Raw genomic sequence first — 56,497 nt, forward strand, 5'->3', positions numbered from 1 at the left:
CGAGGGCATCGCCTCGCTGACCCTGCCGCTGGCGGCGCAGCCCGATCTGGCGCAGGGCTGGCTGCTGCATCCGGCGCTGATGGATCTGGCGACGGGTTGGGCGATGGAGCTGATTTCCGGCTATCAGCCGACGCATCTGTGGGTGCCGGTCAGCTATGCCCGGTTGCGCGCCCATGCGCCGCTGCCGGCGCGGGTGATCAGTTGGGTGCGCAATGCGGCGGTGAACCGGGGCGAAGGGCCGGTGGCGGTGTTCGACGTGACGCTGGCCACCGAGACCGGCGAAGTGCTGGTGGAGATTGAAGGCTTCACGATCCGCAAGCTGGAGGGGGCCTTTGCGACGAAAGCGCCCGAGTTGCGCGATCTGGAATTTGACGATGCGCAGGCGCAGAAAGCCGCCTCGCCGCAAGAGGAACGGCTGATCCACAACCTTGGCCAAGGCATCCGCGCCGCCGAGGGGGCCGATGCCTTTGCCCGCGCGCTGGCCACCGGGCAGGCGCAGGTGATCGTGTCGTCGCTGGATCTGCCGGCGCTGGTCCGTCAGGCCGATGCGGTGGAGGCCGAGCGGCCCGAGGGGCAAAGTTTCGCGCGTCCCGATCTCGACAGCGCCTATATCGAGCCGCGCAATGACATCGAACGCACGCTGACCGGCTTCTGGCAGGAACTGCTGGGGGTGGGGCAGGTCGGGGTGGAGGATGACTTCTTCGCGCTGGGCGGCCATAGCCTGATCGCGGTGCGGCTGTTTTCCATGGTGCGCAAGGCGTTCCGGGTGGATTTCCCGATCTCGGTCCTGTTCGAAGCACCGACGATTGCCGCCTGTGCGGCGTTGATCGAGGAACGCATCGGGCCGCAGGATGGCACTGCGCCGAAGGCAGAGGCCCCAACGCGCCGCTTCACCCATCTGGTGGCTATGCACGAAGGGGCAGGGGGGCCGAAGCAGCCGTTCTTCCTTGTGGCGGGCATGTTCGGCAATGTGCTGAACCTGCGGCATCTGGCGCAGCTTCTGGGCGGGGACCGGCCGTTCTACGGGATGCAGGCACGCGGGCTTTACGGCGATGCCGAACCGCACCGCACCTTGCCCGAGGCCGCGCGCGATTACATCGCCGAGTTGCGGCAGGTGCAGCCGCAGGGGCCCTATCTGCTGGGCGGTTTTTCGGGCGGCGGGTTGACCGCCTGGGAAATGGCGCGGCAGTTGGAGGCGGCGGGGGAACAGGTTTCGCTGCTGGTGCTGCTGGATACGCCCTTGCCGATGCGCCCGCCGCTGTCGCGTCTGGACAAGGCGCTGATCAAGGCGGCCGAGATGAAGGCGCGCGGGCCGGGCTTCGTGGCCGATTGGGCCAGGCGCCGCGTGGCATGGGAGATCGAGAAGCGCCGCCCGAAACAGGCGACCGACACCGCGCATCAGTTCCACAATACCGAGATCGAGGCCGCGTTCCGCGCCGCTTTGCCGATCTATGCCTTGCCGCTGCGCAAGGGGCCGACGGCGCTGTTCCGCCCGCCGCTGGATCGGCGCTGGGCGGTGTCGAACGGGCAATGGGTGTCTGCCGCGCGGGAATATGTGTTCCCCGACAATGACCTGACCCGCTTTGCCCCGGCCTTGCAGGTGGTCGAGGTGCCGGGCGACCATGACAGCATGGTGCTGGAGCCGAATGTGCGGGTTCTGGCGGCGCGGTTGCGCGAGGCCATTGCCGGTGCAGAGGAAAAGCCGCCAGCCCCGACGCTGCGCGAGGCGGCGGAGTGATGGCGCAGGTTCTGACCGTCATCCTCAACTGGCGCACCGCGCCGATGACCCTGCAAGCGACCGAGGCGGCGTTGCGGGCGATGCAGGGGATGGCGGGCGCGATCACCATCGTGGACAACGACTCGGGCGATGGCAGTTTCGAGGCGCTGGTCGCCGAGGTTGCGGCGCGCGGTTGGGATCGCGGGGCGGTGCCGGTGCGGGTGCTGCAATCGGGCTGGAACGGCGGTTTTGGCGCGGGCAACAATGTCGGCATCCGTGCCGGATTGCCGGGGGGCGCGCGGCCCGATTACGTCTATATCCTCAATTCCGATGCCTTTCCGGCACCTGGCGCCATTCGTGCGCTGCTGGACCATCTGCAGGCGCATCCCGACACCGGCTTTGCGGGCAGCTATATCCATGGCGAGGATGGGGTGGCCCATCGCACCGCCTTTCGCTTTCCCTCCATCGCGTCGGAACTGGAGGGGGCGGCGCGCACCGGCCCGGTGTCGCGGTTGCTGCGCGCGCATATCGTGGCGCTGCCGATCCCGCAGACCACCACGCGGGTGGATTGGCTGGCGGGTGCCAGCCTGATGATGCGGCAGGATGTGCTGGACCGGATCGGATTGTTTGACGAAACCTTCTTTCTGTATTTCGAGGAAACCGATCTGTGCCTGCGTGCCGCGCGGGCGGGCTTTCCCACCGATTACGTCCGCGAATCGGAGGTGATGCATATCGGTTCGGTGTCCACCGGCATGAAGACATGGCGCCGTATTCCTGCCTTCTGGCTGGACAGCCGCAGCCATTATTTCACCAAGAATTACGGGCATCTCTATGCCGCAGCTGCCACGCTGGCCCATGTGGCCGGGGGAGTCTTGTGGCGGGTGCGGCGTTTCGTCCAGCGGCGGGATCACCTTGATCCACCGCATTTCCTGCGCGATCTGATCGTGCATTCTGTGACGCGGGCGGGGCGGCAACAGCGGGCGGGGGCACCCTCGCCCAAGGATATGGCCCGCCCCGCGGCATAGGGGCATCGCCGCCCTGCCGGGGCGGAAGGAGTGTAGGATGAACCCGTTTTCCTGTTACCTGATCGGCAATGAAAGCCTGACCCGCGAATGTGGCGAGATGCTGCTGGCGCGCGGCCATGCCATCGCGGCGCTGATCACGCGCAACCCGGATGTCCGGGCCTGGGGGCAGGCAAAGGGCCTGAGCGTGCTGGCGCAGGATCGGGGATGGGACGCGGCGCTGCCGGGGCAGGTGGATTGGTTGCTGTCGATCGCCAACCTGTCGCTGGTGCCCGAAGCCGCGCTGGCTTTGGCGCGGCAGGGCGGGGTGAACTTCCATGACGGGCCGTTGCCGCGCCATGCCGGGCTGAATGCGCCGGTCTGGGCCATTCTGGCGCAGGAACCGCAGCATGGCATCACCTGGCACATGATCACCGCAGGGGTGGACGAGGGCGAAATCCTTGATCAGCGGCTGTTCCCGGTGCTGCCGAGTGATACCGCGCTGACGCTGAACACCCGGTGTTTTGAAGCGGCGATTGACAGTTTCCCGGCCTTGATCGAGGCGCTGGCCCTGGGCGCGCCGCACCGCCGGGCACAGGATTTCACGCAACGCACGGTTCATACGCGGGCGGATCGGCCTGCGGCGGCGGGGCGGCTGGATTTCACCCGGACGGCGGCAGAGGTCGCGGCGCTGGTGCGCGCGCTGGATCATGGCACCTATTGGAACCCGCTGACCTGCGCCAAACTGTGGGATGGCGGGCGCTATGTCGTGGTGGGCGGGGCGGAGGTTGTGGCCGGTGCAGGCGTGCCGGGGCAGGTGCTGGCCGCCACAGAAGATGACGTGACGGTGGCTTGCGGCGCGGGGGCGGTGCGGCTGACGCGGCTGACCTGCCAGAAGGGGTTTCCGGTTTCGGGCCTGTCGCTGCCCAACCCGCTGGCCTCGGCCAGCCCGGCAGAGGCTGCGGCGCTGACGGCGGCGCTGGCGCGGGTGGCGCCGCAGGAACCGGCGCAGCGCAAGGCCTTGCTGGCGCTGGACCCGGCAGAGGTTGCGGGCGCTGCGGCGGCCACTGCCCCGGCCTTCTGGCAAAGCGTGCCGGTGGCGCTGCCCTCGCTGGCGCTGGGGGCCTTGGCGGCGGTGCGGCTGTCGGGCAAGCCGGTGGCCGATCTGGCCTTTGGCGCGGCTCATGCGGCCGAAGGCATCCTGTCGGACTGGGTGCCGCTGCGCGTGGCGGCAGAAGGCGCGCTGCCCGAGGCGCTGGCCCGGGTGACGACGGCGCTGGACGCTGCTGCCGCGCATCCGGGGTTTGCGCTGGATCTGCTGGCGCGGGATCGCAAGCTGTTCGGCCTGCAACCGCCCGCCTTCGGGCTGGGCCTTGCGCCGGTGCCCGGCACGGTGGTCACGCTGGCCCCCGATGCGCTGCACTACGATGCCAGCCGGTTGACCGCCGCGCAGGCCGAGGCGATGGCGGCCCGCATCGCCGCCTTTGCCGCAGCGGCGCAGGGGGATGCGCGGGTGGAAACCCTGCCGGTTCTGACGCCCGCGGAACTGGACGAGGTGCTGTATCAGCACAACCGCACCGCCACCCCCTATGACGCCAGCCTGTGCGTGCATCAGGCGTTCGAGGCGCAGGTGGCGCGCAGCCCCGATGCGGTGGCCGTGGTGTTCGAGGGCGAAAGCCTGACCTATGCGCAGCTCAATGCCCGCGCCAACCGGGCGGCGCAGGTGCTGATCGGCATGGGGGTGCGGCCCGGCACGCTGGTCGGCCTGCATCTGCGCCGGTCGCTGAACCTGCTGATCGGGGCGCTGGCGATCCAGAAGGCGGGCGGGGCTTATGTGCCGATGGACCCGGCCTATCCCGCCGACCGCACGGCGCTGTATATCGAAGACAGCGCCTGCCCGGTGATCGTGACGCAGGCGGCGCTGGAACCGGCGCTGCCCGCGCATCAGGCGCAGGTGCTGTGCCTTGATACCGACGGGCGGCTGGGGCTGGCGGATGCGGCGAACCCGGCTTCGGGCGTTACCTCTGCCGATCTGGCCTATATGATCTACACCTCCGGCTCTACCGGGCGGCCCAAGGGGGTGATGGTCGAACATCGCAACGTCGCCAACTTCTTTGCCGGGATGGATGGGCGGATCGACCATGCCTCGGGCTCTGTCTGGCTGGCCGTCACCTCGCTGTCCTTCGACATTTCGGTGCTGGAGCTGTTCTGGACGCTGGCGCGCGGGTTCAAGCTGGTGCTAACCTCGGATGAAAACCGGGCGCTGGTGTCGAATGGCACCATCGCCTCGGCGCAGGGGATGGAGTTTTCGCTGTATTACTGGGGCAATGACGATGGCGTCGGCCCGAAGAAATACGAGTTGCTGCTGAACGGTGCCCGCTTTGCCGATGAGCATGGGTTCTGCGCCGTCTGGACACCGGAACGCCATTTCCACGCCTTTGGCGGCCCCTATCCGAACCCGAGCGTGACCGGCGCGGCGGTGGCGGCGGTGACGAAGAATATCGGCGTGCGGGCCGGGTCTGTCGTGCTGCCGTTGCACCATCCGGCGCGGGTGGCCGAGGATTGGGCGGTGATCGACAACCTGACCAACGGGCGGGCCGGGCTGGCGATTGCCAGCGGCTGGCAGCCCGATGATTTCGTGCTGCGGCCCGAGAATACCCCGCCGAACAACCGCGCCGCGATGTTCGACGGCATCGCCCAGTTGCGCCGCCTGTGGCGGGGCGAGGCGGTGGAGTTTCCGACGAAAACCGGCACATTCGGCGTGGTGACGCAACCGCGCCCGGTGTCGCAGGATCTGCCGATCTGGGTGACCACCGCCGGCAACCCCGCCACATGGCGCGAGGCGGGCGAGATTGGCGCGAATGTGCTGACCCACCTTCTGGGCCAGAGCATTGACGAGGTGGCGGGCAAGATCGCCATCTATCACGACGCGCTGCGCAAGGCGGGGCATGATCCGGCGCAGTTCAAGGTGACGCTGATGCTGCACACCTATGTCTGCCGCGACCGCGAACAGGCCCGGCGCGTGGCGGAAAAGCCGATGAAGGATTACCTCGCCGCCGCCGTGGGGTTGGTGAAGCAGTATGCCTGGGCCTTCCCGGCGTTCAAGAAACCGCAGGGCATTGAAAACCCGATGGATATCGACCTGCGCACCCTGTCGGCGGAAGAAAACGAGGCGATCCTCGATTTCGCCTTCCAGCGGTATTTCGAGGATTCCGGCCTGTTCGGCACGGTGGAAGACGCGCTGGCGCGGGTGGAAAGCCTGAAGCGCATCGGGGTGACCGAAGTCGCCTGCCTGATCGACTATGGTATCGCCCCCGAAGCGGTGATGGAGGGGCTTTATCCGCTGGCCGAGGTGCTGCGCCGCGCCAATGCCGGGGCGGGGCCTGCCGCCGACGATTACTCGATCGCGGCGCAGATCATCCGCCATAAGGTGACGCATCTGCAATGCACGCCCTCGATGGCGCGGATGATCATGCTGAATGACGAGGCGCAGATGGCGCTGGCCGGGGTGAAAACCCTGATGCTGGGCGGCGAGGCGCTGCCGGGGGCCTTTGTCAGCGATCTGCGCCGGGTGACGCAGGCGAAGATCGAAAACATGTATGGGCCGACCGAAACCACGATCTGGTCCACCACGGAAACCGCGCAGGGTGGCGAAGGGGTGGTGAATATCGGCACGCCCATCGCCAACACGCAGCTTTATGTGCTGGACGACCGGCAACAGCCGGTGCCGCCCGGCACGGCGGGCGAGTTGTGGATCGGCGGCGATGGCGTGACGCGCGGCTATTGGCAGCGGCCTGATCTGACGGCGGAACGCTTTCTGCCCGACCCGTTCATCCGCGAAAATGCCTGCGTCTGGGGCGCGCGGATGTATCGGACCGGCGATCTGGTGCGGCTGCGCGCCGATGGCAAGCTCGATTACCTCGGGCGGGCGGATTATCAGGTGAAGCTGCGCGGTTACCGGATCGAGCTGGGCGAGATCGAAAGCACGCTGGAGGCGCAGCCGGGGGTGTCTCAGGCCGTGGTTCTGGCGCGCGAGGATCAGCCGGGCGATCTGCGGCTGGTGGCCTATGTCACCGGCACGGCCAGTGCCGAGACGCTGAAACCCGCGCTGGCGGCGCTGTTGCCCGATCATATGATCCCGGCACATTTTGTGCGGCTGGACAGTTTCCCGCTGACCCCCAACCGCAAGGTGGACCGCAAGGCGCTGCCCGCGCCGCAGGCACAGGTGGAACAGGCCGCCCATGTCGCGCCCGAAGCCGGGTTGGAGGCGCAGATCGCCGCGATCTGGCAAAAGGTGCTGGGCGTGCCCAAGGTGGGGGCGAAGGACAATTTCTTTGCGCTGGGGGGCCATTCGCTGCTGGCGGTGCAGGCGCATCGTGAATTGCGCGACGGGCTGGGGCTGACCAAGCTGTCGATCACCGACATCTTCCGCTTTCCCACGCTGTCGGCGCTGGCCGCGCATCTGGAGGGGGCACCGAAGCCTGCGACGCCTGCGGCGGCCCCGGCCAATACCGCAGCACAGCCGCAAGGGCTGGCTGATCGGGCCGAGGCGCGGGCGGATGCCATGGCGCGGCGGCGTGCCTTGCGCGGTGGCCGGGTGGATGGCTGATCTGACGGCCTTGCAGGCGGCGGCGCGCGGGCTGTTGCCGCCCGGCTGCGGCGTGGGCGTGGCCGATCCGGGGATGCCGCGCCCGGGCTTTCCGGGCGAGGAGATTGCCGCCGTCGCCACGCGTCTGGCCGAGTTTCGCGCCGGGCGTGTGGCGGCACGGCTGGCCATGGCCGAACTGGGCTTGCCGCCAGTGCCGGTGCCGATGCAGCGCGACCGCGCGCCGCTGTGGCCGATGGGGCTGTGCGGCTCGATCAGCCATAGCGGCACGCTCTGCCTTGCGGCGGTGGCGCGGCACCCGTTGCGCGGGTTGGGGTTGGATCTGGAGCCTGCCACGCCGCTGGACGATGACCTGCGCGACATCGTGTTGCGCCCGGAAGAACGCAGTGTGGCGCCCGATCTGGCCAAGCTGATCTTTTGCGCCAAGGAAGCGGCCTACAAGGCGCAATATCCGATCTCGCGCCGCCTGTTCGATTTTCAGGCGCTGGCGGTGCAGATCGAGGGCGGGCAGTTCACCGCCACCTTTGCCGAGGATATTCCGCCCTTCCCGCGCGGCACGCAGTTGCAGGGCCGCCATGCCCAGGTGGACGGGCATTTCCTCTGCACTGTCACGCTCTGACCTTTTCTCGCAAGCGCAGCGACGGTATACAGGGGTATGCGACAGACCCTGACCGAGATTTACGAGGCCCGCGTGGCCGAGGGCCGCCTGCGGGCGGACCCGGCGCAACATGCGGTGCTGCCTGTGCTGGAAAGCCTGCGGCTTTGGCTGGAGACCACACCGCCGCGCAAGACCGGCCTGCTGGCCGGGCTGTTCGCGCGCCCGGTGGCGCCGCCGAAGGGGCTTTACCTTTGGGGCGGGGTGGGGCGCGGCAAGTCCATGGTGATGGACCTGTTCGTGGAACATCTGGCGATTGCCGGCAAGCGCCGGGTGCATTTCCATGCCTTCATGCAGGAGATCCACAAGGGGATGCATGCCGCCCGGCAAAAGGGGGTCGATGATGCGCTGGCCCCGGTGGCCGATGCGGTGGCGCGCGAGTTGCGGCTGCTGGCCTTTGACGAGATGCAGATCACCGACATCACCGATGCGATGATCGTCGGGCGGCTGTTCCAGTTGCTGATGGATCAGGGCGTGGTGATCGTGACCACCTCGAACCGCCCGCCCGAGGATCTGTACAAGAACGGCCTCAACCGCGCGCTGTTTGTGCCCTTCATCGCCTATCTGAACGACAAGCTGCTGGTGCAGGAGCTGGAAAGCCCGAACGATTACCGCCAGCACCGGTTGCAGGGCGCGCAGGTCTATTTCCATCCGGCAGGCCAGTCGGGGGCGGCGATCGGGGCGATCTGGTCTGATCTGTCGGGCGGCACGCCGGGCGAGGTGCTGCGCCTGCCGGTGAACGGGCGCGAGGTGGAAGTGCCGCATTTCGCCAATGGCGTGGCGCGGGCGACGTTCTGGGATCTGTGCGCCAAGCCCTTGGGGGCGGCGGATTATCTGGCGATTGCCGCCGCGGTGCGGGTGCTGATCCTTGAAGATGTGCCGCAGCTATCAGCCTCCAACTACAACGAGGCGAAGCGGTTCGTGACGCTGATCGACGCGCTGTATGAGGCGAAGGTCAAGCTGATCTGCTCTGCCGCCGATGTGCCGGAGCGGCTGTATGTCGAAGGCGCCGGGGCGTTCGAGTTTGAGCGCACGGCCAGCCGGTTGCGCGAGATGCAGGGCGCGCAATGGGGCAAGGTTTAGCCGTTTGACGGGCGCAAGAGGGGGCGCTGCCCCGTCGCCTGCGGCTGCCCCGCCCGATCCTTGCGGATCGTGCGTTCGGGCCTGACGTGCTTCCCCCGGAAGCCCGTCCGGGCGGCCCTCACCCCCCGGAGTATTTTTGCCAGGATGAAGCGGGAGGCAGAGGCTTGCCAAGGCCGGGGCGGGCGCGCATCCTGCGGCCATTCTGTCCGGGGGTTTTGGATGCGTTTGTTTCTGACTTTGGTGTTTTTGCCGCTGCCGGTGCTGGCGGATACGATTTCCGTCGGATCGACCGTCACCGAGGTGGTGCTGTATCCGCAAGGCGCGCGGGTGACGCGCGAGGTGGCGTTTTCGGCGCCGGCCGGGCGGCACGATCTGCGCATCGCCGATCTGCCCGAAGGGATCGCGCCGGGGATGATCCGGGTTGCGGGGGCGGAGGGGACGCAGGCGGGCGGGTTCAGCCTGCAGGAGGCCGGGCTGGCCCCGGCGGTGCCGCTGCCCTTGCCGGAACTGGAGGCGGCGATTGGGGCGGCACAGGCGGCGCGCGATGCGGCGCTGCTGGATCTGGCCCGGATTGACGCGCGGATCGAGGCAGCCGAGGCGCAGGTCGGCTTTCTGCGGGGTGCGAAAGCCGAGGTGACGACCCAAGCGCCTGCCGATCTGGCGGCGATGGGGCGGATGATCGCGCAAGAGGTGCTGGCAGTGCGCGAATCGCTGTTGGCGGCGCAGGGCGCGCGGGCCGAAGCGGGGCGTGTGGTGCAGCAGGCCGAAGTTGCGCTGGCCGAGGCGATTGCCGCCCGTGATGCGCGCCGCGCCGCGCAGGCCGGGAAGGCGCTGTTGTCGGTGGCCATTGCGCAGGTGGCGGACGGGCCGGGGCATCTGACCGTGACGCATTTCATCGAGGAGGCCAGTTGGCGCCCGGTCTATGATGCCGCGCTGACCCGCAAGCCCGCGCCGTCCCTGGTACTGGCGCGCGGCGCGCTGGTGTCGCAAGCCTCGGGCGAGGATTGGGCGGGGGTGGCGCTGACGCTTTCCACCGCGCGGCCCACGGAACAGGCGGCGCCGTCGGAGCTGTGGCCCGATCTGCGCCGCATCGCCGACCCCGAGCAGGAGCGAGCCTATGCCAAGGGCATGGCGAGCGAGGATGCGGTGATGGCGGCAGCCCCGGTGATGGAGGCGATGATGGAGCCCGCCATGGCCGAGCTTGACGGCGACGTGGTGGTGTATCGGGCGCCCGGCACTGTCGATGTGGCCAGTGGTGTCGAGGATCTGCGCGTGGCCTTGGGCGAATTGACCTTCACCCCCGAGATCGAGGCCCGCGCCGTGCCGCGGCTTGACCGCACGGCCTTTGCGTTGGCGCGGTTCACCAATGGCGACGAGCCGCTGCTGCCGGGCGAAGTGCTGCTGATGCGCGAAGGCACGCTGATCGGCGCGACGGAACTGGAGCTGATCCCGGCTGGGGCCGAGGCAGAACTGCCGTTCGGTGCGATTGACGGGCTTCGCCTGACACGCGAGATGCCGCAGAATTCCGAAGGTGATGCCGGTATCCTGACCTCGGACACCGCGCGGGTGGAAAAGGCGCTGCTGCGGGTGGAAAACCTGACGCAGGACAGTTGGCCGCTGCATGTGATCGACCAGATCCCCTATTCGGAACAAGAGGATCTGGAGGTTGTCTACAGCGCCACCCCCAAACCCGACGAGACCGACCCTGAGGGGCAGCGCGGGTTGCTGGGCTGGCATTTCGATCTGGCACCGGGGGCCAAGCGCGAGATTCTGCTGGAGGCGAAACTGCGCTGGCCCGCCGGGATGGAGCTGCGATGATCAGATCGCGACGAAGGCTTTCTGCGCCGGATCGTAATGTTCCAGCCCGCCTTCGCCGATATCGTTCCACAGCCCGTGCAGGGTCAGCACCTCGGCCTCGACCGCTTCTTTCACGAAGGGGAAGGTCATCAGGTTTTCAAGGCTGATCAGCACGGCCTCTTTTTCCAGCGCGCGGGTGCGCTCGGCCTCGGGCAGATGGGTGATGCGCTCGTAGCCGGGGCGCAGGATGTCCATCCAGCGACCGACGAAGCTGGATTTTTCCAGCAATTCCGGGGCTTTGCCCGAACACATGTCGTGGCAACCCTTGACGCCGCCACAATTGGAATGGCCGATCACGATCACATGCGCCACTTTCAGCGCCGTTACCGCATATTCCACCGTGGCCGAGGTGCCATGATTGCCGCCATCGGGGCAATAGGTCGGCACCAGGCCGGCGATATTGCGGTGGATGAAGAATTCGCCCTCGTCCGCGCCGAAGATCGAGGTCACATGCTGGCGGGAATCGCAGCAGGAAATGATCATCGCGCGGGGGTGCTGGCCCAGTTCGGCAAGGCGGCGATACCACGCCTTGTTGTCCTGGAATGTCGTTGCCCGCCAGCCCTGATAGCGGCTGATCAGGTAGCTGGGCAGCGGTCTGGCGTCGTCCATCATGTCCTCCGTCAGGCAGGTTGTGGCGCCCTGATTATGCTGCAATTGCAGAAAATTCGAGAGGTTTCTTGGGGCGGGGTCAACCTTTTGTTCAGCCTGCCGGGCGAAGATCGGTCTGGGTGTGATCCAAGGGGTTGGGTTCGACATGACAGGGAATGTGACGGTCTTGCGACCGAAGGACAGTATCCGGCAGGATTCCGCGCCGGTGGTGGCGATCTATCGCGATCTGGGCACGGCACAGGCCGAACAGGTGGTGACCCGTGCTTTGGGGGAGCTTGCGCTCACCATGTCGGGGTTGGCGGCGCAGGTGCGGGCGCATGATCTGAACGATCTGTCGCGCCAGTTGCGCAGATTGCAGCGCATGGCGGGGCAATTGGGCATGATCAGCCTTGGTGCTGTGGCGGGTGATGTGCGGCTGTGTCTGGAACAGGGGGATGTGACGGCGTTTTCCGCTGTCTGGGCCCGGCTGATTCGGGTGGCGGAACGCTCGTTGGCGCCGGATCGCAGCCTGCTGGATCAGATGCTGTAAGCGGGCTTGCAGGCGGCGCGCGAAAGATTAGGCTCCGGTCAAACCAAAGCCTGAGGATTGCGCATGACCCCGACCTTCGCCGACCCCGCCGCCCCCTCCCGTCCGCTGCATGTGGTGGCGGCGGATGCGCTGGACCGCTGGATCGAGGCGCAGCCGGTGGAAACCGCGGTCTGGCTGCGCGATGCGGGCTTTCGCGCGGGATTGGGCGAGGTGGCGCTGCTCCCCGGCGCGGGCGGCAAGGTGGCGGGCGCGGTGGTCGGCTTTGGCACGGCGAAAACCCGGGCGCGCAGCCGCTTTGGCCTTGCCCGCGCCGTGGCGGTGTTGCCAGCGGGGGATTGGCATTTTACCGGGCTGGCCCCGGAACACCGGGCCGAGGCGGCGCTGGGATGGCTGCTCGCGCAATACCGCTTTGACCGTTACAAACCGGCCAGCACCGTGCTGCCCGGCCTGAAATGCCCCGAAGGGGTGGACGAGGGGCGCATCCTTGCGATGGCAGCCGGGGAATGTCTGACCCGCGATCTGATCAACACCCCCGCGCAGGATATGGGCCCGGCAGAGCTGGAGGTGGCCTTTCTGGCGCTGGCCGAACGCTTTGGCGCGGCGACCGAGGTTGTCGCGGGCGCCGATCTGGAGCGTGGCTTCCCGATGATCCATGCCGTCGGCAAGGGATCGGACCGTGCGCCGCGCCTGCTGGCGCTGCGCTGGGGCCAGCGCGGGCCAAGCGTGACACTGGTCGGCAAGGGGGTGTGCTTCGATACCGGGGGGCTGAACCTCAAGCCCTCCTCCGGGATGCAGTTGATGAAGAAAGACATGGGCGGGGCGGCCACCGTGATGGGGCTGGCGCAGATGATCATGCAGTTGAACCTGCCGCTGCGCCTGCGGGTCATCGTGCCAGCGGTGGAAAATTCGGTGTCTGGGCGGGCGATGCGCCCGAAAGACATCCTGACCTCGCGCAAGGGGCTGACGGTCGAGGTGAATGATACCGATGCCGAAGGCCGCCTTGTGCTGGGCGATGCGCTGGCCTGGGCCGCCGAGGAAAACCCGGAACTGCTGATCTCGATGGCGACGCTGACGGGGGCTGCGCGGGTGGCGGTCGGCCCCGACCTTGCACCCTATTACACCGATGACGAAAGCCTTGCTGCGGCGCTGGAGGCCGGGGCGAAACAGGGCGCCGATCCGGTCTGGCGCCTGCCGTTCCACGATGCCTATGAAAGCGTCATCGAGCCGGGCATTGCCGATCTCGACAACGCGCCGGGCTTCGGCTTCGCAGGTTCGATCACCGCCGCGCTGTTCCTGCGCCGCTTCGCCGATCACCCGCGCTACATCCATTTCGACATTTACGGCCACACGCCCAGCGATGCCCCGGCCCGGCCCAAGGGGGGCGTGGGGCAGGGCGCGCGGGCCATTCTGCAAGGTCTGCCGGACATGCTGGGGCTGTGATGGATCGCCGCTTGACCCCCGCCAATGGCCGCGCCGCGCTGGAAACCCTGCGCGGCCTCGTTGACGCCCCCCTTTACACGAAGGGCGAACCGGCCCGCGTCGCCTTGCCGGTGGCCGATCTGCTGAAAGCCCCCGATGGCGCCCGCGACCGCCAGCTTCTGTGGGGCGAGGCGGTGACGGTGATCGACCGGCACGCAGGCTGGGCCTTCCTGCAAGCGGCGAAAGACGGCTATTGCGGCTACCTGCCCGAAGCCGCCCTTGCCGCGCCGCAAGAGTCCAGCCATTGGGTCGCCACGCCCGGCACGCATCTTTACGACGGCCCGAAAGTCCAGCACCGCGAGCGTGCCGCGCTCAGCCTCGGTGCGCGGGTGCAGGTCATCGGCCAGACCGGCACATGGGCCGAAACGCCGGATGGGTTCGTGCCCGCCCAGCATCTGCGTGCCTTGGGCGACTGGCTGGCGGATCCGGCCACGGTCGCACAAAGCCTGCTGCATACCCCCTACCTCTGGGGCGGCAATTCCCGCGCCGGGATCGACTGTTCCGGCCTTGCGCAACTGGCCTTTCAGGCCTGCGGCCTCGCGCTGCCCGGCGACAGCGATCTGCAAGCCGCCTGCGGCACCGCCATCCCTGCGGGTGCCCCCTTGCAGCGCAATGACCTGATCTTCTGGAAGGGTCATGTCGCCCTCGCCCTGTCGCCGGACCGGATGATCCACGCCACCGCCGCCGTCATGGCGGTAACCGAGGAAGACATCCCCGCCGCCATCGCCCGCATCCGTGCTGCCGGGGAAGGCGAGCCTACCCATTTCCGCCGTATCCTGTAACCGGCCCCCTTCATCCTGGTAAAAATACTCCGGGGGTGAGGGGGCAGCGCCCCCTCTGCTTCGGCCCAAAGCCGCGACCCCTGTCAGTCGATTGGCCGGATCAGCTTCTTCTCCAGCACCCGCAGCACCGCCGCCAGATCATGGCCGCGCCGCAACACCTGCCCGCCTTCCGACACCACGGCATACATGCCCTGCTTTGCCCGCAGGTTGGGCCGCTTTTCGATCCGGTACAGCGGCGTCTCTGCCGTGCGGCGGAACACCGCGAACACCGCCACGTCGCGCTGCCCCGAGATCCCGTAATCGCGCCACTCCCCCGCCGCGACCATCCGGCCATACAGCGACAGGATCACCGCCATCTCGGCCCGATCAAACCAGACCCGCTCCGGCAGGTCGGAGTCGCGGCGCATGGGCACGGGCGGGACGGGTGGCATCATCGTCATGTTACAAAGTGTACCCCTTCCGTGTGGTAAATCAAGAATCCCGCAGGCCACAGGGCCGCCGTAAAATCGCCGCGCAAAGACCCGGCGCCCAGCAAACTGGTGCCGTGATCCGGGGCGATACAGAAAGGGTAACAAGTGATCCCCCGGTGGTGCGGGCCAGAGCCCCCACCCAGTCCGTGCCGCCGGAATGTGCTTGTGAACCGGTCGGCCCCCGCTCAGGCGGGGGCCATCACCGCTTCCTGCCGGATCACGCGAAACCGGGCGCCAGACGCAGAACGCCCGTCTCGATTCCCCGCCAGTTGCGCATCGGCGCCCCCAGCCGTTTCTGCGCGGCAGGATGCTGCGCCTCCAGTACCCCCAACCGGATCAGCAGCCCGCAGATCGCCGCCTCCGACGCGCGGCTGGCGCCATCGACGATCTTCAGCGCGATGCCCAGCTTCTGGTCTGGCAGAATCGCCACGAACACCGCCTCGGCCCCCGTCTTGATTGCCACGCGCCCGCCCATGGCGCGCATCAACTCGGTGCAGGCGCGGCCTTCGCCCGCCACCATCTCGGGATAGGTGGCCATGGCGCGGGTCAGCCGGGCGGCGGCGGTTTCGCGGGCCGACCCGCCGTCGCGGGCGGCGGCAAACCAGGCCATGGCGCGGGCCAGCCCCAGCACGCTTGTCGCAAAATTCGGGGCGGAACAGCCGTCGATGCCATGGCCGGGGCTGGCTTCGCCCGTCACCTCCTCGAACGCCGCTTTCACGGCGCGCTGCAACGGGTGATCCAGCGCCACATAATCCGGCCCGGCACGCAGGTGTTTGGTCAGGGTCAGGAAGCCCGCATGTTTGCCCGAACAGTTGTTGTGAATCTGGCAGGGTCGTGCCTCGGCACGGATCAGCCGGTCGCGTTCAGTGCGGTCATAGGGTTCGTGGCTGCCGCAGCGCAGATCGGCCTCGCTCAGATCCAGATCGGCCAGCCAGCGCGACACCGCGCCGGTGTGCAGCGCCGCCCCCTGATGGCTGGCGCAAGATAGCGCAAGCTGTGATTCGCTCAGCCCGAAGGCATCCGCCGCGCCGCTTTCCACCAGCGGCAGCGCCTGCAACATCTTGCAGGAGGAGCGCGGAAAGATCACCGCCGCCGGGTCGCCCCAGGCCTCGACGATGCTGCCGGACGCATCGCAGATCACCGCATGGCCGGAATGGGCGCTTTCCAGCAGCCCCCCGCGCCAGACTTCGACCATCGGAACCGCCTTGTTCATGCCCATCTCCCTCACAGATGCGCGATTCTTGGCGCATCTGCCTTTCGTGGCTTGCCATTTTCACGCTATGAAGGGATATCGGGTTCAATTCCATCCTGCCAGATACAAGGCCGGGTCAAGCGGTCGCGCAGGATGGGCACAGGCATTCTCGGCTGGAGGCTGACATATATGACATCCCTTCTCGCACGCACCCTCGGCGGGGCCGCGCTGGTTCTGGCAGCGGCGACCGGCGTGATGGCACAGGAATCCACCAATCAGGTGGCTGTGATGACCGACTGGTCGGTTTTCAGCGAGCCGACAGACGGCAAGCCGAAGGAATGCTGGGGCGTGTCGAAACCGAAAGAGACGGTGAACACCCGTGACGGCAAGCCGGTGGCGGCGCAGCGCAGCGACATTCTGCTGTTCGTGACCTTCCGCGCCGGTGGCGGCGGCAAGGGCGAGGTGAGCTTCACCGGCGGCTATCCCTTTGCCGGCGGTTCGACCGTGAATGTCGATATCGGCGGCACCGGGTTTGAACTGTTCACCGATGGCGAATTTGCCTGGACGGCGAATGCCGATCAGGACGCGGCCATTGTGGCGGCGCTGAAAAAAGGCTCCACCGCCGTTCTGACCGCGCGGTCGGGCCGGGGCACCGTGACCAAGGACACCTTCTCGCTGCGCGGGTTTACCGCTGCGATGGAAGACGCGGCGAAACGCTGCAACTGAGCGCGGCGCAAGCCGACTGACCGGATTTTGGCGGGGCTGCGGGCGCAGTCACGCCAATTTTCCTTTTCTCCCTTTGGCAAGCGCGCGCTTATCCTGTAAGAGGCCCGCTCAGCCAAAGGAATCCGTGCCCTCATGTCCGCCCCGCTTAGCCCCGCCCCGACTGCCCCGATCACGCAAGACGTGCTGACCCTGCCGCGCAAGCTGCCGGAAGGGGGCAAGACCAACCTCGTCGGCCTGACGCGCGACCAGTTGCGCGATGCGCTGATCGCTGCGGGCACGCCGGAGCGGCAGGCGAAGATGCGGGTCGGGCAGGTCTGGCAGTGGATCTACCATTGGGGCGTGCGCGATTTCGCGCAGATGACCAATCTTGCCAAGGATTACCGCGCCCTTCTTGCCGAAAACTTCGTGGTCGAGGTGCCCGAGGTGGTGAATCGCCAGATTTCGGCCGATGGCACGCGCAAATATCTGGTGCGCATCGCGGGCGGGCACGAGGTTGAGGTGGTGTATATCCCCGAGGAAACGCGCGGCACGCTGTGCATTTCCAGCCAGGTGGGCTGCACGCTGACTTGTTCCTTCTGCCATACCGGCACGCAGAAACTGGTCCGCAACCTGACGGCGGGGGAAATCGTCGGTCAGGTGATGCTGGCGCGCGATGATCTGAACGAATGGCCGGTGCCCGGCGCGCCGAAGGATGAAACCCGGCTGATCAGCAACGTGGTGCTGATGGGCATGGGCGAGCCGCTGTACAACTTTGAAAACGTGCGCGACGCGATGAAGGTGGTGATGGATGGCGAGGGGATCAGCCTGTCGCGCCGCCGTATCACCCTGTCCACCAGCGGGATCGTGCCCGAGATCGCCCGCGCCGCCGAGGAAATCGGCTGCCTGCTGGCCGTCAGCTTTCATGCCACCACCGACGAGGTGCGCGACAAGCTGGTGCCGGTGAACAAGAAATGGAATATCAAGACCTTGCTGGACACGCTGCGCGAATATCCGCGCCTGTCGAACAGCGAGCGCATCACCTTTGAATATGTGATGCTGAAGGATGTGAACGACAGCGACGCCGATGCGCGCCGTCTGGTGAAGCTGATTGCGGGCATCCCGGCCAAGATCAACCTGATCCCGTTCAACGAATGGCCCGGCGCGCCCTATGTGCGCTCGGATTGGGAGCGGATCGAGGTGTTTGCCGATATCCTGTACAAGGCTGGCTATGCCAGCCCGATCCGCACCCCGCGCGGCGAGGATATCATGGCCGCCTGCGGGCAGTTGAAATCCGCCACGGAACGGGCGCGCAAGAGCCGGGCCGAGATTGCGGCAGAGGCCGGGCTGTAAGCTATTCCGGCAGCGGTTCCGCCTGGGGCGGGGCCGCGAAGCGCCGATCGATCAGGTGGAACAGCAACGGGTTCACCAGAATTGACAGCATCGCCCCCGCCACGACCAGATCGCGCGCCTCGGGCGGCACGATGGTCAGGTTGACCCCCATCACGATCAGGATGAACGAGAACTCGCCGATCTGCGCAAGGCTGGCAGCGATGGTCAGTGCGGCGGCCCGGTCATGCCCGAAGGCGCGCATGATCCCATAGGCGGCCAGTGATTTGACCAGCAGGATCACGGCGACGGTGGCCAGAACGGCGACCGGATGTTCCAGCAAGATCATCGGGTTGAACAGCATGCCCACCGAGACGAAGAACAGCACGGCAAAGGCATCGCGCAGCGGCATCACGTCTTTCATCGCCTGCGCCGACAGGGTGGACCCGGCCATGACCATACCGGCAAAAAAGGCGCCAAGCGCGAAGGATACGCCGAAAATCGCCGAAGATCCGAAGGCCACCCCCAGCGCGATGGCCAGAACCGACAGGCGAAACAGCTCGCGCGAGCCGGTCATCGCTACATAATCCAGCAGCCAGGGGATCAGGCGGCGCCCGACGATCAGCATCAGCGCGACGAAGGCCGAAACCTTGACGGCCGTCACCAGCAGCGTGGCGGTCAGCGGGCCAAGGCCGATGCGGGCCACCTCGGCGGCGCCCGCGTCCAGCGGCACGGGTTTGCCGCCCAACAGCCCGGCCAGCGGCGGGATCATCACCAGCGCCAGCACCATGGCCAGATCTTCGACCACCAGCCAGCCGACGGCGATATGGCCACGCTCGGTTGTCTCCAGATGCCGTTCCTGCAGGGCGCGCAGCAGCACGACGGTCGAGGCGACGGACAGCGACAGGCCGAAGATCAGGCTGGCGCCCAAGCTCCACCCCATCAGCCAGCCGACGGCGGCGCCAAAGCCGGTTGCCACCAGAATCTGCCCCAAAGCGCCCGGAATCGCGATGGTTTTCACCGCCAGCAGCTCTTTCAGCGAGAAATGCAGCCCCACGCCGAACATCAGCAGGATCACCCCCAGTTCGGAAAGCTCTGCCGCAAGATGTTGATCTGCCACATAGCCGGGGGTGAAGGGGCCGATGACGACGCCCGACAGCAGGTAACCGGCGATCAGCGGCAGGCGCAGTTTCTGCGCCAGCAGGCCAAAGACGAAGGCAAGGCCGAGACCGGCGACGATGGTGGCGATGAGGGGCGTGCTGTGCTCCAATGCGGACTCCGAGGGGGTAAGGCGCGTGATTTCAAGGCGTTGCACCCGCAGATGCGGGGCAGGATGGGGGATGGGCGGATATGGTTCAAAGGTAAACTTTTGCGGCGCCATCACAAGGGCAGGGTGGGGGAATGTGGGAAAGATTGGATCACGATTCGCCCCGCGATCTTTCATCATATTTCAATCGCGGCGCTTTTCAGCGGGTTTGGCGGCTGCTACCCCTAGGGGATGAGCCATTTGCCCGTGATCCCCAATGCCCTTGCCCGGCGCCTGTTTCTGGACCGTCACGCGCTGGCCGAACCGCCGGTGGGGGCGGCGAGCGGTGCGGCTTTGGCGACGCTGATTGACCGCATAGGCTTTGTGCAGGTGGACAGCATCAACACCGTATCGCGGGCCCACCACATGATCTTGTGGGCGCGGCGGCAAAGCTACAAGCCCGAGGCGCTGGCGCGGTTGCTGGAGCGGGACCGGGCGCTGTTCGAACATTGGACGCATGATGCCTCGATCCTGCCGGTGGGGCTGTTTCCGGCCTGGAAGCATCGGTTTGACCGCGACCGCGCGCGGCTGGTGCAGCGATGGACGGGCTGGCAGCGCGCCGGGTTTCACGAGAAATTTTCAGAGGTTCTTCAACGGGTTGCCGATCACGGCCCGGTGACTTCGGCCGAGGTGGGCGAGGGGGAGGAGCGCGGCAAGGGTGGCTGGTGGGACTGGCATCCCTCGAAGGCGGCGCTGGAATATCTGTGGCGGGTGGGCGAGCTTTCGGTGACGCGGCGCGAGGGGTTTCGCAAGGTCTATGACCTGACGGAACGGGTGATCCCCGAGGCAGTGCGGCGGCTGGATCTGGCGCCGGAACAGGCGGTGGACTGGGCTTGCGATGCGGCGCTGGCGCGGTTGGGCTTTGCCACTAGCGGCGAGATTGCGGCCTATTGGGGCGCGGTTTCACCTGATGAATCAAAGGCTTGGTGTGAGACGGCGCTGCGGCGTGGTGATCTGGTCGAGGTGATGGTGGAAGGGGCGGAGGGCAGTTTGCGCAAGCATCTGGCGCGGCCCGGCCTGCTGGCAGCGCCCCCGCCCGAGCCGCCGTCGCGGTTGCGCATCCTGTCGCCCTTTGATCCGGCGCTGCGTGATCGCAAACGCGCGGAACGGCTGTTCGGCTTTCACTATCGGATCGAGGTGTTTGTGCCGGAAAACCAAAGGAAATTCGGCTATTACGTCTTTCCGGTGCTGGAAGGCGCGCGGCTGGTGGGGCGGGTGGATGCGAAGGCGTTCCGCGATGCGCGCGTGCTGCGGGTGCGGGCGTTCTGGCCGGAGTTGGGCGTGGCCTTGGGCGCCGGGCGCCGGGCGAAGCTGGAGGCGGAACTGGACCGGCTGGCCCGGTTTGCGGGCTGCGATGCGGTGGAGTTCGCGCCGGACTGGCAGCGCCCGGCGCTGGCGCCCGCGCGCTGAGTTTACCGGGCCAAAACCCGCGAAAAGGGGGGGTGACATTGGTACACCCCCTGTGCACCCCCGGTGCCGCAGCGGGGCTGCGCCTTTTGCCGGGGGGCGGGCGTTAACCTTGGGCCCTCAGGCGCAGGGCGTGACCCAGGCGTCGATCACCGCGACGGCCTCTTCGGCGGTTTCGACATAGGTGAACAGCTCGATGTCTTCGGGGTTGATGGTGCCCGCATCGGCAAGCGCCTGCCAGTTGATGACGCCTTCCCAGAAGGCGCGACCGAACAGCAGGAAGGGCACCCGCTTCATCCGCCCGGTCTGGATCAGGGTCAGGCTTTCGAACATTTCGTCCAGCGTGCCGAAGCCGCCGGGGAAGACGCAGATCGCGGCGGCCCGCATCAGGAAATGCATCTTGCGGATGGCGAAGTAGTGGAAGTTGAAGCTGAGATCGGGGGTCACATAGGGGTTGGGCGCCTGTTCATGCGGCAGCACGATGTTGAGCCCGATCGACTGGCCGCCCGCCTCGGACGCGCCGCGATTGCCCGCCTCCATCACGCCCGGCCCGCCGCCGGTGCAGATGACATGTTCGCGCCCATAGCTGGCCATCGACCGTTCGGTCATCAGGAAGGCAAAGCGGTGCGCCTCGCCATAATAGCGCGACAGGGCGGCGAGGGTTTCGGTCTTTGCCGTCTCTTTGCGTTCGGGCGCGGGGATGCGGGCGCCGCCGAACAGCACGATGGTGGATTTGATGCCGCGTTCATCCAGCACCATCTGCGGTTTGAGCAGTTCCAGTTGCAGGCGGACGGGGCGCAGTTCTTCGCGCATCAGGAAATCGGGGTCGGCGAAGGCCAGGCGATAGGCGGGCGCGCGGGTCTGCGGCGTATCGGGGATGCGGTGGGCGGCGGCCACGTCCTGCACGGAATCGCGGAAGGGATGGGCGCGGGGTTCGTCGGTCATGGGGGCCTCGGGGGACGTTCGGGGGGTGATTGCGTGGGCGGGGTGTCCCGTCTATAGCTGCGGGCGCCGCAGAGAAACAGAGGAAGCGCCATGAGCAACGCCGCACTGGAAGCCGCCATCGAAACCGCCTGGGAGGCGCGCGATGCCATTACCCCGGCCACCAGGGGCGAGGCCCGCGACGCCGTGGAAGCGACACTGGCGGCGCTGGGCGCGGGCACGCTGCGCGTGGCCGAAAAGCGCGGTGCCGACTGGCATGTGAACCAATGGGCGAAAAAGGCGGTGCTGCTGGGCTTCCGTCTGCAGGACATGGGGCTGCAATCGGGCGGGCCGCAGGGCAGCAGCTGGTGGGACAAGGTGGACAGCAAGTTCGCCGGCTGGGGCGAGGCGGACTTCCGCGATGCGGGCTTCCGCGCCGTGCCGAATTGCATCGTGCGCAAATCGGCGCATATCGCCAAGGGCGTGGTGCTGATGCCGTCTTTCGTGAACCTCGGCGCCTTTGTCGATGAGGGCACGATGGTGGATACCTGGGCCACCGTCGGCTCTTGTGCGCAGATCGGCAAGGGCGTGCACCTGTCGGGTGGTGTGGGCATCGGTGGCGTGCTGGAGCCGATGCAGGCCGGGCCGACGATCATCGAGGACAACTGCTTTATCGGGGCGCGGTCCGAGGTGGTGGAAGGCTGCATCGTGCGCGAAGGCTCGGTTCTGGGCATGGGCGTGTTCATCGGCAAATCGACCAAGATCGTGGACCGGGAGACCGGCGCGGTGAGCTATGGCGAGGTGCCTGCGGGTTCGGTCGTGGTGGCGGGGTCGATGCCGTCGAAGAACGGCATCAACCTGTATTGCGCGGTGATCGTGAAGAAGGTGGATGCGCAGACGCGGTCGAAAACCTCGATCAACGAGCTGCTGCGGGACTGACGCCGCCGTTTCTGCGGCCCCGGCCGGGGGGATGCCCCGCCGTGGCCGCAGGACGCCGGGCAAGGGCGCAAATGCCTTGCGCGACAGGCGCGCGCGGGGGTATCGCAGAGGGATGGAACAGAATACCGATCCCTATGTGCTGGATGATCAGGTGGGCTATCTGCTGCGCCGGGTGACGCAGCGGCATCTGCACATATTTTCCGAGCATATTCAGGACGTGACGGCGATGCAGTTCGCCTGCCTCGTGCGGTTGGACCAGACGGGGCCGATGAGCCAGAACCTGCTGGGCCGTGCCGCGTCGATGGATGCGGCGACAGTGAAGGGCGTGGTGGGGCGGCTGGAGCTGCTGGGCCTTGTGGCGCGTCAGGCCGATCCGGAGGACAGGCGGCGGCTGACCGTGGCGCTGACCGATGCGGGCCGGGATCTGGTGCGGCGCCACTATCCCGCCGCCGCCGAGATCACGGATGCGACGCTGGCGCCGCTGTCGGCGGAGGAGCGGCGCACGCTGCTGGCGCTGTTGCAGCGGCTGGTCTGATCGCTTCAATCTGACAAGAATACCCCGGACGGGCGCTCGCGCTCCCCTCTGGCGCGTCAGGGCATGTGGCGGGCGGTGAAGCGGGCGATTTCGGCGGGGGTGGGCGGGGTGCCGGTGAACGCCTCGACATAGGTCGGGATGCGTGCCAGCCGCAGGGCCAGCGGTTCGGTGCTGCGCAGCGAGATATAGCCGATCTGCGTCAGATAGACCACGCGGGCGCGGGTGTCGGCCTCGGTCGCGTCGCGGCCGAAGCGGCGGAACAGCGCGGTGAGGGCGGCAAGGCGCACGGCGTCGGTTTCCGCCAGTTTCTGCGCCAGATCGGGGGCGGTCAGCGCCCAGTTGCGCAGGGCAAATTCCATCGCGCTGTCGAACAGGGCGGGGTCGATCCAGCAATCGAAGACGTTCAGCATCGCTTCGGCGAGGGTTTCGGCATAGGCGGCGCAGCGGGCCAGAAGGTTGGCGGTGTTCTTCGCCTCCCACCGGGCGATCAGCGCGGCGAGCAGCGCCTCGCGGTCGGGGAAGTGGTGGTAAAAGCTGGTGCGCGACAGGCCGAGGCGCTGGGCCAGCGGGGCGACCTTCACGGCGTCCACCCCGGCTTCGAGCAGCAGGGCATGGGCGGCATCGAGCCAGAGATCGGGGGTGCCGCGCCAGCCGCGGTCGGGGGGAGGTGTCGTCATGGCGGCAGGATAGGCGGTTGCGGGGCGTGTCGCAAGAAAATTGACGGTATGGTGTGCAAATTCGACATGTGTGTCGAGTTTTGGCTTTCGCGACTCGGCGCTGCGGGCTAGGCTGGGCGAAACCGCAAGCCAGAGGCCCGCATCCCATGTCTTCTTCCCCGTCCACCGATCCGCTGCTTCAGCCCTATCAGTTGCGCCACCTGACCCTGCGCAACCGCATCCTGACCACCAGCCACGAGCCGGCCTATACCGAGGACGGGATGCCGAAGGACCGCTATCGGCTGTATCATCTGGAACGGGCGAAGGCGGGCGTGGCGATGGTGATGACCGCCGGGTCGGCCAGTGTCAGCCGTGACAGCCCGCCGGTGTTCAGCAATGTTCTGGCCTGGAAGGACGAGGTGGTGGGCTGGATGAAGCGTCTGGCCGACGACTGCCACGAGGCGGGGGCGGCGGTGATGATCCAGCTGTCGCATCTGGGCTATCGCACCCGCTGGGACAAGGGCGCCTGGTTGCCGGTGCTGGGGGCCGGGCCGGCGCAGGAACCGGCGCACCGGGCCTATCCGAAGATCATCGAGGATTGGGACATCGCGCGGGTCATCGGCGACTATGCCGATGCGGCGGAGCGGATGAAGGCTGCCGATCTGGACGGGGTGGAGTTCGAGATGTACGGGCATCTGATGGATCAGATGTTCAGCCCGCTGACCAACCGGCTGGAGGGGCCCTATGGCGGGTCTTTCGACAACCGCATCCGCTTTGCCCGCGAGGTGCTGGAGGCGTGCCGCAAGCGGGTTGGCCCGGATTTCATTCTGGGCCTGCGCTATGTGGCGGACGAGGCGGAGCCGGGCGGCATCACCATCGACGACGGGGTGGAAATGGCGCGGCGGTTCAAGGAAGCCGGGCTGATCGACTTCATCAACGTCATTCGCGGGCGCATCCATACCGATGCGGCGCTGACCGATGTGATCCCGGTGCAGGGGATGCGGTCGGCCCCGCATCTGGATTTCGCCGGGCGGGTGCGGGCTGAGGTGGGCTTGCCCACCTTCCATGCCAGCCGCATCCCCGATGTGGCGACGGCGCGCCATGCCATCGCCTCGGGCACGCTGGACATGGTGGGGATGACGCGGGCGCATATGGCGGACCCGCATATCGTGCGCAAGATCATCGAGGGGCGCGAGGACGACATCCGCCCCTGTGTCGGCGCGACCTATTGTCTGGACCGGATCTATCAGGGGGGCATGGCGCTGTGCATCCACAATGCCGCCACCGGGCGCGAGGCCGATCTGCCGCATGTCGCCCCGCCCGCCGCGCAGCGCAAGACGGTGGTGGTGGTGGGGGCCGGGCCGGGGGGGCTGGAAGCCGCACGGGTCGCGGCAGAGCGCGGGCATCGCGTGGTGGTGTTCGAGGCGGCGGCACAGCCGGGCGGGCAGGTGCGGCTGATGGCGCAAAGCAAGCGCCGGGCCGAGATGATCGGCATCATCGACTGGCGCATGGCGCAATGCAGCGCGCGGGGGGTGGAGTTCCGTTTCAACACCTGGGCCGAGGCGGCGGATGTGCTGGCCGAACGCCCCGATGTGGTGATCGTGGCGACGGGCGGGATGCCCGATGCGGCGGGGCTGCGCGCGGGCGACGATCTGGTGGTTTCGGCCTGGGACATCCTGTCAGGCGATGTGAAGCCGGGCGCGCAGGTGCTGCTGTTCGACGCGGCGGGCGATCATGCGGCGCTGCAGGCGGCGCAACTGCTGGCCGAAAGCGGTGCGGTGGTGGAGGTGATGACCCCCGACCGCAGCTTTGCCCCCGAGGTGATGGGCATGAACCTTGTGCCCTATATGCGGGCGTTGCAGGACAAGCCCGTCACCTTCACCGTCACCTATCGCCTGCAGGCGGTGGAGCGGGACGGCAACCGGCTGCGCGCGGTGATCGGGTCGGATTACATGCCGCTGCGGCAGGAGCGGGTGGTGGATCAGGTGGTGGTGAATGGCGGCACGCAGCCGCTGGCCGATCTGTATTTTGCGCTGAAGCCGCAATCGGAAAATCTGGGCGCGGTGGATTATGCGGCGCTGATCGCCGGGGCGCCGCAGCCCGAAGGGGCGGGGCCTGCCGGGTTCCGGCTGTACCGGATCGGCGATGCGGTGGAGGCGCGCAATGTTCACGCGGCGATCCATGACGCCTTGCGGCTGATCGCGGCGGTGTGACGGATGACCTTAAGATAGTGTGGCCCTGCGGTTTTCGCCCTGTATAGTCGGCGCGCTTTGCACAGGAAGAGGCCGAACAGGATGCAGGTGTGGCGATTCGCGGCAGGCTGGCAGGGCCGCACGATCCTGGCCGGTGCCGGGGCGATGTTGCTTGCGCTGCTGCTGCAGGCGGCGCTGTCGGTCGCTTGGGCGCAGGAGGGGGTGCTGCTGACGGTGACCGATGCTGCGGGCAACACCCGCAGCTTTGATCGCGCGGCGCTGGAGACGTTGCCGCAGCAGAGCTTCACCACAACCACCATCTGGACCGATGGGGTGCTGAGCTTTTCCGGCCCGCCGCTGCGGGTGGTTCTGGCGGCGGCCGGGATCAAGGGAGGGCGGGTGGAGCTGGCCGCGCTGAACGACTATGTGGTCGAGCTGGATCTGGCCGAGACGACAGAGACGGTGCCGATCATCGCCACGCGGCAGAACGGGCAGGCCTTCGACGTGCGCGAGAACGGGCCGCTCTGGGTGCTTTATCCCTATGACAGCACCCCCGATTTTCAGACTGAACCCGTCTATGCCAGCAGCGTCTGGCAGATTGTCGCGGTGCGGGCGCTGGTGCCGTGACGCCGCGCGCGGGCGGCTCTGACCGGCTGGTGCCATGGCTCTGGCCGCTGGTCGGGGTGGTGCTGATCGGGCTGGGGCTGCTGGTGGTGAACGCCTATAACGTCAGCCTGAAGCTGGATGCCGCGCGCAGTTCGCAGACCGACAACACAACCTGGCTGATCGCGCAGATCGAGGTGGATGCGCTGAAATTCGCGCTGGCGCTGGAAACGGCGCAACGGCCGGGGGCCGAGGTCGATGCCGCGACGCTGCTGGCGCTGCGGCGGGCGGCGGACATCTATTTCAGCCGCATCCGGGTGATTGCGGGCCATCTGGACCAGCCGGGGCCGCTGGCGCGCGAAAGGCGCGATGCGGACTGGACGCATGTGGTGCATCTGTCGGAGGGGATCGCCCGCGAGATGGATCAGCCCGACGCGGCGCTGATCGCCGCCCTGCCGCTGATCGCGGCAGATATGGCCGAGGTCCGGCGTACCACGCGGCGCTTCGTGGTGGGCGCGCTGGCCTTGCTGGTGGAAACCAATGCCGCCGAACGCGAGGCGCTGAGCGTGCTGCTGACGCGCTTTGCCGTGGTGGCGCTGGTGCTGATCGGGCTGTTGCTGGGCACAAGCTGGCTGATGTCGCGGCTGGCGGTGCAGCTGCGCCGGCGCGGGCAGGTGGCGGAACGGATGCGCTCCAATCTGGAAAAGACCATCGCGGCGTCGCTGGACGGGGTGATCCTTGCGCGGGCCGACGGGCGCGTGCTGGAGGTGAACCCGGCGGCAGAGGCGATTTTCGGCTATGGGCGCGATGCCATGCTGGCGGCGAATTTCGCCGAAGTGATCCTGCCCGGCCCGCAGGAGGCCGCCGAGGCCGAGGCGCTGCGCGGCTATCTGGCGGGCGGGCTGGAGGGCGAGCCGCCGCCGGGCCGGGTGATCGTGACGACCCAGCGCCGCGACGGCAGCCCGCTGCCGATCGAACTGGCGCTGGTGACCGACCGGGATGGCGACGGGCAGAAGGTGGTGTTCGCCTTCATCCGCGACATTTCGGAACAGCAGCGGTTCGAGACGAGCCTGCGCGCGGCGCGGGATGCGGCACTGGCGGCGGCCGAGGTGAAAAGCCGGTTTCTGGCGGTGATGAGCCACGAGATGCGCACGCCGCTGAACGGGGCGATTGCCGCGCTGGAAATCCTGCGCCGCACCACGCGGCTGGGGCGGCGGCAGGAAAAATTTCTGGGGATTGCCGAGGCCAGTTCGCATCTGGCGCTGGAACAGATCAACGATGTGCTGGAGCTGACCCGGCTGGACGGGTGCGAGCCGGTCGAGGCGCCCGCCCGGTTCAACATCAGCCGCACCCTGCGCGAGATCGCCGAACAGACGGCGCCGCTGGCGCAGCGGCGGGGCAACCGCATCACGCTGGACCTGCCGCCCGAGGCGGCGGCCGAGGTCAGCGGGCCGCGGCGCATCTTCCTGCGCACGTTGCTCAATCTGGTGGGCAATGCGGTGAAGTTCACGCAGGACGGCACGATCCTGATCCGCGCGGCGCTGGAGCGGGAGACCGGGTTGGAGGCTGGGTTGGAGGCTGGCGGCGTGCTGGTGCGCATCACGGTGCAGGATACCGGCATCGGCATCGCGGCGGACAAGCTGGACCGGATCTTCGAGCCGTTCGAGACGCTGGACAGCGGCTATGACCGGGCGACCGAGGGCACCGGGCTGGGCTTGGGCATCGCCCGGCGCGCGGTGGAACAGATGGGGGGCGAGATCGGCGTGGACAGCGTGCCGGGCCATGGCAGCCTGTTCTGGTTCACCGCCCGGATGCAGCCCGCCGAGACGCTGGCGGCAGAGCCGGAGGCGCCGCCCGATCCGGGCGGGCCTGTGCCGCAGGCCGAGGTGCTGATCGTCGAGGACAATCCGACCAACCGCATCGTGTTGCAGGAAATGCTGGAACATCTGGGCCAGCGGGTCAGCGCGGCGGAAAACGGCGCCATTGCGGTGGACCTTGCGGCGCAGCACCGCTTCGATCTGATCTTCATGGACATCTCGATGCCGGTGCTGGACGGGATCGCGGCGACGCAGGCGATCCGGGCGCAGGGGGCCTCGGCCGGGGCGCGGATCGTCGGGCTGACCGCGCATGGGATGCCAGAGGAATTGCGCCGCTTCGCCGAGGCCGGGCTGACTGAGGTGCTGCGCAAGCCGCTGACCTTTGCGGCGCTGGCGCAGGTGCTGCGCGGCCTGTCCGTCGGGCCGGCGCCCGAGATCGACGAAACGGCGCTGGACGATCTGGTGGCGATCCTGTCGCCGCAGGCCCGGCAGGAGGCCGTGGCGCGGTTCGTGGCCGAGGGCGATGCGCTGATGGCGATGCTGCGCGGCGACGGCACCGATGCGGCAGGGCAACGGCTGCGCGCGCATCGGTTTCAGGGGGCCTGCGGGCTGTTTGGCGGGCGCAGCCTGCTGCGCGAGGTGCAGGCGCTGGAGCGCGCGCTGGAGACGGAAGACGGGGTGCCGCAGGCATTGCCGGGGCGGCTTGCGGCGGAATGGGCGGCGGTGCGCCAGGCGGTTCTGCACCATTTGGCCGGGTGATCACGCGTCGCATTTGTTCCCGGCGGGCGGTGGTGCTATCTGTCGGTCAGGCCGCCGTATCAGGCGGGCCATGGCAGACGGGGGCAGCATGGGCGAGACGGACAGCGGACGGACCCGCCTGCTGATCGCGGATGACCACGCGCTGGTGCGCGATCTGGTGGCGGCGCATCTGCGGGCGCAGGGGCGGTTCGATGTCGTCACGGTGGAAAGCTTTTCGGCGGCGGGCGATGCGGTGCGCGCCGAGGGGCCGTTCGATCTGGTGCTGCTGGATTTTTCGATGCCCGGCATGGACGGGGTGGAGGGCATTGCCGAATTGCGCGCGCGCAATGGCGGGCGGCCTGTCGCGCTGTTTTCCGGCTTGGCCCGGCGCGAGACGGTGCTGGAGGCGCTGCGCCGGGGGGCGGCGGGCTATATCCCCAAAAGCACCGCCCCGCGCGATCTGCCCGGGGTGATTCGGCGGATTCTGGCAGGCGAGACCTATCTGCCCGACAATTTCGATGCCCCGGCGCCGCCGCCGCAGGGCGGCTTTGGCCTGACACCGCGCGAGTTGCAGGTGTTGCGCGCGTTGCGCGAAGGGCTGATGAACAAGGAAATCGCCGGCCAGATGGGGCTGAGCGAGGTGACGATCAAGATGCATGTCCGCGCGATCTGCACCAAGCTGAACGCGCGCAACCGCACGCAGGCGGCGATGATCGCCGAAAGCAACGGCATCGGCTGAGGGGGGCGGTGCCGCCCCCGCGTTCACTTTGCGGCGACCCAGCCGGGTTTGAACCAGTCGATCGAAATGCTGGCGGGGCAACTGTCATCGAACTGGCGCGACGGATCGTCGAAGAAGGCCACGCCCATATCGGCGACGCAGGGCTGATAGATCACCGCGCCATGCCCGGCTTCGGGGATCATGAACACCTGCGCATGGGTCATCTGTTCGGTTGCGATCTTTGCCCAGCTTGCCGGGGTCTGGATGTCGTACAGGCTGCCGAAGGACAGGATGGGAATGTCGCTGGCAACCGGCACGTTCCAGTTGGCGCGCGGTTTCGGATCGAAGGCCGCACATGAGGCGAAGAACATGTCGGCCAGCCCGTCATAGAGCGTGCCCAGATGCGGATAGCGCGCTGAGGCGGTGGCGGCCTTGTAGCCGTCCAGCGTGTTGAACGGGATGTCTTCCTGACAGGCATAGATGTCGAGGTAGAGGCCCGAGAGGAAACCCTGCTGCGCGGCATAGCTGTCGCGGCGGATGATGGTGAACGAGGCGTCGATTTCCGCCGGGGACATGGCGGCGATGATGGAGGTGAGCCGTGCCTGCGCCTCGCCCTGCAGATGGCGGGTGACGAAATCGGCCAGTGCCTGACGGGAGGGCGGGGCGGATTGCAGGGCCACGTAATCGGCGATGATGGTTTTCAGCAGGGTCTTGTCGGCCTGCAGCAGAGCCAGCATGGCGCGGCCCAGTTCCTGATCGAACAGCCCGGCCATCGGTCCGAAGGTCGTGCTGTTTTCGACCGAGGCGCGCAGATCTTCGACCAGCGCCGCCGCACTGGTTGCGGCGCGGTTGGTTATGGCCACATCGTCGAGCAGGCGTGCGACCAGCGCGCGCTGCTCTGGCGTCAGCTTTGCCGCTGCGGCCAGCACCTCCGGCTCGCCGGGTTTGGGCTGTTTCAACCCGGCGTCGAGCAGCATTTCCACCGTTGGCATTTCTCTGCCGCGGTGCAGTTCATAGACATAGGCCGGGATATAGCGGGTGATGCTGCTGGAATCATATTGGCCGTTGCGCGCATTGAACGGGGCCACGACCAGAGCAACCGGCACGGTCTGCCCCCGGACGGTCAGCCCGCCAGCGGCGGCCTTGTTCAACACCTCGGTCACGATGCGGCCCAGATCGGGAAAGGCGCTGTCGCAGACCGGATCGGCGGCGCATTGATCGACAACGGTCTGGATCGCCTCGTCGGTCTTGAGCGCGAAAGAGTTGTAGAGATGCACCCAGGACGGTGCCACGCCGTCGATGATGACGGAGCGCAGGTTTTCGGGCGCCACCCGCATCACCTCCAGCGCCAGTTTGGTGCCGTAGGAAATGCCGTAGATGTTGTAGGGCCCATATCCCAGCGCCTTGACCACCGTCTGCACATCCTGCGCGTTCTGCGTGGTGTTGTAGAGCGACAGGTTGATGCCGCTGGCCTTCAGCTCTGCCGCACATTCGGTGACGATGCGGGTATCGGCCACATCGCTGGTCTTTTCTGCCGCCGGCGCCAGCAGATCATACTGGTTTTCCGACAGCGCCTTGTAGCAGTTGACCGATGACCCGGACAGCCCGGCCGAGCGCTGGTCGAAGATCACGATGTCGCGGCGCGGGCGCCAGGGGCGGAAGACCCGTTCAAACAGCGGGATATGCGCCACCGCGCTGCCGCCGGGGCCGCCTTGCAGATAGACCACCGGGTCGGGTTCAGGGAACATGGTCTGCGCTTTCAGAATGGCGAAGAACAGGTCGAGTTGTTTGCCATCGGGCTGTGCGTGATCTTCGGGAACGCGGACCGTGCCGCATTGGATGGTGCGGCCCTCCACCTCGTCGGGGGGCAGCGGGCGCGGGCAGCTTGTCAGCGTCACCCCTGCGGTGCGCAGGGCATCGGCTGCGGGTGCCGGGCGATGATCCGGCGTGCCGGTCAGCGCCGCGATGAGTGCGAGGATGGTCTGGATGTCCATGGGTCACGTCTGAAATTGCGGGGTGCCAGAAGGCGTAACACCGCCGCCGGTGGCCGGGCTATCCGATTTGCGAAAGGCGGGAGGGGCGCGCGCGGCCCTGCGGGAAATCCGGGCCGGGTGGCGGGAATTTTGCAGTTTACTTGTAACATTGACTCAATGAAAGAATCCTGACACGCTCGATTCAGACAAGCGGAGACTTGGCCTTGCAGCAGGATGACCGGGGCATATCTGAAGGGCTGGGCGTGGCTGCGACGGCAGGCGAATTGCGCCAGCGCCTGACGGCCGCCTCTACCGGCGGCACGCCCGCCGAGCGCGCCATCGCCTCGTTCCTGCTGTCCACCCTGCAATCGCTGCCGTTTGAAACCGCTGCCAGTGTGGCGCAGAAGGTCGGGGTTTCCGAAGCCTCGGTCGGCCGGTTCTGCCGGGCGATCGGCTATCGGCATCTGAAGGATCTGAAGGGCAGCCTGCAGGTGGATCTGGGCGACCGCGCCTGGCTGATCGGCGACCGGCTGAAGGATTTCCACCGCCGCAGCCAGCAGGGCAATGCCGAACTGTCGCGCGCGCTGGAATGCGAGATCGCGGCCATGGTCTCGGTCTATGAAATGGCGGCCAGCCCGGCTTTCGATGCGATGGTGAAACGCCTGTCGCATCGCCGCAGCGTCTGGGTGGCGGGGTTTCAGACCGAACGGGGCCGCGCGGCGGAACTGGTGCATAATCTGCAATATCTGCGCCCCGGCGTGCATCTGGCCGATGTGGCGGGCGGGCATTTCGCCGAAATCCTGCTGGACGGGCCAGAGGACAGCACATTGGTGCTGATCGACGGGCGACGCTATTCGCGGCTGACGCGCGATCTGGCGCTGGCCGCGCGGGACGAGGGGATTCCGGTGACGCTGATCACCGATCCCTATTGCGACTGGGCGCGCGATGCGGTGACCGAGGTCTTTGCCGTGCCCACCAACCTGAACCATTTCTGGGATACCACCTCGGCCATGTCGTCGCTGATCGGGCTGATGGTGAACGGCGTGTTCCGCGAACTGGGCGCGGCAGTGGAAGACCGCATGGCGCGGGTGTCATCCCTTTACGGCGAATTCATCGGGCATACGGGCTCGGCCCGTGGCCCCGGCAAATCCAATTCAGACAATAAATAACCAACAGAGAGGACCGACATGACCCTGAGTTTCCGCAAGACCCTGCTGTCCGCCAGCGTCAGCCTCGCGGCACTGCTCGCCGCGCAGGGCGCTTTGGCGCAAGAGGCGGTCTTCGTGCTGAACACCAGCGAGGTGGGCGCGCCGACCTATAACCCGATCAAGGCCACCAACCTGAACAAGGCGACCACGCTGCTGTTTGACCGCCTTGTCAGCCAGGCCGCCGATCTGTCCTATCACCCCTGGCTGGCCGAAAGCTGGGAAGAAGCGCCCGACGGCATGTCCTGGACCTTTCATCTGAAGAAGGGCGTGACCTTCCACAATGGCGAACCGTTCACCGCCGAAACCATTGCCAAATGGCTGGACCTGTTCAAGGGCAGCGAGAATGCCTACATGGCCGAGGCCATCGCCGAGGTGCAGGTGGTGGATGAGGCCACGGTGAAATTCGTCATGGCGCGGCCCGAGCCGAACATGCTCTACAACCTCTCGTCCAGCTACATGTCGGTGATCGAACCGAAATCCTTTGTCGAACTGGGCGACAATTACGGTGTGACCGAGGTTTATGGCACCGGCCCCTTCAAGCTGGAAAGCTTTGCCGTGGGGCAGGAAACCGTGCTGGTGCGCAATGACGATTACACATGGGGCTCGCCTCTGGCCAAGAATACCGGCCCGGCCAAGATCGAAAAGCTGACCTTCCGCGAGATCGCCGAGGATTCGACAGCGTTTCTGGAACTGAAGACCGGCGGGGTGGACATGCTGTTCGGCGTGCCCGCCGATCTGCTGGCCGAAGTGCAGAAGGAAGCCAATCTTGCCGTGCTGACCCTGCCGGGGCAGGACGTGTATTATATGCCGATCAACGTGACCAAGGCCCCGTTCGACGACATCAGGGTGCGCGAGGCGGCGGCCAAGGCGATCAATCAGGAAGAAATCCTTGCCTCGGTCTTTGGCGGCGTGGGCACGGTGGCCGATACGTTCCTGATTTCGGCGTTGCCGGAAAGCAAGGTGTCGGACGGGGCGAAGATCAAATATGACCCGGCCCGCGCCAATGCCCTGCTGGACGAGGCCGGCTGGGTGATGGGCGCCGATGGCGTGCGCGCCAAGGACGGCCAGCCGCTGCAGGTCAGCCTGTGGACGCAAAGCGACAGCATCTTCCGCCGTCTGACCGAAGTGGTGCAGGCGCAGCTGAAAGCCGTGGGGATCGCGGCGGAGATCACCACCTTCGACAGCTCGATGATCCGTGACCAGTACAAGACCGGCGAACAGCAACTGGCCGTGCGGTCCTACAACTGGGACAATGCCGATATTGTCGATTGGTTCTTCGGCGGCGACCGGCTGGGATACCCCAATGTGTCGATGTTCAATGATCCCAAGGCCGAAGAGCTGCGCGCAGCGGCGATGACCGGGGCGAAGAACATGGAAGAGCGGGTGGCCAATTTCACCGCCTACCATGACTATGTGCTGACCCAGTTCCCGATGGCGCCGATCTATCAGCCGGTGAACAGCGTGGCCTATAACAAGGACCGTCTGGTGATGCCCGAGCCGCTGAACGCCGCCGATGTGGGGGCGATTGCGATCATGGACATGGAAGTGAAGGATTAACGGCCAGACGGCAGGGATACCGGCATGTTCTCCTATCTGATCCGACGGGTTCTGATGCTCGTGCCGGTGTTCTTTGCCGTGTCGCTGGTGATCTTTCTGATCCTGCATTTCATTCCGGGCGATCCGATCGACAATCTGCTGAAGGTCGGGTCGTCGCCCCAGGCGCGGACCGAGATGGAGGCGCGCTATGGGCTGGATCAGCCGCTGCCGGTGCAATACGGGCTGTGGCTGGGCCGGGTGCTGACCGGCGATCTGGGCACGGCCATCGTGGCGCGTCGCCCGGTGGCCGATCTGATCGCGCAGGCGCTGCCCCATTCGCTGCGGCTGGGCGGGCTGGCGCTGCTGTTTTCCTCGGTCGTGGGGGTGGGGCTGGGGGTGGTTGCCGCGCTGAACCGCGACCGCTGGCCCGACCGGGCGATCATGGGCGGGGTGCTGCTGGGATCGACGATGCCCGGGTTCTGGCTGGGGCTGATCCTGATGCTGGTGTTTTCGGTCTGGCTGGGGTGGTTTCCGGTGTCGGGCGCGCGCAGTTGGCAGGCGCTGGTGCTGCCGGTGCTGACCATCGGGCTGGGTGGCACGGCGCTGGTGGCGCGGATCACCCGCGTGGCGATGATCGAGGCGGCGGGGCGCGATTTCGTGCTGTTGCTGCACGCCAAGGGCCTGTCGCCGCTGCGCATCCAGTTGCGCCATGTGCTGCGTCATGCGCTGATCCCGGTGGTCACCATCCTTGCGCTGCGCATCGGCTGGATTCTGGGCGGGGCGGTCACGGTCGAGGTGGTGTTTGCCCGGCCCGGCCTTGGCACGCTGCTGATCAAATCGCTGAGCCAGCATGACTATCCGGTGGTGCAGGCCTGCCTGCTGATGCTGGCCATGGCGGTGATGCTGGGCACGCTGCTGGGCGATATTCTGCAAGCGGCGATGGACCCGCGCGTCCGGGCGGCGCTGGGATGAGCGGACGCGCCTTGCCCGCCCCGCTGCGCGCCTTTCGCCGCCCCCTTGGGGCGGTGGCGGGCGGCTGGCTGGCGGCGGTGATCCTGGCCGCGCTGTTCGCCCCGCTGCTGACCCCCTATGACTATGACATTCAGGCGCTGAAAGAGGCGTATCAACCGGCCTCGGCCCGCCACTGGCTGGGCACTGACGAGTTCGGGCGCGATCTGCTGACCCGGTTGATCTATGGCGCGCGCACCTCGCTTTCGGTAAGCGGCATCGCCATTGCGCTGTCGGTGGCCTGCGGCATGACGCTGGGGGCGGCGGCGGCATGGTTCGGCGGCTGGTTCGACCGGGCGGTGACGGTGGTGGTGGACCTCACATGGTCCTTCCCCGAGATTCTGATCGCGCTGATCCTTGTGGCGATCATCGGCCCCGGCACCACCGGCACCATGGTGGCGATCAGCGTGGCCTATCTTGCGCAGTTCACCCGGCTGACCCGGGCGCAGATCCTGACCCTGAAATCAGAGACGTTCATCGAGGCGGCGCGCAGTCTGGGCGCGGGCAATGCCCATATCCTGTTCCGCCACCTGCTGCCCAATGCGCTGGCGCCGGTGCTGGTGTCGGCCATGCTCGCCACCGGCGATGCGATCATTCTGGAGGCGACGCTGGGCTTCTTTGGCCTTGGCGCACAGCCGCCGGTGCCAAGCTGGGGCGGCATGATGTCGGCAGGGTCGGCGCTGGTGTTCAAGGCGCCGTGGATCATCATCTTCCCCGGCCTTGCCGTGGCGGTGACCGTGGTGGCGATCAACCTGTTCGGCGATGCGCTGATCGCCGAGCTGGACATCCGGGCCCGGATGCGGAGGCAGGTATGAGCGCGCTGCTGGAATTGTCGGAGGTCAGCGTGTCCATCGGCCGCGCCGCGCTGCTGGAGCGGATCAGCCTGCGGCTGGAGCCGGGCCACATTCTTGGGCTGGTGGGGGAAAGCGGTTCGGGAAAATCGCTGACGGCGATGGCGGCGATGGGGTTGCTGCCGCTGATCGGCGGGCGGGTGACGGGGGGCACGGTGCGGTTTGACGGGCAGGATATTGCCGCGATGACCGACGGCCAGCGCCGTGCGCTGCGGGGGCGCCGCATCGGCTTTGTCACCCAGAACCCGATGACCGCGCTGGACCCGGTGCAGCGCATCGGCGCGCAGATCGACGTGGTGTCGCGGCTGCATCTGGGCCTGTCGCGGCAGGCGGCGCGGGCCCGCACGCTGGATCTGCTGACGCAGTTGCGCATCCCCGAGGCGGCGGCGGTGGCCGAAGCCTGGCCGCATCAGCTTTCGGGCGGGATGAAGCAGCGCATCGTCATTGCCATGGCGCTGGCGGGTGACCCGGATCTGATCGTGGCCGATGAACCCACGACCGCGCTGGATGTCACGGTGCAGGCGCAGATCATCCAGATCCTTGGCGCACTGGTGCGCGAGCGGGGGCTGGCGCTGCTGCTGATCACCCATGACATGGGCGTGGTGGCGCAGATCTGCGACCGGGTGGCGGTGCTTTACGCCGGGCGGCTGGCCGAGGAGAACGCGGTGGACCCGATCTTTGCCGCCCCGGCGCATCCCTATACGCGCGCGCTGATCGGCTGCATCCCGCAAGAGGGCATGGCGCGCGGCAGTCTGCACGGCATCCCCGGCGCGGTGCCCGGCGCGCTGCAGTTTCCGCCCGGCTGCCGCTTTCATCCGCGCTGCCCGCAGGCCAGTGCGCTGTGCCGCGCCACCGTGCCGCCGCTGACCCCGCATGGGGCAGGCATCGCCGCCTGCCATCATCTTTCGGTGGAGGCCCGATGACCCCGCCCCCCCTGATCCGCATCGAAGCCCTGACCCGGCGGTTTGAAACCGGCGGCGGTTTCCTGAAACGCCCGCGCACCATGATGGCGGTACAGGATGTGTCGCTGTCCATCGCGCGGGGCGAGGTGGTGGGGGTGGTCGGCGAAAGCGGCTGCGGCAAATCCACCCTCGCCCGGCTGGTGCTGCGCCTGCTGGAGCCGACCTCGGGCCGGGTGCTGCTGGGCGACAGCGAGTTGACCGCGCTGCCGCCCGCCGCCCTGCGCGCGGCGCGCAAACGCATGGCGATGGTGTTTCAGGATCCGTATTCCTCGCTCGATCCGCGCTACAGTCTGGCCGAAGTGCTGGCCGAGCCCTTTGTGGTGCAGCGCCGCGCGCTGCCCTCCGGTGCGGTGGCGGCGATGCTGGCGGCGGTGGGTCTGCCCGAAACGCTGGCCACCAGCCACCCGCATCAGCTTTCAGGCGGGCAACGTCAGCGCGTCGGCATCGCCCGCGCTTTGGCGCTGGAGCCGGAGTTTCTGGTGCTGGACGAGCCGACCGCCTCGCTCGATGTGTCGATTCAGGCGCAGATCATCGACCTGCTGGCCGATCTGCGCGACCGGCTGGGGCTGACCTACCTGTTCATCAGCCATGACCTTGGGCTGGTGCGCTATTTCTGCGACCGGATCGTGGTGATGTATCTGGGCGCGGTGGTCGAGGTGCTGCCGCATGCCGATGCCGCGCCGCGCCACCCCTACACGCGGGCGCTGATCGACAGCGGCTTTGCGCCGGACCCGGCCCGCCGCCGCACCATCGCGCCGTTGACCGGCGAGATTCCCAGCCCCTTCGCCCTGCCGCCCGGCTGTGCCTTTGCCGGGCGCTGCCCCCGGGCCACAGACCGCTGCCGCACGGATCGCCCTGCGCTGGGGGGCGATGCCGCCCATCCGGTCGCCTGTTTCCACCCGCATTGAAAGCCTTGCCATGCCCTTTCACGTTCTGACCGGCGCCTTTGTCCATGAAAGCAACACCTTCAAGGCGGGCGAAACCAGCCTTCAGGATTTCCGCAATGACGTGCTGGATGTCGGGCAGGTGGCGGTGGACCGTTTCGGTGATGTGAACGAGGAACTGGCGGGCTTTCTGGATGCCGGGCGCGCGGCGGGCTGGCGCATCACCCATACCGTTTCAGCCCATGCCACGCCCGGGGCCCGCGTGGCGCGTGCGGCGTTCGACCATATCGCGGGGCTGATCTGCGACGGTGCCCGCGCGCAGCGCGATACGCTGGACGGTATCCTGCTCAGCCTGCACGGCTCGATGGTGCCCGACTTCTGCGAGGATGGCGAGGGGGAGCTGCTGACCCGGCTGCGCGCCATTGTCGGCCCCGATCTGCCCATCGCCGTGACGCTGGACCTGCACGCCATGGCCACGCCTGCCATGGTCGAACAGGCGCAGATCTTCGTCAGCTACAAGACCTATCCGCATGTGGACATGCGCGAGACCGGGCGCCATGCGGGGCGGCTGCTGGATGCGGCGATGCGCGGCGCCTGCCGCCCGGCCACGCTGCGCGCCCATCGCCCGATGCTGGACGAGGCGAATGCCGGTCGGACCGATGTGCCCGAAACCGCCGCCCTTTACGCCCGTGCCCGCGCCCATGAGGCCGAGCCGGGCATCCTTGCCGTTTCCGTCAACGCGGGTTTTGCCGAGGCCGATATTCTTGAGGCCGGGCCGACGGTGCTGGTGACCCATGACGCGTCCGTGCCCGGCGCCGCCCTGCGCGCGCGGGGGATTGCCGAAAGCCTGGCCGATACGATCTGGGATCAGCGCGACAGCGTGTCGAACGATTTCCTTACCCCGGCCGCCGCCGCCGCGCAGGCCCGCGATCACGATGCCACCTCGGGCCCGCTGGTCATCGCCGATTATGCCGACAATCCGGGCGCCGGGGCCTATGGCGATGCGACTGCGTTGCTGGCCGCGCTGCTGGCGGCGGGGGCCACCGGCGGGGCCTTCGCACCGATGATCGACGCCGGGGCGGCGGCGATCCTGCACCGCCACGCGCCGGGCGATGTGGTGACGCTGGCGCTGGGCGGCAAATGCGATCCGGCCTTTGGCGGTGGCCCGCTGACCCTGACGGGCGAGATCCTGCATCTGTCGGATGGCACCTATACCGGCGACGGGCCGATTCTGGGCGGGATCACCCATAGTTTCGGTCCGACTGCGGTGTTGCGGGTGCAGGGCATCGACATTCTGGTCGTGACCCTGCCGGGCCAGATGCTGGACCTGCAACAGGTGCGCGCCTTCGGGATCGAGCCTGCGGCGCTGCGCTTTCTGGTGGTGAAATCCATGCAGCATTTCCGCGCCGCCTTTGAGCCGGTCGCCGGTCGGGTGATCGTGTGCGACAGCGGCGCGCTGGCCACGCCGCAGGCGCATCTGCGCCCCTATCGGCGCATCCGCAGGCCGGTCTGGCCGCTGGACCGCGACGGTTTTGCCCCGTCGCGTCAGGGATGAGGCGGGCGCTGATCGGACGCTGATCTGGGGCTGACGGCGGGGTGGCGCAGGCGGGCGTTTTGCCGTATGCGGCGGATCATCCTGCCTTCACGACACCGCTTGCCCCTATCGGAACCCCGCAGATGTTCATCGCCACGCTTCTCACCTCGCCCGAACGCCCCGCGCTGGAGCGCACCACCGTCGAATCGCTGCGCAACGCATGGGGCGGCGGCGATGCGGTCTGGCTGGAGCCCGGCGTGGCGGCGGAATTTGCGCTGCCCGCGCTGCCGGAAAACCGCTGGGATGTGTGGGAGAGCCTGCAGGGGCTGGGCGTCGATCTGGTGGTGCAACCCGCCGAGGGCCGCCGCAAGACGCTGCTGCTGGCCGATATGGACAGCACGATGATCCAGCAGGAATGTATCGACGAACTGGCCGACGAGGCGGGCGTGGGCGCCTATGTCGCGGGCATCACCGCCCGCGCGATGAATGGCGAGCTGGATTTCGAGGCGGCGCTGCGCGAGCGTGTGGGCCTGCTGAAGGGCCTGCCGGAAGACACCATCGAGCGCGTCTACCGCGACCGCATCACCTTCATGCCCGGTGGCAAGGCCCTTGTGGCCACGATGAAGGCGCAGGGCGGCTATGCCGCGCTGGTCTCGGGCGGGTTCACCGCCTTCACCGGCCGGGTGGCCGCCGCGCTGGGCTTTGACGAAAACCGCGCCAACACGCTGCACGCCACGGATGGCAAGCTGACCGGCACGGTGGCCGAGCCGATTCTGGGCAAGGCCGCCAAGCTGCAGGCGCTGGAAGAGATTTCCGCCCGCCTTGGCATCGACGTGGCGCAGGCCATGGCGGTGGGCGATGGCGCCAATGATCTGGCGATGCTCAACCGCGCCGGGGCGGGGGTGGCGCTGCACGCCAAACCCTCGGTCGCGGCGCAATGCGACATCCGCATCAACCACGGCGATCTCACCGCGCTGCTGTTCATTCAGGGCTATCGCCGCGAGGAGTTCGCCGCCTGATCAGTCTGGCCAACAACTGATCGTCTGAAAATTGCCGCGGGCGTTCTGGATGGTGATGTCATATCCGGTCTGCCCGCCGCCCGCGTCTTTCAGCACGGTGCTGACCACGGTATTGCCATCCGCCGTGATGCCGCCCAGCGGCCCACCCCAGTTGATCGTGCCGCCCTCTGTCAGCTCGAACGGATAGTCGCCCTCGTAATTGCCGTCGAAGGCGGGGCCGCGATAGGTGGTGCCGCTGATCTCCATATTGCCAAGGTGGAACTGGGACAGGCCGCAGTAATAATTGCCGTCGGCCAGCGCCCCGGCCGCTGCGGGGCCTGCCAGCGCACAGGCGGCCAGCGCCGTGCAAAAGATTCTGATCCGGGTCATTGTGCGTCCTCCCTGATGCCCCCTGAGGGCAGGCTATACCCGCGCGGGGCGTGCGACAATCATGTGGTGCGGGGCTTTACATCCTTGCGCCGAAGGGGAAGAACGCCGCGAAAAGGGGCGTTCATGCTTGAAGTGACAGCCGATCTTGCCGCGATGCTGGTCGCCGCCGCCTTCGCGGCAGGGGTCGTGGACAGTATCGCCGGGGGCGGCGGGCTGATCACGCTGCCCGCGCTGCTGCTGGCCGGGGCCAGCCCGGTGCAGGCGCTGTCGACCAACAAGGTGCAGGGCAGCTTTGGCGCGGCCACGGCGGCGATCTCTTACGCGCGGGCCGGGCATGTGCAGGTGCGCCACCAGCTGGGGGCTGCGGCGCTGGCGCTGTGTGTCGGCGGCCTTGGGGCACTGGGCGTCAGCCTGATCCCGACACAGGGGCTGCGCTATGCCTTGCCAGTGATCCTGATCGGCATCGCGCTGTTCTTCGCGCTGAAACCGGGATTGACCGATGACGACCGGCTGGCCCGCATCACCCCGACCGCCTTCACCGCCTTTGTCGTGCCGCTGATCGGCTTTTATGACGGGCTGATCGGGCCGGGGGCGGGAGCCTTCTACATGATCGGCTTCGTGCTGCTGGCCGGGCATGGCGTGCTGCGCGCCACCGCGCATACGAAATTTCTCAACTTCGCGTCCAACCTTGGCGGGCTGTGCATCTTTGCCGCGCAGGGCGCGCCGTGGTGGGGGATGGGGCTGGCGATGGGGGCGGCGCAGATCGCGGGCGCGCGGATCGGGTCGCGGCTGGCGATGCGCATCGGGGCCAAGGTCATCAAGCCACTGCTGGTGATCAGTGCCAGCGCGCTGGCCCTGCGGCTGGTCTGGCAGATGCTCTGACATCTGCGTCACGTATTCTTTATGCCGGGCATGTGCAGGCCCACTGGCCCGCAGCCGCCACCGCCGCTAGGATAAACCCGAAACCAGCAAGGAGCGGCGCCGCAATGGCGACAGAGGGGCAAGGTCAGGGCAGCGCGCGCGGGCGGCGGATGCGCGGGTTCGAAGCGGCCTCGGGGCTGCTGAAAGACCGTATCCGCACTGCGGGCGAAAGCCGGGGCTTTGCCGTCACCCGCCTGCTGACCCACTGGCCCGAGGTGGTGGGCGAAGATCTGGCCCGCACCACCCGCCCGGTGAAGGTGGGCTATTCCAAGGGAGCTTTCGGCGCCACGCTGACCGTGCTGGTGCGCGCGACCGATGCGCCGATGGTGCAGATGCAACTGCCGAAAATCCGCGACAGGGTGAATGCCTGCTATGGCTACGCCGCCATTTCGCGGGTTCTGTTGACGCAGACCGCGCCGATGGGCTTTGCCGAAGGGCAGGCGCAATTCACCGCCGCCCCGCCGGTGGCGCCGCCCACGCCCCCCGCCGAAATCGTGGCCGAAGCGCGCGAAACCGCAGGTGGGGTGCAGGACGAGGGCCTGCGCGCCGCGCTGGAGGCGCTGGCCCAGAACATATTGATCCGCCGCAGAACATGAGAGGCCACCAATGAACGACCTGACCCGGCGCCGCCTGATGGGCCTCGCCCTGTCCACCGCCCTCGTCTCCGCCATGGGCCTGCCCGCCTTCGCCGAGGGCGAAGACGCCGCCCTGCCCGAGGTGCCCGAACTGGTGCTGGGGTCGCCCGATGCCAAGGTGGAGCTGAAGGAATACGCCTCTTACACCTGCCCGCATTGCGCGAATTTCCACAGCGAGGTCTTCAAGCAGTTGAAGGCCGACTATATCGACACCGGCAAGGTGCGCTTCGTGTTCCGCGAGGTCTATTTTGATCGCTATGGTCTGTGGGCCGCGATCCTTGCGCGCTGCGGCGGCGAGATGCGTTACTTTGGCCTCAACGGCATCCTGTTCGACAAGCAGAAGGACTGGGCCGCCTCGGATGATCCGGCGGTGGTGATCGCCAATCTGAAAACCATCGGCAAGGCGGCAGGCCTGGCCGATGCGCAGATGGAAGCCTGTTTCGCCGACCAGAAATTCGCCGAGGCGCTGGTGGCGAATTTCCAGAAAACCATGGAAGCCGACGGCGTGGATTCCACGCCCACGCTGTTCATCAACGGCACCAAACATTCCAACATGTCCTACAGCGATCTGAAGGCCCTGCTGGACGCCGAACTGGCGAAATAATTGCGCGGCAGCGCAGCAACGAAGGCGCCGGCACCTTGTCCGGCGCCTTTCCCTTTGCCGCGCCATCGGCTAGCGTTGCTGCAGTTGCAGAACGGAGTCTGATCAATGGCGCAGCGTCTTCACCTCGTCTTCGGCGGTGAACTGGTGAACCCCAGCAAGAACGTGTTCAAGGACACGTCGAAAATCCACATCGTCGGCATGTTCCCCGATTATGCGACCGCCTTCAGCGCCTGGAAGGCCGAGGCGCAGCGCACGGTGGATGATGCGCATATGCGCTACTTCATCGCCCATATCCACCGCCTGCGCGACGAGAAAGAGGCCGGTTCGCCGACCGAGGAACTGGGCGCCTGATCGCCGCCCGCACCGCAAATGGTGGCCATCGGCCTGAAACTCTACACCCTTACCGCCCGGTCTGCGGGCGCTGAGGCGCTGCCGCGCCCGCCCCGCCCGGCGGGGCGGCTGATCTGGCTGCATGTGCCCGAAGGGCTGCCGGGCCGGGGCATGGCGGAACTGGCCCGCCGCATCCGCGATGAAGACGGCCATCCCGTGCTGATGACCGCCGCCGAAGGTGCGTCTTTGCCCGACGGGGTGATCCACCAACCCGCCCCGCCCGATTCCCCTGCCGCCCTGCGCGCCTTTCTGGATCACTGGCGCCCCGACGCGCTGGTGATGTCGGGCGGCGAGATCCGCCCGGCGCTGATCCACGAGGCCGGGCTGCGCAAGCTGCCGCTGATGCTGGTGGAGGCCGAGGCACCGCATCTGCCGCCCGGGCGCGAGGGCTGGTATCCCGGCCTGATGCGCCGCGCCCTTGCAGCCTTGGGCGAGGTGTCGGCGGTGAACGAGGCCGCCGCCCGCGCCCTGCGCAAGGCCGGGGCCACCGTCCGCGTCAGTGGCCGGATGGAGGAACCCAGCGCCGCGCTGCCCTATAACGAGGCCGAACGCGAGGCGCTGGCCCGGCAGCTTGCCACCCGCCCGGTCTGGCTGGCCGCCCATCTGCCCGAAGCCGAAGAGGCCGCCGTGATCGAGGCGCATCGCGCCTGCCTGCGGCTGGCCCATCGCCTGCTGCTGATCGTCGTGCCGCAAGACCCGGCCCGCGCCACCGCCTTGGCCGAAACCGTCGAACGCGACGAAGGCTGGATCACCGCCCGCCGCGTGCTGGAGGAAGAGCCCGAGGCGGATGTCGAAATGTTCATCGCCGATGCCGCCGAAATGGGCCTGTGGTATCGTCTGGCGCCGATCACCTTTCTGGGCGGCTCGCTGGCCGGGCATGGCTGCATCGCCGACCCGATGGAGGCGGCGGCGCTCGGCTCGTCGCTGATCCATGGGCCCCGGCCCGGCGGGCATGGTGCGACCTTCGGGCGGTTGGGCGCGGCGCGGGCCACCCGCTCGGTCGCCAGCGCCGCCGATCTGGCCGAGGCGGTGGCCGAACTTCTGTCGCCCGACCGCGCGGCCCGGCTGGCGCAAGCGGCCTGGGGCGTCGCCTCGGACGGGGTGGAGGCGACGGAACGCGCGCTGGCCGCGATCCGCCGGATGCTGGGGGAAGAGTGATGCAGCAACCGCGCTTCTGGTATGCGCCGCGCCCGACCCTTGCCGCCCGGCTGTTGCAGCCGCTGGGGGCGCTTTATGCCGCAGGCACCGCGCGGCGGCTGGCGCGGCCCGGCTACAAGGCCAGCGTGCCGGTGGTCTGCATCGGCAATCTGACCATTGGCGGCACCGGCAAGACGCCGACCGCGCTGGCGCTGCTGGAACGCTTTGCCGGGTTCCATGTGGTCACCCGCGGCTATGGCGGGCGGCTGGCCGGGCCGGTGCAGGTGCAGCCCCGCCATCTGGCCGAAGAGGTGGGGGATGAACCCCTGTTGCTGGCGCCCTTCGCGCCGGTCTGGGTGGCGAAGGATCGCGCCGCAGGCGTGCGCGCGGCCGAGGCGGCGGGCGCCCGCGCCATCCTGCTGGATGACGGGTTCCAGAATCCCGAAGTGGTCAAGGATCTGTCGATTGTCGTCGTCGATGCCGAACGCGGCTTTGGCAACGGGCTGTGCCTGCCCGCAGGCCCGCTGCGCGAGCCGGTGGCCGAGGGGCTGAAGCGCGCCGATCTGCTGCTGTCGATCGGGTCCGACGCGGCGCAGGCGGCGTTCGCCCCGCCGCTGCCCGCCCGCGTTACCCATCTGCGCGGGCGGCTGGAGGTCTTGCCGATGGGCATGGGCTGGGCCGGCGAACGGGTGTTTGCCTTTGCCGGCATCGGCCACCCGGAAAAATTCTTCGCCACCCTGCGCGCCGAAGGCGCCGAAGTGGTGCGGGCCGAGGCGTTGGCCGATCATCAACCCCTGTCGCCCGCCCTGCTGACCCGGATGGAAACCGAAGCCATGGCGCTGGGCGCGCAACTGGTGACCACCGAGAAAGACGCCGTGCGCCTGCCCGCCGCATTTCGCCCCCGCGTGCTGACCCTGCCGGTGCGGCTGCGGCTGGATGGCTGGGCGGTGCTGGACGCCCGGCTGCGCGCGCTGGGGATCTGAGCGGGGCAGGGGGCTTTGCCCTCGCCGCCTGCGGCGTCTCCCCCAGAGTATTTTTGCCAGGATGAAAGGGTAAAGGGCATTTGCCTTGCCAAGCCTTGCCCGCTGGCCCGGTTCCGGCATAGGTGTGGCGCAAGGCAGAAGGGGATCGGGCGATGGGCAGTGACGAAAGCAAGGTGAAGCGGCCGCAGCAGGTGTTCACGCTGGTGGTCGAGGTGGGCCGCAAGGAGGGCGACGGCCTGCCCCCCAAGGCGACTGGCGCCGCGCTGATGATCTATGCCAGCGGCGTGGACGAGGCGGAAGCCGTGCGCGAAACCGTGGCGATCCTGAAACAGGCCGATCTGGCGCCGCTGGATGTCTCGGGCTACGGCACGCTGGACGAACGGCTTGCGGCGGGCGACGAGATCGAGGACGCGGAGCGCGAATTGATGCAGCGCGCGCTGGACGAAAACTCGGTCATCGTGGCGCAGATGACGCCGTTCTACGACTGAGACCCGGGTTAAGGCGGGGCTCAGGCCGCGCGTGGCCCGCCGGGGTGGCGCATCTGGGCCACCAGCGGCGCGGCCTCGTAAGCGTCCAGTATCCGGCAGGGCGGCGGTTCGGCCTGCCCGCCATGCTGCGCCGACAGCAGCGCGATGCCGTCGCTGGCAATCACCCCCGGCGCCCCCAGATCCAGCGAAACAGTCAGCGTCACCGCGCGCCGCCGTTCCACCAGCGCGGTGCGGTGGTCAATCAGGTGGCGGGCGCGGACCAGCACCTGATCTTCGCCGAACAGATATTCCACCGCCGTGCCACGGATCTGCAGGCATTGATCGGCACTGACCAGCAGGTCGCCGCGATTGCCGAAGAACGGCGCACGCAGCAGCACTGGCGCATAGCCGCCCCGGCTGGGCAGCGCGATCTGGCGGCAGCCGCGCAGGGGCCGCACCCGCCCGTCGCCGCACAGCACCATGTCGCCGGGGCGCAGGTTTCCCGCCGGGCGCAGGCCGGTCGGGGTGGCGATGGGGGTGCGCAGCCCGATCCACGGCGCATGGGGCGGCGGGGCCGCCGCGCGGGTGGCGCCGAACCACAGCAGCGCCGGGTGGCGATGCGTCGCCGCCCCGGCACACAGCGCCTGCAGATCGGTCAGCGGCAGCGGCAGCGGGTCGCGGCCCGTAGCACTCAGCCGCAGATCCAGATCGGGGCGCTCATAGCTCAGGCTCCAGCGTTGGGCGGGCACGTCCCAGCGGAACAGCACCCGCGCCACCCCGGGGGCCTGCGGCAGCGCGCCGGGCAGCATGTGCCGCACCACCGCCGCCCCCTGCCGATGGCGCAGCGCGAGGCCGGTTGCCGCATCGTGGAACAGCGACAGCCCGCCCCCCGCCCCGCTGCCCGCCAGATCCAGCAGCACCGTCGGCGCCTCCAGCGGGCAGGCCATCTCGAAGATCAGCGTGCCCCGCTCCAGCACGCCACTTTCGGGCAAGGCGCCCATCAGCCCGGCCCGGTCCGACAGCGCAATCCAGCCCGACGGCGCAGCCGAAGCCGCCGCACCCGTCAAGGGGCGGTGCTGGCCGTTCCCTGCCATGCCGCGCATCGTCACTGTCTGGTCCTGCCTTACTGCCCGCGCCTGCGACCCCTGCCGCTGCGCCCCGTTTCTTGTTTTGTTGGTCAAAACTAAGCGCAAACGCGGGGGCTGTCATGTGGTAATTGGTCCTGCCTCCATGGCCCCACCTGCCGCGCCGGGTGTTGCGGCGCCCGCCCGCCCGCCTTATGCCTGTGCCATTGCCAAGGAGACCCGTGATGCCCCCCGCCGTTCCGCCCCCCGTCGATCCTGTTGCCTTGACCGCCGACCTGATCCGCTGCGCCTCTGTCACCCCGGCCGAGGGCGGCGCGCTGCAGCTGCTGGAAGGCCTGCTGACAGAGGCGGGCTTCACCTGCACCCGCGTTGATCGCGACGGCATCGCCAATCTTTATGCCCGCTGGGGGGCAAAGGGCGCCAATCGCAGTTTCGGCTTCAACGGCCATACCGATGTCGTCCCGGTGGGCGATGCAGGCGCCTGGACGCATGATCCGTTCGGGGGCGAGATCGTGGATGGCGTTCTGTGGGGCCGCGGCGCCACCGACATGAAATCCGGCGTTGCAGCCTTTGCCGCCGCCGCGGTGGATTTCGTGCGTGACACGCCGCCCGACGGCGCGGTGATCCTGGCCATCACCGGCGACGAAGAGGGCGATGCCGAACATGGCACCGTCGCCTTGCTGGACTGGATGGCGGCACAGGGCGAACGCATGACCCATTGCCTTGTCGGCGAGCCGACCTGCCCCAATGTGATGGGCGAGATGATGAAGATCGGGCGGCGTGGCAGCATGACCTGCTGGTTCACCGCCACCGGCGTGCAGGGCCATTCCGCCTATCCGCACCGGGCGAAGAACCCGATGTCGGCACTGGTCAAACTGCTCGCCCGGCTGGAGGAAAACCCGCTGGACGAGGGCACCGACCATTTCGATGCCTCCACCCTCGCCATCACCACCATCGACTGCGGCAACCCCGCCACCAACGTCATCCCGGCCAAGGGCCGCGCCACGGTGAACATCCGCTTCAACGATGCCCATTCCGGCGCCTCGCTGACCGATTGGCTGCACCACCATGCCCAGGCGGTACAGGCCGAAACCGGCGTGCAGATCGACCTGCGCCTCCAGATTTCGGGCGAAAGCTTCCTCACCCCGCCGGGCACGTTTTCCGACCTGATCGCCCGCGCCGTCACCGCCGAAACCGGCGTCACGCCCGCCTATTCCACCTCGGGCGGTACCTCGGATGCGCGCTTTGTCAAGAACCACTGCCCGGTGGTGGAATTCGGTCTGGTCGGCAAGACCATGCACCAGGTCGATGAACGGATCGAGGTGGCGCAGATCCAGCAGCTCAAGGCGATCTATACCCGCATCCTGACCGAGTATTTCGCATGACCCCCACCATCGCCGCCACTGACGACATCGCCGCCTGCATCGCCCTGCGCCGCGCCGTGTTCATCGAGGAACAGGGGATCGCCGAGGCCGACGAGATGGATGATCTCGACGGCGAGGCCATCCATCTGCTGGCCATGCTGGACGGGCAGCCGGTCGGCACCGCGCGCCTGCTGCACCGGGGCGAGACCGGCAAGATCGGCCGCGTCTGCGTGCTGGCCCGCGCCCGGGGCCTTGGCCTTGGCGCCGAACTGATCCGCGCCGGCATCGCCCATTTCGCCGAAACCCCCGGCGTCACGCAGGTGAAGCTGGGCGCGCAGACCCATGCGATCCCGTTCTATGCCAAGCTTGGCTTCACCCCCACCGGCCCGATCTATGATGACGCGGGCATCCCGCATCAGGATATGGTGCTGCCGCTCTGATCCTTCTTCTTTGTAAAAATACCCGGGGTGAATTGGCCGCAGGCCAAGAGGGGCAAAGCCCCTTCACCCTCTCCACCCGCCCCAGCCACCGGACCCCGCGATGACCTCCACCCCCGGCCTCAAATTCCTTGCCGCGCAGGGCGTGGCGGTCACCCTGCACCCCTATGACTACGACCCGAACGCCGAGGCGGTGGGCCTTGCCGCCGCCGCCGCCCTCGGGCTTGACCCAAGCCTGACCCTGAAAACCCTGATGGTCGAGGTGGATGGCAAAGCCGCCTGCTGCGTCATCCCCTCCGACCGGCAATTGTCGATGAAAAAGGTCGCGGCGGCCTTTGGCGGCAAGGCGGCGGCGATGATGCCGCCCGCCAAGGCCGAACGGCTGACCGGCTACCATGTTGGCGGCATCTCGCCCTTCGGCCCAAAGAAGGCCAGCCCCACGGTGATCGAGGCCACGGCCTGCACCGCCCCGAAGGTCTGGATCAACGCCGGGGCGCGCGGCCTGCTGCTGGGCATCGCCCCGACAGAGGCGCTGCGCGTGCTGGGCGCCAAACCGGCGCCCCTGCTCGCCTGAGGCTCAGCGCGCGCCTTCCGCCGCCCATTCGGGCAGCGGGAACAGCCGGTCATAGGCCCAGTTGAACGCAAGCGCATAGACCATGTAAAACCCCGAAAACCCCAGATCCAGCAACACGGCCTGCCACAGGCTGACCCCCAGCCACCACGCAATGAACGGGCCCAGCAGCGCCAGCAGGCCCAGCTCGAACATCACCGCATGGGCCACCCGCAGCCCCGCCCCCTTGCGCGTCGTGCCGCGCCAGCGTTGCATGGCCAGATCGAAACCCCAGTTGAACACATAGGTCCAGATCAGCGCCAAGACCGCGCTGCCCGCGGTGACGGCACCGATATGCGCAATCCCCTCACCCATGGCCCAGGCGGCCAAAGGGGTGATCAGAACCAGCCCGAAGATTTCAAAGGCCAAGGCGTGACGAAGACGGTCGCGGAAGCTGCGCATGATATGCCCCTTTCGGCAAAGCGGGCCGTCCCGCGCAATCTACCGGATCAGAGGCCGTCCTCTGCCGCGCAAAATACTGCCCCCGCCCCCGAAATCAAGCCCCGCCCTGCTTCACCACCCGCTCGCGGGCCGAGATATACAGCGCACAGCCGATCAGCACCGACACCCCGAAAAACGTCCAGCCATCGGGAAAATCGCCAAAGAACCACCAGCCCAGAATCACCGCCATCACCATCTCGGTATAGGCCAGCGGCGCCAGCAGGCTCGCCTCCGCCCGGTCATAGGCCATGACGATCAGCCCATGCCCCAGCGTCGAGGTGACCCCCAGCGCCAGAAACAGCAGCCATTGCTCCGGCGTCGGCGCCTGCCACACCAGCCAGACCACCGCGCTCACCATCACCGTGCCCAGCAGACTGGTGCGGAAGGTCGTCACCATCGCATCGTCGCGCCCGGCAATCCGCCGCGTCAGCAGGAAATACAGCGCCAGACAGCAGCCCGCCGCCAGCGCCAGCCCCATGCCAGGATTGAACGCCTGAAAGCCGGGCCGGATGATGATCAGCGTGCCGACAAACCCCACCGCCACCGCCGCCCAGCGGCGCGGCCCCACCCGCTCGCCCAGAATCACCGGCGACAGCGCGGTGATGACCAGCGGGTTGACGAAGAACACCGCCAGCGCATCGGCGATCGGCAGAAACTTCAGCGCGAAGAAGAAACAGAAGGTCGCGGCGATCAGCAGCGCCGCGCGCAGGCTGTGCACGCCCAGCCGTTCCGGCAGCAGCCCGCGCGGCCCCGCGACGCGCAGCGCCAGCGGAATGGTCATCAGCGTCCCCATCGCCATGCGCGCCCAGACGATCTGCAACACCGGCACGCCCTGTTGCCCCAGCGTCTTGGCCACCACGTCCAGAAACGGCAGCACCGCCATCGCGCCCACCATCATCGCCACCCCGGCCAGCGTGCTGCGCCCCGTCTCCATCGCCATGCTCCGCACGCTCCCTTAACCCGGCCTCCCGTCCCGATCCCGCCCGACAGGGGGTGTACCGGGGGTGCACGGTTGCAGCACCCTCAGTGCCCCGGTTTTCCCACGCAATTCCCGCCTGTTAACGACCGATTCGGGGAAATTGCGGTAAATTCGCTTCCCCCCCTTCCCGGAACCTGAAACAATGATCGCAAGACCAACAAGAGGACAGCCATGCCCGACCCCCGCGCCCCCCGCCTGTGCGTTCTGATCGACGCCGACAACGTGCCCTCCGGCTATGCCGAACCGATCTTTGAGGAAATCGCCAGTCTGGGCGAGGCGTCGGTGCGCCGCATCTATGGCGACTGGTCGGCGCAACGTCTTGGCGGATGGGCAAAAAAGGTGGCGGCGTTGGGCCTGGTGGCCGATCAGCAGTTTTCCAACACCAAGGGCAAGAACGCCTCCGACATCGGCCTAGTGATCGCCGCGATGGATTTCCTGCATTCCGGCCTGTTCGATGCTTTCGTGCTGGTCAGCTCCGACAGCGATTTCACCCGTCTGGCCGCGCGCATCCGCGAACAGGGGCTGGATGTCTACGGCATCGGCGAGAAAAAGACGCCCGAGGCCTTCCGCATGGCCTGCAAGCGCTTCATTTACGTCGAGAATCTCAGCACCGAAGAGGCCCCGGAAGACACGCCGCAACCCGAGGCCCGCCCCGGCCCCACCGGCCAGACACCCGAGCCGAAACCGCAAGGCCGCCCCACCAAAGAGCCGCCGCAAAAGGCCATCCCGCTGATCATCGCCGCTATGCGCGCGATTGATCCCGAGGGCGAATGGTATTCTCTGGGTCAGGTCGGCCAGTATATCACGCAGGCCAACCCGGATTTCGACACCCGCACCTATGGCGCCGCCAAACTGTCGGATCTGGTCCGCAAGATCAGCCGGTTCGAGGTGCAGCCCGGCCCCGGCGGCCAGCTTCTGGCGCGCGACGTGGCCTGAAGGCGGGCGCCTTAACCACGCCATAATCCTGCACATACACTCTCGCACTGGTTGCGTGAGTGTATGTATGACCCTGCCTTTTCAAGACCTTGCGGCCTCCGTCGCGCCAAAGACCCGCCTTGCGCTCTGCATCGACGGTGAAAACCTCAGTGCCGCTCTGGCCGGGCAGATCATCACCCGCGCGCTGGGGTTCGGCCAACCCGCCATCCGCCGCGTTTACGGCAATGCAGCCCAATTGCCGCAATGGGATGCGGCGCCGGGCTTCCGGTTGGTCCATTCCGGCAAGGGCAAGAACGCCACCGACCTGCTGCTGACGGTCGAGGCCATGGCGCTGATCCATGACGGGCTGGCCGATGCGCTGGTCATCGCCTCCTCCGACCGGGATTTCAGCCATCTGGCCACCCATCTGCGCGAACGCGGCACCCCGGTGATCGGGATGGGAGAAGCCAAGACCAGCGCCGATTTCCGTAAGGCCTGCACGAAATTCATCGAGCTTGGTCAGGCGGTTGTGCCTGTCTTGCCTGCCCCGGAACCCAAAGCGAAGCCCAAGCCGATTGATGCCTTTCTGCGTGAGCTGTTCAACGAAGGCCCCAAAACCGGCCTGCCGATCAGCGCAGTAAATCAAGCGGTGCAGAAATGGGGTAACTTCAAGCTTTCGACCGCTGGCTACAGTTCATGGAAGCAATTCTTCGCGGCCCGGGCTGAGGAATACGAGGTGATACCCGCCGCAAATGGCCCGCTGATCCGCTGGCGAAACCGCTGATTAACCCTTCACCGCATATCCTGCCAGAAACAGCCCCACGGCGCCGCGGATCACCCGTTCAGCTTCGGGCACCGTGCAGCGGCGCGACAGGCCAAAGACGGCGCGTTCGTGCAGGGTTGTCTTGCACAGCGCCGCGAACTGGTCGGCGGCAAGGTCCAGATCGGGGATCGCCAGCTCGCCCCGGGCCACGGCCTGCGCCAGATACTCGACCAGCCGCGCCCGCACCAGTTGCGGGCCGGAAAGGTAGAATTCCTGCCCCAGTTCGGGGAAACGCTCACTTTCGGCCACACAGATGCGAAACATCGCCTGTGCGAAATCCGACATCAGAAAGCCGAGGATGCGCCGGGCGGCGGCGGTCAGCACCACTTCGGGTGGCGCGTTGCGGTCGATCAACTGCACCGCCTCATCGGCTTGCCGGGCACATTCAGCCTTGGCAACTTCCTTGAATAACAAACGCTTGTCCGGGAAATAGCTGTAAAGCGTCGCCTTGCTGACCCCGGCCTCGCGCGCGATGTCATCGACCGAGGCACCCTCGAACCCGTTTTGCAGAAACACCTTGCGGGCGCCTTCCAGCACCTGATCGAACTTCCGGCCCCGGCGGATCTGTGGCTCTGCGCGTATCATCGGCCCAGCTTACGGGCACCCCCGCCGCCCGGCAAGCCTTGCGGGGACCGAGGCAATTTGTCCTCTTGCTGCCCCGCAGCAACATGGTAATTTAGAACCATTCCAAATTCGGTGCCCCATGTTCTCCGCCCTGTCCTCCCGCCGCCGCTTTTCCGACCTGTCGGAGCAAGAGGTTCTCGCCCTCGCCATTTCCTCGGAAGAGGATGACGCGCAGATCTATCGCAGCTATGCCCACCGCCTGCGCGCCGATTACCCGGCCACGGCAGCGGTCTTCGACGGTATGGCGAGCGAGGAAGACGGCCACCGCCAGCAACTGATCGCGCTGCACCGCGCACGGTTCGGCGAGGTGATCCCGCTGATCCGGCGCGAACATGTCGCAGGCTTCTATGCCCGCCGCCCGGTCTGGCTGATGGAAAACCTCAGCCTCGAATCCATCCGCGCCGAGGCTGCGGCGATGGAGGCGGGGGCCGAGGCGTTTTACCTGCGCGCCGCGCAGGCCACCGGCGACGCGGCCACGCGCAAGCTGCTGGGCGATCTGGCGGCGGCCGAGGCGGGGCATCAGAAATCGGCGGAAAGCCTTGAAAAAGCCAATCTTTCCAGCGAAGGGCGTAGCGAGGAAGACATGCAGGCCCATCGTCAGTTCATTCTGACATGGGTGCAGCCGGGTCTGGCCGGGCTGATGGATGGCTCTGTCTCCACCCTCGCGCCGATCTTCGCCACCGCCTTTGCCACCCAGGATACCTGGACCACCTTCCTTGTCGGTGCTGCGGCTTCGGTCGGCGCCGGCATCTCGATGGGCTTCACCGAGGCGGCGCATGATGACGGCGTGCTGTCCGGGCGTGGCAGCCCGTGGAAGCGCGGGCTGGCCTCGGGCGTGATGACCATGATCGGCGGGCTGGGCCACGCGCTGCCCTATCTGATCCCCGAATTCTGGACGGCGACCACCATCGCCATGATCGTGGTGTTTGTCGAGCTTTGGGCCATCGCCTGGATCCAGAACCGCTATATGGAGACGCCGTTCCTGCGCGCCGCCCTACAGGTGGTGCTGGGTGGGGCGCTGGTCTTTGCGGCGGGCGCGCTGATCGGCGGCGGCTGAAACCCGCGTGACGGCGCGGCGGGGTCGTGCTACGCAAAGGCATGGACCAGCTACCCTCGAAAGACCAGATCCGGCAATGGATCACCGATAACCCCACCCTCGCTTCCAAGCGCGACATCGCCAAGGCCTTCGGCATCAAGGGCGGCACCGCGCGGATCGAGTTGAAACGCCTGCTCAAAGAGCTGGAGGACGAGGGCGCGCTGGCCCGGCGCAAGCGCAGCTACCGCGATGCCGCCAGCCTGCCGCCGGTCAGCATCCTGCAGGTTCTGGCGCCCGACGCGGCGGGCGATCTGTTCGCCAAACCGTTGGAATGGCTGGCCGACGAGGCGCCGCCCCGCATCCATGTCGTCACCCGCAGCGGGGATCCGGCGCTGGGGCAGGGCGACAAGATCCTCGCCCGGCTGGCAGCGGTGGAGGGTGAGGACCACGTCTACGAGGCACGGCTGATCCGCAAGCTCGGCTCCAACGCCGTGCGCTTGCTGGGGATTTTTCGCGCCAGCCACGAAGGCGGGCGGATTGTCCCCATCGACAAGGGCGCCGACAAGGAATGGCGCGTACCCCGCGATGCCACCCTCGGCGCCGAAGATGGCGAGCTGGTGGAGGCGGAACAAAGCGGCCCGAAACGGCTGGGCCTGCCCACGGCCCGCATCGTGGCGCGGCTGGGCGACCCGGCAGGGCCGCGCGCGGTCAGCCTGATCGCCATTCACCAGCACGGCATCCCCGACCAGTTTCCCGATACGGTGATCGCCGAGGCCGACGCCGCCCTGCCCGCCCCCTTGGGCGACCGCGAAGACCTGCGCGCGCTGCCGCTTGTCACCATCGACCCGATCGACGCGCGCGACCGCGACGATGCGGTGCATGCCCATCCCGACGAAGACCCGTCCAACCCCGGTGGCTATATCCTGTGGGTCGCCATTGCCGACGTGGCGCATTATGTCACCCCCGGTTCCGCGCTGGACCGCGAGGCGCGGCGGCGCGGCAATTCCACCTATTTCCCCGACCGGGTGGTGCCGATGCTGCCCGACGTGCTGTCGGGCGATCTGTGCTCGCTACACGAGCATGTGGACAGGCCCTGCATGGCCGTGCGCATGAAGGTCAGCGCGCAGGGCGCCAAGCTGAGCCACCGCTTCACCCGCGGCATGATGCGCAGCCAGGGGTCCTTGCATTACGGGCAGGTGCAGGCCGCCATCGACGGCGCCGCCGATGCCAAAACCGCCCCGCTGCTCGACGAGGTGCTCAAGCCGCTTTACGCCTGCTACGAGGCGCTGAAGCGGGGCCGCGCGATCCGCCAGCCGCTGGACCTCGATCTGCCCGAACGCAAGATCGAGCTGAGCGATGCGGGCAAGGTGCTGTCGGTTGACTTCCGCGAAAGGTTTGACGCGCATAAATTGATCGAGGAATGCATGATCCTCGCCAATGTCGCCGCCGCCGAAGAATTGATCCGCCTGAAGCGTCCGTTGCTGTTCCGCGTGCACGAAGAACCCAGCCCTGAAAAGCTGGATGCGCTGCGCGAGGTGGCCGAGGCATCGGGCTTTACGCTCGCCAAGGGGCAGGTGCTGAAAACCGCGCATCTCAACCGCCTTCTGGCGCAGGCGCAGGGCACCGAGTTTGACGAGCTGCTGAACATCTCGACCCTGCGGTCCATGACGCAGGCCTATTACAACCCGCAGAATTTCGGCCATTTCGGGCTGGCGCTGCTGAACTACGCGCATTTCACCTCGCCGATCCGCCGCTATTCCGACCTGATCGTGCATCGCGCGCTGATCCTCGGCCATGGCTGGGGCAAGGATGGGCTGAGCGCGCAAGACATTGATACGCTGGAAGAAACCGCCAAGCTG

The 56,497-nt window shown here is 67.5% G+C and carries 52 protein-coding genes (2 of these 52 cut by a window edge); 40 read left to right on the forward strand and 12 right to left on the reverse strand.

The genetic code is table 11. From position 1 onward, the window contains the following. The 6 genes from BMX43_RS13950 to BMX43_RS13975 all read left to right on the forward strand — a co-directional run. Positions 1-1,738, forward strand: partial view of a type I polyketide synthase gene (locus BMX43_RS13950; RefSeq protein WP_091302409.1) — the final stretch only. 4,658 nt of this gene lie to the left of the window's left edge; only the last 1,738 of its 6,396 coding nucleotides appear in the window; its start codon lies beyond the left edge, outside the window; it ends in the stop codon at positions 1,736-1,738. After that, positions 1,738-2,742 (forward strand): glycosyltransferase family 2 protein, encoded by a 1,005-nt coding sequence (locus tag BMX43_RS13955; protein ID WP_091302411.1) that lies wholly within the window; start codon positions 1,738-1,740, stop codon positions 2,740-2,742. The genes BMX43_RS13950 and BMX43_RS13955 overlap by 1 nt, the downstream gene beginning before the upstream one ends. A 37-nt stretch (positions 2,743-2,779) precedes the next feature. Continuing rightward, entirely contained in the window at positions 2,780-7,327 is a 4,548-nt protein-coding gene (locus BMX43_RS13960; protein ID WP_091302413.1) for a MupA/Atu3671 family FMN-dependent luciferase-like monooxygenase, read from the forward strand. Next, positions 7,320-7,943, forward strand: a complete 624-nt coding sequence (locus tag BMX43_RS13965) for a 4'-phosphopantetheinyl transferase family protein (protein ID WP_175482119.1) — start codon at positions 7,320-7,322, stop codon at positions 7,941-7,943. The genes BMX43_RS13960 and BMX43_RS13965 overlap by 8 nt, the downstream gene beginning before the upstream one ends. Positions 7,944-7,979: 36 nt before the next feature. Beyond that, entirely contained in the window at positions 7,980-9,062 is a 1,083-nt protein-coding gene (gene zapE, locus BMX43_RS13970; protein ID WP_091302417.1) for a cell division protein ZapE, read from the forward strand. 219 nt (positions 9,063-9,281) lie between these two features. Next, on the forward strand, positions 9,282-10,880 hold the full coding sequence (locus BMX43_RS13975; protein WP_175482120.1) for a DUF4139 domain-containing protein: 1,599 nt from the start codon (positions 9,282-9,284) through the stop codon (positions 10,878-10,880). Here BMX43_RS13975 and BMX43_RS13980 read toward each other — a convergent pair whose 3' ends face one another. Beyond that, complete coding sequence (locus BMX43_RS13980) at positions 10,881-11,528, reverse strand: carbonic anhydrase (protein ID WP_091302547.1); 648 nt, start codon at positions 11,526-11,528, stop codon at positions 10,881-10,883. It lies immediately after the preceding gene. Positions 11,529-11,673: 145 nt separating this feature from the next. Here BMX43_RS13980 and BMX43_RS13985 point away from each other — a divergent pair, with 145 nt between their 5' ends. From BMX43_RS13985 to BMX43_RS13995, 3 genes are all read left to right on the forward strand, one after another. After that, positions 11,674-12,057 carry a hypothetical protein gene (locus BMX43_RS13985; protein WP_091302549.1) on the forward strand — a complete coding sequence of 128 codons (384 nt, stop codon included), beginning with the start codon at positions 11,674-11,676 and terminating at the stop codon, positions 12,055-12,057. A 63-nt stretch (positions 12,058-12,120) separates the two neighbouring features. After that, positions 12,121-13,497 carry a leucyl aminopeptidase family protein gene (locus BMX43_RS13990; protein ID WP_091302422.1) on the forward strand — a complete coding sequence of 459 codons (1,377 nt, stop codon included), beginning with the start codon at positions 12,121-12,123 and terminating at the stop codon, positions 13,495-13,497. Continuing rightward, the gene (locus tag BMX43_RS13995) at positions 13,497-14,318 is read left to right on the forward strand and encodes a C40 family peptidase (protein ID WP_091302425.1); all 822 of its coding nucleotides are present in this window, start codon (positions 13,497-13,499) and stop codon (positions 14,316-14,318) included. The genes BMX43_RS13990 and BMX43_RS13995 overlap by 1 nt, the downstream gene beginning before the upstream one ends. 83 nt (positions 14,319-14,401) lie before the next feature. Here BMX43_RS13995 and BMX43_RS14000 read toward each other — a convergent pair whose 3' ends face one another. Further along, the gene (locus tag BMX43_RS14000) at positions 14,402-14,758 is read right to left on the reverse strand and encodes a DUF2794 domain-containing protein (RefSeq protein WP_091302428.1); all 357 of its coding nucleotides are present in this window, start codon (positions 14,756-14,758) and stop codon (positions 14,402-14,404) included. 247 nt (positions 14,759-15,005) lie between these two features. Beyond that, positions 15,006-16,001 carry an asparaginase gene (locus tag BMX43_RS14005; protein WP_091302551.1) on the reverse strand — a complete coding sequence of 332 codons (996 nt, stop codon included), beginning with the start codon at positions 15,999-16,001 and terminating at the stop codon, positions 15,006-15,008. Positions 16,002-16,169: 168 nt separating this feature from the next. Here BMX43_RS14005 and BMX43_RS14010 point away from each other — a divergent pair, with 168 nt between their 5' ends. After that, the gene (locus BMX43_RS14010; protein ID WP_091302430.1) at positions 16,170-16,706 is read left to right on the forward strand and encodes an invasion associated locus B family protein; all 537 of its coding nucleotides are present in this window, start codon (positions 16,170-16,172) and stop codon (positions 16,704-16,706) included. 132 nt (positions 16,707-16,838) lie between these two features. After that, a complete protein-coding gene (rlmN, locus tag BMX43_RS14015; protein WP_091302432.1) occupies positions 16,839-18,035 on the forward strand; it encodes a dual-specificity RNA methyltransferase RlmN in 1,197 nt (398 codons plus the stop codon). 1 nt (position 18,036) lies between these two features. Here rlmN and BMX43_RS14020 read toward each other — a convergent pair whose 3' ends face one another. Then, a complete protein-coding gene (locus BMX43_RS14020; RefSeq protein ID WP_091302553.1) occupies positions 18,037-19,281 on the reverse strand; it encodes a cation:proton antiporter domain-containing protein in 1,245 nt (414 codons plus the stop codon). Between the two features lie 228 nt (positions 19,282-19,509). Here BMX43_RS14020 and BMX43_RS14025 point away from each other — a divergent pair, with 228 nt between their 5' ends. Further along, positions 19,510-20,727, forward strand: a complete 1,218-nt coding sequence (locus BMX43_RS14025) for a winged helix-turn-helix domain-containing protein (RefSeq protein ID WP_091302434.1) — start codon at positions 19,510-19,512, stop codon at positions 20,725-20,727. A gap of 117 nt (positions 20,728-20,844) precedes the next feature. On the opposite strand, the gene BMX43_RS14030 is transcribed toward BMX43_RS14025, so the two are convergent. Further along, the gene (locus tag BMX43_RS14030) at positions 20,845-21,669 is read right to left on the reverse strand and encodes an LOG family protein (protein WP_091302435.1); all 825 of its coding nucleotides are present in this window, start codon (positions 21,667-21,669) and stop codon (positions 20,845-20,847) included. 90 nt (positions 21,670-21,759) lie between these two features. On the opposite strand from BMX43_RS14030, the gene dapD reads away from it, so the two are divergent. Continuing rightward, complete coding sequence (gene dapD / locus BMX43_RS14035) at positions 21,760-22,584, forward strand: 2,3,4,5-tetrahydropyridine-2,6-dicarboxylate N-succinyltransferase (RefSeq protein WP_091302437.1); 825 nt, start codon at positions 21,760-21,762, stop codon at positions 22,582-22,584. Between the two features lie 112 nt (positions 22,585-22,696). After that, positions 22,697-23,119: a MarR family winged helix-turn-helix transcriptional regulator gene (locus tag BMX43_RS14040; protein ID WP_091302440.1), complete on the forward strand. Its 423-nt coding sequence runs from the start codon at positions 22,697-22,699 to the stop codon at positions 23,117-23,119. A gap of 56 nt (positions 23,120-23,175) precedes the next feature. On the opposite strand, the gene BMX43_RS14045 is transcribed toward BMX43_RS14040, so the two are convergent. Next, the gene (locus BMX43_RS14045) at positions 23,176-23,796 is read right to left on the reverse strand and encodes a TetR/AcrR family transcriptional regulator (protein ID WP_091302442.1); all 621 of its coding nucleotides are present in this window, start codon (positions 23,794-23,796) and stop codon (positions 23,176-23,178) included. Between the two features lie 146 nt (positions 23,797-23,942). On the opposite strand from BMX43_RS14045, the gene BMX43_RS14050 reads away from it, so the two are divergent. The 4 genes from BMX43_RS14050 (at position 23,943) to BMX43_RS14065 (ending at position 29,864) form a co-directional block, all read left to right on the forward strand. Continuing rightward, a complete protein-coding gene (locus BMX43_RS14050) occupies positions 23,943-25,988 on the forward strand; it encodes an FAD-dependent oxidoreductase (protein ID WP_091302444.1) in 2,046 nt (681 codons plus the stop codon). Between the two features lie 81 nt (positions 25,989-26,069). After that, positions 26,070-26,594, forward strand: a complete 525-nt coding sequence (locus BMX43_RS14055; protein WP_091302446.1) for a putative pterin-binding protein — start codon at positions 26,070-26,072, stop codon at positions 26,592-26,594. Beyond that, positions 26,591-29,146: a hybrid sensor histidine kinase/response regulator gene (locus BMX43_RS14060; RefSeq protein WP_091302448.1), complete on the forward strand. Its 2,556-nt coding sequence runs from the start codon at positions 26,591-26,593 to the stop codon at positions 29,144-29,146. The genes BMX43_RS14055 and BMX43_RS14060 overlap by 4 nt, the downstream gene beginning before the upstream one ends. Positions 29,147-29,216: 70 nt before the next feature. Further along, positions 29,217-29,864 carry a response regulator transcription factor gene (locus BMX43_RS14065; RefSeq protein ID WP_245749477.1) on the forward strand — a complete coding sequence of 216 codons (648 nt, stop codon included), beginning with the start codon at positions 29,217-29,219 and terminating at the stop codon, positions 29,862-29,864. A gap of 23 nt (positions 29,865-29,887) precedes the next feature. On the opposite strand, the gene BMX43_RS14070 is transcribed toward BMX43_RS14065, so the two are convergent. Beyond that, on the reverse strand, positions 29,888-31,837 hold the full coding sequence (locus BMX43_RS14070) for an alpha/beta hydrolase (RefSeq protein WP_091302450.1): 1,950 nt from the start codon (positions 31,835-31,837) through the stop codon (positions 29,888-29,890). 203 nt (positions 31,838-32,040) lie between these two features. Between BMX43_RS14070 and BMX43_RS14075 the strand changes: the two genes are divergently transcribed. The 8 genes from BMX43_RS14075 (at position 32,041) to serB (ending at position 40,818) form a co-directional block, all read left to right on the forward strand. Continuing rightward, positions 32,041-32,985: a MurR/RpiR family transcriptional regulator gene (locus BMX43_RS14075; protein ID WP_217643968.1), complete on the forward strand. Its 945-nt coding sequence runs from the start codon at positions 32,041-32,043 to the stop codon at positions 32,983-32,985. 18 nt (positions 32,986-33,003) lie between these two features. Then, entirely contained in the window at positions 33,004-34,581 is a 1,578-nt protein-coding gene (locus BMX43_RS14080) for an ABC transporter substrate-binding protein (protein WP_091302452.1), read from the forward strand. Between the two features lie 24 nt (positions 34,582-34,605). Further along, positions 34,606-35,532 (forward strand): ABC transporter permease, encoded by a 927-nt coding sequence (locus BMX43_RS14085; RefSeq protein WP_091302454.1) that lies wholly within the window; start codon positions 34,606-34,608, stop codon positions 35,530-35,532. Then, positions 35,529-36,383, forward strand: coding sequence for an ABC transporter permease (locus tag BMX43_RS14090; protein WP_091302456.1), 855 nt, complete (start codon positions 35,529-35,531; stop codon positions 36,381-36,383). Before BMX43_RS14085 ends, BMX43_RS14090 begins: the two co-directional genes overlap by 4 nt. Continuing rightward, complete coding sequence (locus BMX43_RS14095) at positions 36,380-37,342, forward strand: ABC transporter ATP-binding protein (protein WP_091302458.1); 963 nt, start codon at positions 36,380-36,382, stop codon at positions 37,340-37,342. Before BMX43_RS14090 ends, BMX43_RS14095 begins: the two co-directional genes overlap by 4 nt. Continuing rightward, positions 37,339-38,289: an ABC transporter ATP-binding protein gene (locus tag BMX43_RS14100; RefSeq protein ID WP_091302460.1), complete on the forward strand. Its 951-nt coding sequence runs from the start codon at positions 37,339-37,341 to the stop codon at positions 38,287-38,289. Before BMX43_RS14095 ends, BMX43_RS14100 begins: the two co-directional genes overlap by 4 nt. Positions 38,290-38,299: 10 nt before the next feature. Further along, positions 38,300-39,820: a M81 family metallopeptidase gene (locus BMX43_RS14105; RefSeq protein WP_091302462.1), complete on the forward strand. Its 1,521-nt coding sequence runs from the start codon at positions 38,300-38,302 to the stop codon at positions 39,818-39,820. 122 nt (positions 39,821-39,942) lie between these two features. Next, complete coding sequence (gene serB, locus BMX43_RS14110; RefSeq protein ID WP_091302463.1) at positions 39,943-40,818, forward strand: phosphoserine phosphatase SerB; 876 nt, start codon at positions 39,943-39,945, stop codon at positions 40,816-40,818. Here the strand turns inward: serB and BMX43_RS14115 are convergent, their stop codons facing one another. After that, positions 40,819-41,187: a hypothetical protein gene (locus tag BMX43_RS14115; protein WP_091302465.1), complete on the reverse strand. Its 369-nt coding sequence runs from the start codon at positions 41,185-41,187 to the stop codon at positions 40,819-40,821. It abuts the gene before it with no gap. Between the two features lie 123 nt (positions 41,188-41,310). Here BMX43_RS14115 and BMX43_RS14120 point away from each other — a divergent pair, with 123 nt between their 5' ends. The 7 genes from BMX43_RS14120 to BMX43_RS14150 all read left to right on the forward strand — a co-directional run bounded on the left by BMX43_RS14120 (position 41,311) and on the right by BMX43_RS14150 (position 46,345). Continuing rightward, the gene (locus BMX43_RS14120) at positions 41,311-42,069 is read left to right on the forward strand and encodes a TSUP family transporter (RefSeq protein ID WP_091302467.1); all 759 of its coding nucleotides are present in this window, start codon (positions 41,311-41,313) and stop codon (positions 42,067-42,069) included. A gap of 104 nt (positions 42,070-42,173) precedes the next feature. Next, positions 42,174-42,704 (forward strand): DUF721 domain-containing protein, encoded by a 531-nt coding sequence (locus BMX43_RS14125; protein ID WP_245749478.1) that lies wholly within the window; start codon positions 42,174-42,176, stop codon positions 42,702-42,704. A 10-nt stretch (positions 42,705-42,714) separates the two neighbouring features. After that, positions 42,715-43,347 (forward strand): DsbA family protein, encoded by a 633-nt coding sequence (locus BMX43_RS14130; RefSeq protein WP_091302469.1) that lies wholly within the window; start codon positions 42,715-42,717, stop codon positions 43,345-43,347. Positions 43,348-43,452: 105 nt separating this feature from the next. Continuing rightward, positions 43,453-43,698, forward strand: coding sequence for a DUF4170 domain-containing protein (locus BMX43_RS14135; protein ID WP_091302471.1), 246 nt, complete (start codon positions 43,453-43,455; stop codon positions 43,696-43,698). An 18-nt stretch (positions 43,699-43,716) separates the two neighbouring features. Beyond that, positions 43,717-44,895 (forward strand): 3-deoxy-D-manno-octulosonic acid transferase, encoded by a 1,179-nt coding sequence (locus BMX43_RS14140; RefSeq protein ID WP_091302473.1) that lies wholly within the window; start codon positions 43,717-43,719, stop codon positions 44,893-44,895. Then, complete coding sequence (lpxK, locus tag BMX43_RS14145; RefSeq protein WP_091302475.1) at positions 44,895-45,857, forward strand: tetraacyldisaccharide 4'-kinase; 963 nt, start codon at positions 44,895-44,897, stop codon at positions 45,855-45,857. Before BMX43_RS14140 ends, lpxK begins: the two co-directional genes overlap by 1 nt. Before the next feature lie 152 nt (positions 45,858-46,009). Further along, complete coding sequence (locus BMX43_RS14150) at positions 46,010-46,345, forward strand: hypothetical protein (protein WP_091302563.1); 336 nt, start codon at positions 46,010-46,012, stop codon at positions 46,343-46,345. Between the two features lie 20 nt (positions 46,346-46,365). On the opposite strand, the gene BMX43_RS20400 is transcribed toward BMX43_RS14150, so the two are convergent. Beyond that, positions 46,366-47,427 carry a Hint domain-containing protein gene (locus tag BMX43_RS20400; protein WP_091302478.1) on the reverse strand — a complete coding sequence of 354 codons (1,062 nt, stop codon included), beginning with the start codon at positions 47,425-47,427 and terminating at the stop codon, positions 46,366-46,368. Between the two features lie 206 nt (positions 47,428-47,633). On the opposite strand from BMX43_RS20400, the gene dapE reads away from it, so the two are divergent. From dapE to BMX43_RS14170, 3 genes are all read left to right on the forward strand, one after another. After that, a complete protein-coding gene (gene dapE / locus BMX43_RS14160) occupies positions 47,634-48,794 on the forward strand; it encodes a succinyl-diaminopimelate desuccinylase (protein ID WP_091302480.1) in 1,161 nt (386 codons plus the stop codon). Continuing rightward, entirely contained in the window at positions 48,791-49,213 is a 423-nt protein-coding gene (locus tag BMX43_RS14165) for a GNAT family N-acetyltransferase (RefSeq protein ID WP_091302482.1), read from the forward strand. Before dapE ends, BMX43_RS14165 begins: the two co-directional genes overlap by 4 nt. 100 nt (positions 49,214-49,313) lie before the next feature. Beyond that, positions 49,314-49,784, forward strand: a complete 471-nt coding sequence (locus tag BMX43_RS14170) for a YbaK/EbsC family protein (protein WP_091302484.1) — start codon at positions 49,314-49,316, stop codon at positions 49,782-49,784. 3 nt (positions 49,785-49,787) lie between these two features. Here BMX43_RS14170 and BMX43_RS14175 read toward each other — a convergent pair whose 3' ends face one another. Both BMX43_RS14175 and BMX43_RS14180 read right to left on the reverse strand, forming a co-directional pair. Next, positions 49,788-50,222 (reverse strand): PACE efflux transporter, encoded by a 435-nt coding sequence (locus BMX43_RS14175; protein WP_091302486.1) that lies wholly within the window; start codon positions 50,220-50,222, stop codon positions 49,788-49,790. A gap of 94 nt (positions 50,223-50,316) precedes the next feature. Next, the gene (locus BMX43_RS14180; RefSeq protein WP_091302488.1) at positions 50,317-51,201 is read right to left on the reverse strand and encodes a DMT family transporter; all 885 of its coding nucleotides are present in this window, start codon (positions 51,199-51,201) and stop codon (positions 50,317-50,319) included. 210 nt (positions 51,202-51,411) lie between these two features. On the opposite strand from BMX43_RS14180, the gene BMX43_RS14185 reads away from it, so the two are divergent. Then, complete coding sequence (locus tag BMX43_RS14185; protein WP_091302490.1) at positions 51,412-52,176, forward strand: NYN domain-containing protein; 765 nt, start codon at positions 51,412-51,414, stop codon at positions 52,174-52,176. 67 nt (positions 52,177-52,243) lie between these two features. Continuing rightward, positions 52,244-52,939 (forward strand): NYN domain-containing protein, encoded by a 696-nt coding sequence (locus BMX43_RS14190; RefSeq protein ID WP_175482122.1) that lies wholly within the window; start codon positions 52,244-52,246, stop codon positions 52,937-52,939. Here BMX43_RS14190 and BMX43_RS14195 read toward each other — a convergent pair whose 3' ends face one another. Then, a complete protein-coding gene (locus BMX43_RS14195; protein WP_091302494.1) occupies positions 52,940-53,563 on the reverse strand; it encodes a TetR/AcrR family transcriptional regulator in 624 nt (207 codons plus the stop codon). 118 nt (positions 53,564-53,681) lie between these two features. Between BMX43_RS14195 and mbfA the strand changes: the two genes are divergently transcribed. Together mbfA and rnr are read left to right on the forward strand one after the other, a co-directional pair. Continuing rightward, positions 53,682-54,659: an iron exporter MbfA gene (mbfA, locus tag BMX43_RS14200; protein WP_091302496.1), complete on the forward strand. Its 978-nt coding sequence runs from the start codon at positions 53,682-53,684 to the stop codon at positions 54,657-54,659. Between the two features lie 41 nt (positions 54,660-54,700). Further along, positions 54,701-56,497 carry the 5' portion of a ribonuclease R gene (gene rnr, locus BMX43_RS14205; protein WP_091302498.1) on the forward strand. The gene runs 450 nt beyond the window's last position, so only the first 1,797 of its 2,247 coding nucleotides appear in the window; its start codon is at positions 54,701-54,703; its stop codon lies beyond the right edge, outside the window.

Origin of the sequence: Gemmobacter aquatilis, assembly GCF_900110025.1 — a bacterium.
Lineage (GTDB): Bacteria > Pseudomonadota > Alphaproteobacteria > Rhodobacterales > Rhodobacteraceae > Gemmobacter > Gemmobacter aquatilis.

Bases quoted from the DNA above. Each gene is read 5' to 3' on its own strand.
- BMX43_RS13955 (WP_091302411.1), top strand. From the start codon at position 1,738: ATGGCGCAGGTTCTGACCGTCATCCTCAACTGGCGCACCGCGCCGATG.
- BMX43_RS13960 (WP_091302413.1), top strand. From the start codon at position 2,780: ATGAACCCGTTTTCCTGTTACCTGATCGGCAATGAAAGCCTGACCCGC.
- BMX43_RS13965 (WP_175482119.1), top strand. From the start codon at position 7,320: ATGGCTGATCTGACGGCCTTGCAGGCGGCGGCGCGCGGGCTGTTGCCG.
- zapE (WP_091302417.1), top strand. From the start codon at position 7,980: ATGCGACAGACCCTGACCGAGATTTACGAGGCCCGCGTGGCCGAGGGC.
- BMX43_RS13975 (WP_175482120.1), top strand. From the start codon at position 9,282: ATGCGTTTGTTTCTGACTTTGGTGTTTTTGCCGCTGCCGGTGCTGGCG.
- BMX43_RS13980 (WP_091302547.1), bottom strand. From the start codon at position 11,528: ATGGACGACGCCAGACCGCTGCCCAGCTACCTGATCAGCCGCTATCAG.
- BMX43_RS13985 (WP_091302549.1), top strand. From the start codon at position 11,674: ATGACAGGGAATGTGACGGTCTTGCGACCGAAGGACAGTATCCGGCAG.
- BMX43_RS13990 (WP_091302422.1), top strand. From the start codon at position 12,121: ATGACCCCGACCTTCGCCGACCCCGCCGCCCCCTCCCGTCCGCTGCAT.
- BMX43_RS13995 (WP_091302425.1), top strand. From the start codon at position 13,497: ATGGATCGCCGCTTGACCCCCGCCAATGGCCGCGCCGCGCTGGAAACC.
- BMX43_RS14000 (WP_091302428.1), bottom strand. From the start codon at position 14,758: ATGACGATGATGCCACCCGTCCCGCCCGTGCCCATGCGCCGCGACTCC.
- BMX43_RS14005 (WP_091302551.1), bottom strand. From the start codon at position 16,001: ATGAACAAGGCGGTTCCGATGGTCGAAGTCTGGCGCGGGGGGCTGCTG.
- BMX43_RS14010 (WP_091302430.1), top strand. From the start codon at position 16,170: ATGACATCCCTTCTCGCACGCACCCTCGGCGGGGCCGCGCTGGTTCTG.
- rlmN (WP_091302432.1), top strand. From the start codon at position 16,839: ATGTCCGCCCCGCTTAGCCCCGCCCCGACTGCCCCGATCACGCAAGAC.
- BMX43_RS14025 (WP_091302434.1), top strand. From the start codon at position 19,510: ATGAGCCATTTGCCCGTGATCCCCAATGCCCTTGCCCGGCGCCTGTTT.
- BMX43_RS14030 (WP_091302435.1), bottom strand. From the start codon at position 21,669: ATGACCGACGAACCCCGCGCCCATCCCTTCCGCGATTCCGTGCAGGAC.
- dapD (WP_091302437.1), top strand. From the start codon at position 21,760: ATGAGCAACGCCGCACTGGAAGCCGCCATCGAAACCGCCTGGGAGGCG.
- BMX43_RS14040 (WP_091302440.1), top strand. From the start codon at position 22,697: ATGGAACAGAATACCGATCCCTATGTGCTGGATGATCAGGTGGGCTAT.
- BMX43_RS14045 (WP_091302442.1), bottom strand. From the start codon at position 23,796: ATGACGACACCTCCCCCCGACCGCGGCTGGCGCGGCACCCCCGATCTC.
- BMX43_RS14050 (WP_091302444.1), top strand. From the start codon at position 23,943: ATGTCTTCTTCCCCGTCCACCGATCCGCTGCTTCAGCCCTATCAGTTG.
- BMX43_RS14055 (WP_091302446.1), top strand. From the start codon at position 26,070: ATGCAGGTGTGGCGATTCGCGGCAGGCTGGCAGGGCCGCACGATCCTG.
- BMX43_RS14065 (WP_245749477.1), top strand. From the start codon at position 29,217: ATGGCAGACGGGGGCAGCATGGGCGAGACGGACAGCGGACGGACCCGC.
- BMX43_RS14070 (WP_091302450.1), bottom strand. From the start codon at position 31,837: ATGGACATCCAGACCATCCTCGCACTCATCGCGGCGCTGACCGGCACG.
- BMX43_RS14080 (WP_091302452.1), top strand. From the start codon at position 33,004: ATGACCCTGAGTTTCCGCAAGACCCTGCTGTCCGCCAGCGTCAGCCTC.
- BMX43_RS14085 (WP_091302454.1), top strand. From the start codon at position 34,606: ATGTTCTCCTATCTGATCCGACGGGTTCTGATGCTCGTGCCGGTGTTC.
- BMX43_RS14090 (WP_091302456.1), top strand. From the start codon at position 35,529: ATGAGCGGACGCGCCTTGCCCGCCCCGCTGCGCGCCTTTCGCCGCCCC.
- BMX43_RS14095 (WP_091302458.1), top strand. From the start codon at position 36,380: ATGAGCGCGCTGCTGGAATTGTCGGAGGTCAGCGTGTCCATCGGCCGC.
- BMX43_RS14100 (WP_091302460.1), top strand. From the start codon at position 37,339: ATGACCCCGCCCCCCCTGATCCGCATCGAAGCCCTGACCCGGCGGTTT.
- BMX43_RS14105 (WP_091302462.1), top strand. From the start codon at position 38,300: ATGCCCTTTCACGTTCTGACCGGCGCCTTTGTCCATGAAAGCAACACC.
- serB (WP_091302463.1), top strand. From the start codon at position 39,943: ATGTTCATCGCCACGCTTCTCACCTCGCCCGAACGCCCCGCGCTGGAG.
- BMX43_RS14115 (WP_091302465.1), bottom strand. From the start codon at position 41,187: ATGACCCGGATCAGAATCTTTTGCACGGCGCTGGCCGCCTGTGCGCTG.
- BMX43_RS14120 (WP_091302467.1), top strand. From the start codon at position 41,311: ATGCTTGAAGTGACAGCCGATCTTGCCGCGATGCTGGTCGCCGCCGCC.
- BMX43_RS14125 (WP_245749478.1), top strand. From the start codon at position 42,174: ATGGCGACAGAGGGGCAAGGTCAGGGCAGCGCGCGCGGGCGGCGGATG.
- BMX43_RS14130 (WP_091302469.1), top strand. From the start codon at position 42,715: ATGAACGACCTGACCCGGCGCCGCCTGATGGGCCTCGCCCTGTCCACC.
- BMX43_RS14135 (WP_091302471.1), top strand. From the start codon at position 43,453: ATGGCGCAGCGTCTTCACCTCGTCTTCGGCGGTGAACTGGTGAACCCC.
- BMX43_RS14140 (WP_091302473.1), top strand. From the start codon at position 43,717: ATGGTGGCCATCGGCCTGAAACTCTACACCCTTACCGCCCGGTCTGCG.
- lpxK (WP_091302475.1), top strand. From the start codon at position 44,895: ATGCAGCAACCGCGCTTCTGGTATGCGCCGCGCCCGACCCTTGCCGCC.
- BMX43_RS14150 (WP_091302563.1), top strand. From the start codon at position 46,010: ATGGGCAGTGACGAAAGCAAGGTGAAGCGGCCGCAGCAGGTGTTCACG.
- BMX43_RS20400 (WP_091302478.1), bottom strand. From the start codon at position 47,427: ATGCGCGGCATGGCAGGGAACGGCCAGCACCGCCCCTTGACGGGTGCG.
- dapE (WP_091302480.1), top strand. From the start codon at position 47,634: ATGCCCCCCGCCGTTCCGCCCCCCGTCGATCCTGTTGCCTTGACCGCC.
- BMX43_RS14165 (WP_091302482.1), top strand. From the start codon at position 48,791: ATGACCCCCACCATCGCCGCCACTGACGACATCGCCGCCTGCATCGCC.
- BMX43_RS14170 (WP_091302484.1), top strand. From the start codon at position 49,314: ATGACCTCCACCCCCGGCCTCAAATTCCTTGCCGCGCAGGGCGTGGCG.
- BMX43_RS14175 (WP_091302486.1), bottom strand. From the start codon at position 50,222: ATGCGCAGCTTCCGCGACCGTCTTCGTCACGCCTTGGCCTTTGAAATC.
- BMX43_RS14180 (WP_091302488.1), bottom strand. From the start codon at position 51,201: ATGGCGATGGAGACGGGGCGCAGCACGCTGGCCGGGGTGGCGATGATG.
- BMX43_RS14185 (WP_091302490.1), top strand. From the start codon at position 51,412: ATGCCCGACCCCCGCGCCCCCCGCCTGTGCGTTCTGATCGACGCCGAC.
- BMX43_RS14190 (WP_175482122.1), top strand. From the start codon at position 52,244: ATGACCCTGCCTTTTCAAGACCTTGCGGCCTCCGTCGCGCCAAAGACC.
- BMX43_RS14195 (WP_091302494.1), bottom strand. From the start codon at position 53,563: ATGATACGCGCAGAGCCACAGATCCGCCGGGGCCGGAAGTTCGATCAG.
- mbfA (WP_091302496.1), top strand. From the start codon at position 53,682: ATGTTCTCCGCCCTGTCCTCCCGCCGCCGCTTTTCCGACCTGTCGGAG.